This window comes from Lactococcus sp. EKM203L (genome assembly GCF_011800585.1).
GTDB lineage: Bacteria > Bacillota > Bacilli > Lactobacillales > Streptococcaceae > Lactococcus > Lactococcus lactis.
In genome coordinates, this window is the sequence record NZ_JAALEQ010000003.1 from 215,848 (window position 1) to 258,786 (window position 42,939).

Annotated in this window: 45 protein-coding genes and 2 pseudogenes; 4 read left to right on the forward strand and 43 right to left on the reverse strand. The window is 32.3% G+C overall.

All coding sequences use genetic code 11. The features are described from left to right. From HFD15_RS06855 to HFD15_RS06885, 8 genes and pseudogenes are all read right to left on the reverse strand, one after another. A pseudogene (locus HFD15_RS06855) lies at window positions 1-831 on the reverse strand (CHAP domain-containing protein); the annotation flags it as partial. Window positions 832-849: 18 nt separating this feature from the next. Next, complete coding sequence (locus tag HFD15_RS14295; protein ID WP_235586212.1) at window positions 850-1,197, reverse strand: hypothetical protein; 348 nt, start codon at window positions 1,195-1,197, stop codon at window positions 850-852. 383 nt (window positions 1,198-1,580) lie between these two features. Then, window positions 1,581-1,832: a hypothetical protein gene (locus tag HFD15_RS14300; protein ID WP_235586213.1), complete on the reverse strand. Its 252-nt coding sequence runs from the start codon at window positions 1,830-1,832 to the stop codon at window positions 1,581-1,583. Window positions 1,833-2,587: 755 nt separating this feature from the next. Continuing rightward, entirely contained in the window at window positions 2,588-3,358 is a 771-nt protein-coding gene (locus HFD15_RS06865) for a hypothetical protein (protein ID WP_058208027.1), read from the reverse strand. 266 nt (window positions 3,359-3,624) lie between these two features. Further along, window positions 3,625-4,017 carry a hypothetical protein gene (locus HFD15_RS14305; RefSeq protein ID WP_238785317.1) on the reverse strand — a complete coding sequence of 131 codons (393 nt, stop codon included), beginning with the start codon at window positions 4,015-4,017 and terminating at the stop codon, window positions 3,625-3,627. Window positions 4,018-4,019: 2 nt separating this feature from the next. Beyond that, complete coding sequence (locus HFD15_RS14310) at window positions 4,020-4,529, reverse strand: hypothetical protein (RefSeq protein WP_058208029.1); 510 nt, start codon at window positions 4,527-4,529, stop codon at window positions 4,020-4,022. A gap of 462 nt (window positions 4,530-4,991) precedes the next feature. Then, window positions 4,992-5,606 carry a hypothetical protein gene (locus HFD15_RS06880; RefSeq protein ID WP_058208030.1) on the reverse strand — a complete coding sequence of 205 codons (615 nt, stop codon included), beginning with the start codon at window positions 5,604-5,606 and terminating at the stop codon, window positions 4,992-4,994. Between the two features lie 34 nt (window positions 5,607-5,640). Further along, window positions 5,641-6,000 (reverse strand): hypothetical protein, encoded by a 360-nt coding sequence (locus HFD15_RS06885; RefSeq protein ID WP_058208031.1) that lies wholly within the window; start codon window positions 5,998-6,000, stop codon window positions 5,641-5,643. 155 nt (window positions 6,001-6,155) lie between these two features. On the opposite strand from HFD15_RS06885, the gene HFD15_RS06890 reads away from it, so the two are divergent. Then, on the forward strand, window positions 6,156-6,449 hold the full coding sequence (locus HFD15_RS06890) for a helix-turn-helix domain-containing protein (protein WP_046781164.1): 294 nt from the start codon (window positions 6,156-6,158) through the stop codon (window positions 6,447-6,449). A 383-nt stretch (window positions 6,450-6,832) separates the two neighbouring features. Here HFD15_RS06890 and HFD15_RS06895 read toward each other — a convergent pair whose 3' ends face one another. The 4 genes from HFD15_RS06895 to HFD15_RS14515 form a co-directional block, all read right to left on the reverse strand. Beyond that, on the reverse strand, window positions 6,833-7,030 hold the full coding sequence (locus HFD15_RS06895; RefSeq protein WP_058208032.1) for an NUMOD4 domain-containing protein: 198 nt from the start codon (window positions 7,028-7,030) through the stop codon (window positions 6,833-6,835). A gap of 28 nt (window positions 7,031-7,058) precedes the next feature. Then, the gene (locus tag HFD15_RS06900) at window positions 7,059-8,408 is read right to left on the reverse strand and encodes a hypothetical protein (RefSeq protein WP_058208037.1); all 1,350 of its coding nucleotides are present in this window, start codon (window positions 8,406-8,408) and stop codon (window positions 7,059-7,061) included. A 31-nt stretch (window positions 8,409-8,439) separates the two neighbouring features. Further along, window positions 8,440-8,643 carry a hypothetical protein gene (locus HFD15_RS06905; RefSeq protein WP_058208033.1) on the reverse strand — a complete coding sequence of 68 codons (204 nt, stop codon included), beginning with the start codon at window positions 8,641-8,643 and terminating at the stop codon, window positions 8,440-8,442. 257 nt (window positions 8,644-8,900) lie between these two features. Beyond that, on the reverse strand, window positions 8,901-9,023 hold the full coding sequence (locus HFD15_RS14515; RefSeq protein ID WP_255457162.1) for a hypothetical protein: 123 nt from the start codon (window positions 9,021-9,023) through the stop codon (window positions 8,901-8,903). A gap of 432 nt (window positions 9,024-9,455) precedes the next feature. On the opposite strand from HFD15_RS14515, the gene HFD15_RS14315 reads away from it, so the two are divergent. After that, entirely contained in the window at window positions 9,456-10,658 is a 1,203-nt protein-coding gene (locus HFD15_RS14315; RefSeq protein ID WP_081042627.1) for an AbiH family protein, read from the forward strand. Between the two features lie 188 nt (window positions 10,659-10,846). Here the strand turns inward: HFD15_RS14315 and HFD15_RS06915 are convergent, their stop codons facing one another. The 3 genes from HFD15_RS06915 to HFD15_RS06925 all read right to left on the reverse strand — a co-directional run bounded on the left by HFD15_RS06915 (window position 10,847) and on the right by HFD15_RS06925 (window position 14,873). Continuing rightward, window positions 10,847-11,821: a tyrosine-type recombinase/integrase gene (locus tag HFD15_RS06915; protein ID WP_058208034.1), complete on the reverse strand. Its 975-nt coding sequence runs from the start codon at window positions 11,819-11,821 to the stop codon at window positions 10,847-10,849. Window positions 11,822-11,955: 134 nt separating this feature from the next. After that, on the reverse strand, window positions 11,956-12,288 hold the full coding sequence (locus HFD15_RS06920) for a metal-sulfur cluster assembly factor (RefSeq protein ID WP_003131392.1): 333 nt from the start codon (window positions 12,286-12,288) through the stop codon (window positions 11,956-11,958). 185 nt (window positions 12,289-12,473) lie between these two features. Next, window positions 12,474-14,873, reverse strand: a complete 2,400-nt coding sequence (locus HFD15_RS06925) for a YhgE/Pip domain-containing protein (protein ID WP_058208035.1) — start codon at window positions 14,871-14,873, stop codon at window positions 12,474-12,476. A gap of 163 nt (window positions 14,874-15,036) precedes the next feature. Between HFD15_RS06925 and HFD15_RS06930 the strand changes: the two genes are divergently transcribed. Next, window positions 15,037-15,570 carry a TetR/AcrR family transcriptional regulator gene (locus HFD15_RS06930; RefSeq protein ID WP_003131387.1) on the forward strand — a complete coding sequence of 178 codons (534 nt, stop codon included), beginning with the start codon at window positions 15,037-15,039 and terminating at the stop codon, window positions 15,568-15,570. Window positions 15,571-15,637: 67 nt separating this feature from the next. On the opposite strand, the gene HFD15_RS06935 is transcribed toward HFD15_RS06930, so the two are convergent. Together HFD15_RS06935 and HFD15_RS06940 are read right to left on the reverse strand one after the other, a co-directional pair. After that, entirely contained in the window at window positions 15,638-15,985 is a 348-nt protein-coding gene (locus tag HFD15_RS06935) for an HU family DNA-binding protein (protein WP_058203636.1), read from the reverse strand. Window positions 15,986-16,106: 121 nt separating this feature from the next. After that, window positions 16,107-16,532: a universal stress protein gene (locus tag HFD15_RS06940; protein ID WP_058203635.1), complete on the reverse strand. Its 426-nt coding sequence runs from the start codon at window positions 16,530-16,532 to the stop codon at window positions 16,107-16,109. A 257-nt stretch (window positions 16,533-16,789) separates the two neighbouring features. On the opposite strand from HFD15_RS06940, the gene HFD15_RS06945 reads away from it, so the two are divergent. Beyond that, the gene (locus HFD15_RS06945) at window positions 16,790-16,945 is read left to right on the forward strand and encodes a hypothetical protein (RefSeq protein ID WP_003131383.1); all 156 of its coding nucleotides are present in this window, start codon (window positions 16,790-16,792) and stop codon (window positions 16,943-16,945) included. 115 nt (window positions 16,946-17,060) lie between these two features. On the opposite strand, the gene pnuC is transcribed toward HFD15_RS06945, so the two are convergent. The 26 genes and pseudogenes from pnuC to HFD15_RS07075 form a co-directional block, all read right to left on the reverse strand. Beyond that, window positions 17,061-17,792, reverse strand: coding sequence for a nicotinamide riboside transporter PnuC (gene pnuC / locus HFD15_RS06950; protein ID WP_021722038.1), 732 nt, complete (start codon window positions 17,790-17,792; stop codon window positions 17,061-17,063). A 198-nt stretch (window positions 17,793-17,990) separates the two neighbouring features. Continuing rightward, window positions 17,991-18,527, reverse strand: a complete 537-nt coding sequence (locus tag HFD15_RS06955; protein ID WP_010905603.1) for an HdeD family acid-resistance protein — start codon at window positions 18,525-18,527, stop codon at window positions 17,991-17,993. A 226-nt stretch (window positions 18,528-18,753) separates the two neighbouring features. Further along, window positions 18,754-20,082 carry a glycosyltransferase gene (locus tag HFD15_RS06960; protein WP_167593339.1) on the reverse strand — a complete coding sequence of 443 codons (1,329 nt, stop codon included), beginning with the start codon at window positions 20,080-20,082 and terminating at the stop codon, window positions 18,754-18,756. Next, window positions 20,075-20,584: a hypothetical protein gene (locus tag HFD15_RS06965; protein ID WP_003131379.1), complete on the reverse strand. Its 510-nt coding sequence runs from the start codon at window positions 20,582-20,584 to the stop codon at window positions 20,075-20,077. The genes HFD15_RS06960 and HFD15_RS06965 overlap by 8 nt, the downstream gene beginning before the upstream one ends. Before the next feature lie 295 nt (window positions 20,585-20,879). Then, window positions 20,880-21,224, reverse strand: a complete 345-nt coding sequence (rplS, locus tag HFD15_RS06970) for a 50S ribosomal protein L19 (RefSeq protein WP_012897519.1) — start codon at window positions 21,222-21,224, stop codon at window positions 20,880-20,882. 140 nt (window positions 21,225-21,364) lie between these two features. Beyond that, complete coding sequence (locus tag HFD15_RS06975; protein ID WP_003131377.1) at window positions 21,365-22,039, reverse strand: GTP pyrophosphokinase family protein; 675 nt, start codon at window positions 22,037-22,039, stop codon at window positions 21,365-21,367. A 239-nt stretch (window positions 22,040-22,278) separates the two neighbouring features. Beyond that, window positions 22,279-23,154, reverse strand: a complete 876-nt coding sequence (locus HFD15_RS06980) for a LysR family transcriptional regulator (protein ID WP_012897518.1) — start codon at window positions 23,152-23,154, stop codon at window positions 22,279-22,281. A 157-nt stretch (window positions 23,155-23,311) separates the two neighbouring features. Next, the gene (locus tag HFD15_RS06985) at window positions 23,312-23,974 is read right to left on the reverse strand and encodes an ABC transporter ATP-binding protein (RefSeq protein ID WP_012897517.1); all 663 of its coding nucleotides are present in this window, start codon (window positions 23,972-23,974) and stop codon (window positions 23,312-23,314) included. A 104-nt stretch (window positions 23,975-24,078) separates the two neighbouring features. Continuing rightward, a complete protein-coding gene (locus HFD15_RS06990; protein WP_058208311.1) occupies window positions 24,079-25,599 on the reverse strand; it encodes an ABC transporter permease in 1,521 nt (506 codons plus the stop codon). A 132-nt stretch (window positions 25,600-25,731) separates the two neighbouring features. Further along, complete coding sequence (locus HFD15_RS06995) at window positions 25,732-26,010, reverse strand: hypothetical protein (RefSeq protein WP_167593340.1); 279 nt, start codon at window positions 26,008-26,010, stop codon at window positions 25,732-25,734. Between the two features lie 198 nt (window positions 26,011-26,208). Continuing rightward, entirely contained in the window at window positions 26,209-27,198 is a 990-nt protein-coding gene (gene mraY, locus HFD15_RS07000) for a phospho-N-acetylmuramoyl-pentapeptide-transferase (RefSeq protein WP_010905599.1), read from the reverse strand. Between the two features lie 64 nt (window positions 27,199-27,262). Then, the gene (locus HFD15_RS07005) at window positions 27,263-29,554 is read right to left on the reverse strand and encodes a penicillin-binding protein (protein WP_058208310.1); all 2,292 of its coding nucleotides are present in this window, start codon (window positions 29,552-29,554) and stop codon (window positions 27,263-27,265) included. Then, window positions 29,551-29,931: a cell division protein FtsL gene (locus HFD15_RS07010; RefSeq protein ID WP_003131357.1), complete on the reverse strand. Its 381-nt coding sequence runs from the start codon at window positions 29,929-29,931 to the stop codon at window positions 29,551-29,553. Before HFD15_RS07010 ends, HFD15_RS07005 begins: the two co-directional genes overlap by 4 nt. A gap of 157 nt (window positions 29,932-30,088) precedes the next feature. Further along, a complete protein-coding gene (gene rsmH / locus HFD15_RS07015) occupies window positions 30,089-31,042 on the reverse strand; it encodes a 16S rRNA (cytosine(1402)-N(4))-methyltransferase RsmH (RefSeq protein ID WP_010905597.1) in 954 nt (317 codons plus the stop codon). 219 nt (window positions 31,043-31,261) lie between these two features. Next, a complete protein-coding gene (locus tag HFD15_RS07020; RefSeq protein ID WP_167593341.1) occupies window positions 31,262-32,200 on the reverse strand; it encodes a DUF805 domain-containing protein in 939 nt (312 codons plus the stop codon). Window positions 32,201-32,223: 23 nt separating this feature from the next. After that, a complete protein-coding gene (locus HFD15_RS07025; protein ID WP_003131354.1) occupies window positions 32,224-32,745 on the reverse strand; it encodes a DUF805 domain-containing protein in 522 nt (173 codons plus the stop codon). A 97-nt stretch (window positions 32,746-32,842) separates the two neighbouring features. After that, entirely contained in the window at window positions 32,843-33,409 is a 567-nt protein-coding gene (locus HFD15_RS07030; RefSeq protein WP_058208308.1) for a TMEM175 family protein, read from the reverse strand. Window positions 33,410-34,132: 723 nt separating this feature from the next. Further along, entirely contained in the window at window positions 34,133-35,800 is a 1,668-nt protein-coding gene (gene recN, locus HFD15_RS07035) for a DNA repair protein RecN (RefSeq protein ID WP_039115035.1), read from the reverse strand. 146 nt (window positions 35,801-35,946) lie between these two features. Continuing rightward, window positions 35,947-36,393, reverse strand: a complete 447-nt coding sequence (locus HFD15_RS07040) for an arginine repressor (RefSeq protein WP_003131351.1) — start codon at window positions 36,391-36,393, stop codon at window positions 35,947-35,949. Then, window positions 36,390-37,196: a TlyA family RNA methyltransferase gene (locus HFD15_RS07045; protein WP_015426159.1), complete on the reverse strand. Its 807-nt coding sequence runs from the start codon at window positions 37,194-37,196 to the stop codon at window positions 36,390-36,392. The genes HFD15_RS07040 and HFD15_RS07045 overlap by 4 nt, the downstream gene beginning before the upstream one ends. A gap of 79 nt (window positions 37,197-37,275) precedes the next feature. Then, window positions 37,276-38,133 carry a polyprenyl synthetase family protein gene (locus HFD15_RS07050; protein ID WP_003131348.1) on the reverse strand — a complete coding sequence of 286 codons (858 nt, stop codon included), beginning with the start codon at window positions 38,131-38,133 and terminating at the stop codon, window positions 37,276-37,278. 81 nt (window positions 38,134-38,214) lie between these two features. Then, the gene (locus tag HFD15_RS07055; RefSeq protein ID WP_023189851.1) at window positions 38,215-39,372 is read right to left on the reverse strand and encodes a glycerate kinase; all 1,158 of its coding nucleotides are present in this window, start codon (window positions 39,370-39,372) and stop codon (window positions 38,215-38,217) included. Window positions 39,373-39,520: 148 nt separating this feature from the next. Continuing rightward, complete coding sequence (locus tag HFD15_RS07060; protein WP_003131346.1) at window positions 39,521-39,760, reverse strand: exodeoxyribonuclease VII small subunit; 240 nt, start codon at window positions 39,758-39,760, stop codon at window positions 39,521-39,523. Then, window positions 39,760-41,013, reverse strand: coding sequence for an exodeoxyribonuclease VII large subunit (gene xseA, locus HFD15_RS07065; protein ID WP_167593342.1), 1,254 nt, complete (start codon window positions 41,011-41,013; stop codon window positions 39,760-39,762). Before xseA ends, HFD15_RS07060 begins: the two co-directional genes overlap by 1 nt. Window positions 41,014-41,178: 165 nt before the next feature. Beyond that, window positions 41,179-42,033 (reverse strand): bifunctional methylenetetrahydrofolate dehydrogenase/methenyltetrahydrofolate cyclohydrolase, encoded by an 855-nt coding sequence (locus HFD15_RS07070; protein ID WP_023189853.1) that lies wholly within the window; start codon window positions 42,031-42,033, stop codon window positions 41,179-41,181. A gap of 159 nt (window positions 42,034-42,192) precedes the next feature. After that, window positions 42,193-42,939: pseudogene (locus HFD15_RS07075) on the reverse strand (hypothetical protein); the annotation flags it as partial.

Consider the following 42,939-nt stretch of genomic DNA (forward strand, 5'->3'; position numbering starts at 1 on the left):
TTTACTTAATGTTGAACGGAGCTTGTTTATAGACTCAAACATCTTTGGATCTATTCCTGATTTACCTAATGCTGAAGGAAGCTTGTTTATAGATTCAAACATTTTTGGATCTATTGCTGGTTTACTTAATGTTGAACGGAGCTTGTTTATAGATTCAAACATTTTTGGATCTATTGCTGGTTTACTTAATGCTGAAGGAAGCTTGTTTATGGACTCAAACATCTTTGTATCTATTACAGATTTACTTAAATTAAATAGATGGTCACTGCTTTTGAAATACTCAGACATGTAGTCATTGAAAATATCCTTAGACTCTTTTATTAGATTTCTATCAACATTTCCATCCAAGATTTTATTAAATGCAAGATCTAATTTCTTTATATATTTTTTCAAGCCTTTACTTAAATTTTCATAATCCTCACTTGAAATTTCTTTATTGTGTCCAACAATATTTCTTCCATCCCTTATTAAGCGCATATCATTTTGAATTTCACTTAAATCTATATCAATATACTGATTGAAGATTTCTTCCCATAAAGAGTAAGGTTTGGAAATACTAAATTCCCCATTAACTAAGGTTGTTATTAAATTTTCTGTTCCAAATTCCTTATACCTTATTACATCTTCTTCCTCGCCTATTACTTTTATATAATTTTCTCCAAATAAATACTCTTCAAAATCGTAAAGATCCATCATTTGCAATAAATTATTAGAGTCAAAATTTCCCTTTATTTTTTTTCTGATTTGTGAAATTGCTTCTACTGAAATTGTAGATTTAACCCAGTCTTTTGAAAAATATGTAGGAGCTAATAAGTAAATTAATTTTCTCAAAGACCATTCATATTTATGTTATAAGGGCAATAGCCTTTTATAAAAAAATAAAGAATTACTATCAAATAATGTAGAGGATGAAATTCTCGATTTACTTGCTTTTATATTAATTTCTCTTAAAAGATTTTGAAAAGTACGCACCTCTGCTAAAGTCATTTTTTTAGTATCATATGTAAAGGTGACATGTAATGAAGTATCATATTTTATAATATTATAGTTGAAATATAACAAATTCCCATTAATATCACTATACTTTAATTGTGAGCCATACTCAAATTCTTTTAAATTTTCCAAAAAAATAGTTTTGACATCAGAGTCATTGGATTTTTTAAAATAATATAGATATTCAACAATATGTTTTGCCATTTTTCCCCCTAGGCTTTAACTCATATAAAAAATTATACTTAATAACCATCTTACGCTAAATACTATTATACCAAAATATAAAAAGATACTACTTTTTTCAGCATCTAGAGACTGTTGTAACACTTAAAAATACCCTTCCAAATTTTTTAACCATATTTAGATATAATCAAAAAGATTACTTTAGTTATTCAAGAATCTTTTGAAATCAAGAATAACAGATAAACTTCTTAAGGCCTAGATAGAATTATATTGTAATTTAGTATAAGTTCACAAGAAAAATAGTGAGTAGGATAAATCCAAATTCATTATTTTAATTTTTATATTCTTTAACTTTTTCAAAATATCTTTTCTTGAAAAATTTAAGTTTCAACTTAAATTCAACTTTATACTTTTACATCACTTACCAATAGTTCTAACTGGCTAAATAATTTATAGACTTCTTGTTGTTTTTCTTTACTAATCCCGTCTTTAATAAAGGCAACTAAGATTTCTTGATAGGGATTATTTATATCGCTCAGTTTAAAACTTATTGAAATTTCTTTTAAATTACTAGAAGATTTAAACTTTGCAGTTGCAACACCAACAATCGTTCCAATTCCCCCAGCTAGCATTCCACCAACTACTATACGTACCACAAAACTCGCGGTAGAAACTTTTGTAACATAGCATTATCTTCTCTAAATTAAATATCAATAACTTTTTTTAAATCTATTACATTAGCCAGTTTACGACTGGGTTCTTTAAAACTATTAGCCAAAATATAACCATCAAATCTACTTGAAAAGAAACTTTTTCTTCTGTATATCAATACACACTTGTTCTCAAAAACTAGTATCTACTGAAAATATATAACTATTTTTATTTACAGTGGTATATTTGAATCATGACGGATTATATTGTTGGTTAGTTCAGTCATTATAATAATTGATCAACTATGGTTACAAAAGTACAGGTACTACCAAAGACCAGTACCTTTTTATAATGTTTATTTTTTCAACAAATTATTATCAAAAAAACCTATGTGATACATACTTTTTTATCAGTTTTTTAATTAAAAAAATATCATATGGATAAACAAATATATAAAAAAATACCATTTACAACATAGTATTTTTTTAGACTACTTTTTATTATATTTCCTTGAATATTTGAGAGATAGATGGTTATTTACAAATAATTTACTATAAATGGGCAGAAGCGCGTGCTATATTCTAAATTAATTGATGTTTGAAGACAATGTTTAGAGTATATTTATAAAAAATCTTTTTGCCATTTTTAATTAATTTAAAGTGATCAAATTACTTTTTATGTTTTTCTTTTTTGTTTTCTTCTGGCGCTAAGTCTTTTTATAGCTCCCGTTAGTTCTAAAAATTTTTAATATCCTTTTACATTATTTCACAATACCTTGCTTACGAAGCCAATCCATTTGAACCTCACCTGAAGATGGTTCTCTACCATATTGTTCCTTAAAGTTTTTTCTAAATTCGTCTGCTTCTGCAACAGGATCTGTTGTTTGGTTTAGGTTGTTACTTGTGCTTGCATTTGGAGAAGGAGTAAACTGGTCTGACACTGATTGTTTCAAAAGTAGTTCTTGTTCTTTTTTAGCCTTTTCCTCCTCAGCCAATAGTCTTGCTTTTTCAGTTTCTTCCGCTTGTAATTTTACGATTTGATCTTTTTCTTTTTGGGTTATTACACTAACTTTATTAATTAAGAACTCTATTTTATTTTTATTAAAAATATTTTCCATCTCTTGGTAACTCTTCGCATTGTTCTGAAGTGTAGCAATATTTGACTGAAGTTCGTTTATATTATTAAACCGTACGTCATTATTAGGAATATCTTTCTTATTTATGTTACTTTCGATATATTCATAAACTGCTTTAACATCTTTTTCAATGTATTTAGATTTCAAAGATTGTGCTTCTTTAGTTTTCAGATTCAAATTTTTAATTTTAACAACAGTATTAATAACGCTCTCATTATCGATTGAAATTGAGTTTTGTAATTCATTGATTCTTTTCTTTTCAGTAGTAACTTTGTTCTCATAGACTTTTTGAGCACGAAGTTCTTTTTGATGGTCGATATTTTTTTTTATAAAAAATATACCAAAACTTATAATAACTAAAATCACTACAGCAATAACTTTATTTCTGCTTTTCATAATATAACGATATAGTATCCTACTATATCTATCTCCTCATTTAATTTAAGCTGTTTAGACTATCACTTAACCAGTTATAAAAATATTTATAGGTTGTCTTAAGTCTTAATTTTTATCAAAATCCTTGCAATAAATAATTATTAAATTCATATTTATCCTGCTTATAACTGCTATTATATAAATATTTTATCACAGAATGCGTAGATTTTTTAACTTTACAATAAAATTATTCTTTTATTGTTTTCTTATCTGAGTATCTAATGTTCTTAATCTAAATATTGTATTGCTAAATTGATGAGTGATAGACATCGATTAAAAAGATAATCGCAGTATCTGATATCAGCAATATCAACCTTATTAGTTTCATGGTGACGAATACGGAATTTATTTCCAATATCTGTCAGCGCTCTAAATTCAAGATTAAACAATTCCACAAAATTATCATCCCCTTTTGCCATGTAATTCACAATTTTTTCTGATGATCGTTTCTTGTCTAGCATTGTGTAATAAGTTTTTAATCGCTCAAATGCATCCCATATTTTTTCGACTGAATCTTGTCGAGCTGCAGGGTTTGAAGTTTTATATAATGCTACTGCATCATTCAACAAGTCTTTTATGCCTTGCTCATGTACTAATTTAAAAGAATTTTCCATTTCCATTGTCAATGAACTATTATTAGCAATTCTTTCAATGATCTTTTTGTCAGTAAGTTCATATAATAACCCAGACTCAAAAAAATTTCATTTATTGCCTCTTGGAAATCTGTAAACACATCTGAAGGATTATAGCAATCTATTGTTTGATAGTTTCGGTACCTCTCATTATCCCATCGTTCTGAAATATCCTTAACATTTTGTGCAAAGAACTCAATGAGGTCTAAAAGTGAATATTGATCGTATTCATCTCCATACTGTGGTATGCTAATTCTTCCATATTCATCTCGAAAGAGGAGTGGTATTTTCACCTTGATTCTTGTTATAAATCCACTTTCATCAAATGTAATATAGTCACTATCAGTAAAATCGTGATGAGAATTTTTAATAAAAATACGTGTTAAATTCTTTTGATATCTTTTGCAGCAATACAAGAGCAAAGCATAAACATCTATATTAATTGAATATGTCTTTTCGTGTGACGCTCTAATACCGTTTCTTTCTGAGTATAATCTCATAAACCCTCTCCTCATATCTTTTAAAATCATTTTTTAAAACAATATGTAAATTTTCTAAAGCCTAAATAAACATTTTTTGTAAGTAGCCTTTTTTCTGTTCTTTCAACAAATCTAACTTACACTGATGAAGGGTGATAAGAGAATCTAAATTCTTAAAAAACGTTCATGGCTTTGAGGAACATAATTGAATTTTTTCAAAGTTTTATAAATGTAGCTATCAGTAAAATAAAAATTATCCCCTTTGGGCTTTCTAAATGTTTATATCACCATCATTATACCAAAATTCATACATATCTCCATGTTCAAAAAAATTCTACTTTTCTATAGTTTTAAACTAACTCTGTAACAAAAAAGTGGATTATTTAATAAATAATCCACTTTTTTCTCTTATGACTTTATATCAATTTAACTACACATTAAAAACAAATTAAACATAAACTATACATTTACAACCCCTTGACACTATTTCTTCATATCATTTAACAATAACTCTAACTGGCTAAATAATTTATAAACTTCTTGTTGTTTTTCTTTACTAATCCCGTCTTTACTAAAGGCAACTAATATTTCTTGATAGGGATTATTCATATCGCTCAGTTTAAATCTTATTGAAATTTCTTTTAAATTACTGGATGATTTAGACTTTGCAGTTGCACCACCAACAAGCGTTCCAATTCCACCAGCTACTACTCCTCCAACTACTCCACGCGCCACAACACTCGCCGTCGAAACTTTGGTAACTATGTCATTATCTTCTCTCAATTCAATATCAATAACTTTGTTTAAATCTATTATATTAACTAGTCTATAACTAGGTTCCTTAAAACCATTAACCAAAATATATCCATTAAACGTACTTGAAAAAAATCTTTTCTTCTGAATATCAAATCCCACTTGTTCTCTAAAACTAGTATCTACTGAAAATATATTACTATTTGTATTTACATATATACTATCTAAATCTTTATGAGTCATATTGTTGTACTCAGGTCTTAATGAGTTCATATTATTAGATAAATCAATCAGAGGTATAAAAAATATTGCTCCTAAAGCAACTACAATCACAAATATTATCATTTCTTTTTACTTTCTATCCTTTGAGATCAGTATTTTATTCCAATCCTAGAGCATCACTCAATGTTTCCTCAAGTTCATCTTTGATCTCTTCCTGAGTCATTTCATCAACTGGCTTGTACTCCCCTTTAGAATTGTAATCTTCTCTCCAATCATGATCTTTGATTGAATCTTCATTCGAACTTTCAGTTGTAGAGGAGTAATATTTTTCCTCGTTTGATAATTCATTATTTTCTGAACTATCATTTATACTATAATCACTATTACTATCGGTAGTGCTATCAGTAGTGCTAGTAGATGTTAGGTCAGTATCAGAGTTTTTTTGTTTTTCTGATGAGCATGCACCTAACATTATAAGTGAGAGTATAACTGTAGACAATAAAGTAAATTTTTTCATTTTTTCTCCAAAAATCACTAATTTTAAAGATGATTTTCACCACCAATTAAATTACTATTTATAATAATAAGTATATCAAAAAAAAAAACTATCGATTTAAAGATGGGTTGTGGTTTTTTTTATCACTTGTTTTTTCTATAATCTTATACATGGGAATGGAATACTTTGCAACTAAATTAAAAGCTGTTAGAAAATCACATAATCTAACGCAGGCTGAGCTCGCTAAAAAATTAAATGTATCTGTAGGTATTATCGCGGCATATGAACAGGGTAAAACTTATCCTCGGGTAGATGTGCTAATTAGAATATGCAACTTATTAGACACTTCATCAGACTATCTTTTAGGACTATCAGATGATCTCCCCTTAAAAACGAGTGGATTAACTGATGAAGAAATGCAACCTTTTTTACAATTACTAGCCTTAGTTACCCAAAATAGAGAAAAATAAGACAGGGATTATATGTTTCCTGGCTTATTTTTATAGTTGAACCATTATAGTAGTAATAGTATTTGGAAGTATTAGATTTACTTAACTTGGTAAAACCCATCCCCCAATTGATGGGTTAATTCCAAATCAGAAAGAACGATACTATTTTAAAAAAGAATTTTTTTATATCTATTTACTTTCTATTTGTCCAAGTCTTGGCTCAAGTATACACAAAAATTCTGCTTGTTTTCAGCTTTTTCTTTTAATTATTTAATTTTTTAGTTTATTCATAGTATTTCTCCTATTTAAAATTAAACCCATTTTTTAATAAGTGTTACTCTGCCATAACCTTGCGTATCTCAGGTAGTGCTCTCTCATCTTCGCTGTGAGCGTCCTCTAAACTATTATTTGCTTAGACCGTCTGTAATCGTCATTAGATAGCCTTTTGAGCATTTCTCTAACGTTACATCAAATCTATCAATTCTTTCTGTTTTACCTTTAAGACTTTTAACAAGTCCAGTATTGCTGACCATATATTGTTCAAAGCCTTTAATTGATTTCCACTCGATTGCTGTAGTAGTTGTTGTATTTGTATTTGCCATTCTGTATTCTCCTAATTTCTATCTTCTATTAATATTTTTCTGTTACTTTGATATATTCCAAATCTGGAAGCATATTGCTTGGTAAATAAGTATCTTCATCATCTATATTATTAACCGCTCTGTGACTTACATAGTCATAAAGTTTGTCTGCACTAATAACACGTTCTACACCATCTACATAATATTCTGTAATTGTCTTGTAAAAGTATTTAGCTGTAAATTTTGTTTTGTATGCTAATTCATCATCTTTACGAATAGCTTCGTCTAATTCAGCACCAAATTTATCTTTCCATTTCTTGTTTTTAAGTTTATTGGCACCACAGTCACGAATATAAGCAGAATCAGTTGTTGTAATAACTTTAAACATTGAAATACTCATTGGAACATCAAAATCTTGAATTTGCTTACTTTCATCAAGAGTTGTAACTCTTTTATCTTCACGTTGCATTTTTCTGAAAGTGTTTGCTTCAATAGTATTTCCTTTTATTTGATTTAAAAGGTCTTTAGAATCAATTTTAGCTTGTTTAGTGTGGATGTCTACAACTTTATTATCTTTTTGTTTAATTGCCTTAGACGGCTTAATATGAGCCTCTAATACAGGTTTTTTAGCTTCTGCTTTAAGTGAAAGTTCTTCCTCTTCAAAATCATAAAAATCATCTTCAACAAGTTCAGGTTCTTGTTCAGGTTGTTCTTCAACAACTGACTTAGATGGTTGAGCTTTGTATGTAGGTTTTAAAGACACTTCTTTAACATCTTCAACAGAATCAAAAGTTAAATAAGAGTTTGTTTCTCTACGTTTTGTATCTAAATCAAATCCATTTGAAACTTTAATGATAACTTCTGAATTATTTACATTCTTAAAAGCACCATCTTTTGTCATTCTAAGTACCAATGCCCATTCCTCATAACAGATTCTATATTGATGATTTTTCATTGTTCTGTATTCAGCATAAGCATAAAGAGTAAAATCTTTACCTTCTAACAGATTATCAATAACACTGTATTTAATTTGTGTATGTCCACTAAATTTAACACCGCTTTGCTTCCAGTCAACTGATACAATATGTTCTTCTTTGTCATTCCATTTGTTGATTTGAACCGTGAACACATCTTGAGTTGATTCAAAGTTAATATAATCTTTTTCTTTGAGACCAGTCAAAGCTTTTACAACTTTCTTATTTGAATATTGACTTTTAGACCAACCAAGCAATGCTACCAACATGGTAATTGTTGTCATTGTTGTTCTGTTGTCTTTGTCAAGATATCCAATCATTTGAGATTGTAATAACTTAACATATACAAGTTTCTCATCATTATTGGTATTCATAAACATCTTATTTGGAATTTGTACAAAGTTTTCATTAGTTTTATTTTTCATATTCATATATCACTTTCATTTAATCTATTATTTAATTATTTTTAAAAAATTCTGCTTTCTTTTCTGTAAATTCTGTTAGGGCTTGCCCTAATTCTTCTGATTGATAAAACACATAAAATAATTTATTTGTTTTTGCATGTCTTGCTGAAAATAAACTAGCAATTCCTTTTTGATTCAAAAAATCTTTTTGTTTGTTACTGTAGCAAAAATATATTTTGTCTTTTAAATTTTCCATTTGTTACTCCTTTATTTAACCTTTTATTATTGTTATTGCTGGGTGAATTGAGCGATAGCGAAAGAGGGCTTTGCCCTAAGAATCTTTTCCAAGCGTAAGCGATAGTAGATGCCGTAGGCAAGGAATCTTTTTTCTATTTATATTTTCTTCTATTTCTTTTTCTTCTATTTCTACGTTAGACTTTTTGTTATGAAATAGATAACGTCAGTCTAATAGCCAGTTAGACTTTTGTAATGATATGGATAACGTCAGTCTAATTATTGGTTAGACTTTTGTAATGAATTAGATAATGTTAGTCTAATTGGGTGTGCCGATATATTCAAGATACTCATCAACTGAAAACCACCTGCACGTTGAGCTTCAACTGAGTTCTTGACCACATATTAGCCACCTCTTTCTTTTTTATAGAGACAAAAAAACATAAAATAACCAAAAAAATCATTTTTTTATGAACCTAGCTAATAATAGGCTGATCTCTAAAAATGTTTTACGTTTATTTTATGTTTAGTAGTTCTATGTTTAGTAGTTCTATGTTTATTTTTTTAGTTAATTGACAAATTTGAGTCAAAATTAACTTCATATATATATTATACCATAATTCAAGTCATTTGTCAATTTTTATCATACAGGAAATAATTTGCGATGATATGTACATTTTTTTGATAAGTCTAAAAAATAATGATATCTTCTTCTTACATAATATTTTATTTACCGAAGATTTTTAAATAAATTTTGGATACTTACATTATATGGATAAATTATTGTTTAATTAAAATATGATAAAATAAAACTAAAGTTAAAGGAGATAATTTATGAGTATTAGCAATGAAAATCAATCATTAAAACAATTGATTGTTTTAGGTAATGGGTTTGATTTAGCTTGTGGCTTAAAATCCACATATTATGATTTTTTTGATTATATATATGGACAAAAAATAGTAAATAATACTAGTCCCAATAATTTTTGGTATGAAATATTCAACAATTATAAACAAGACACTATTGAGAATTGGGCAGATATCGAAGAACAGATACTTGTTCAACTAAAGAATATTGAATATCTTTATAAAGAAGGTTTTTTAAAAGAAGAGAAGGGAGATAGTGAAACTCGCTCTTTGATTGATAGTAGACACAAATCAGGTGATATAACAGATAATCATTATGTAACCGCAGAATCACTTTTGCTTAACTGTTATAAAGTTACGAGTGAAAAAGAATCTCAAAATATTTTAAAAAATCAATTGTCAATATTAGAAAAAGACTTTAAAGAATATCTGATTAGTATAACTACTGATTCATTTTATAGTGAAATTTACTACAAATATTATATGAAATCAAAAGTACTTAATCTTTATATTCAATTATGTAATTCATCAGAGTCTCACAATTCAGGCTTTATATTAAAACTAAAGGAATTAACTAAAAATAGCCGAAATTTTTCAAAAGAAATATTCGATGAGAGAATTTCAGAAATCTATCAAGAGAAAAATAGTGATGAAAATCTAGTACTCACATTCAATTATACTAAGGTTTGGGATGTTGAAAACGTGAGAAACATTCATGGTGACCTAGATAATGGAAATATAATTTTTGGAATTGATTATGATAAATTAAACAATAATTTTAAAAAAGCACCAATCGAGTTTTCTAAATCTTACCGTGTTCTGGAAAATGGTTTGACATCAACTTTCGATATATCATCAGATATTGATATAATCAAAATTTATGGTCATGGTTTAGGTAAAGCAGATTATTCTTATTATCAATCAATTTTTGATTCCGTTGACTTATATCATGGAAAAACTAAAGTTATGTTTTTCTGGTCAGACTATAAAGGTAAAGAAAAGGAACAAATACACAAAGATTTTGTTAAAGGTGTTACAAATCTTATTGAAGAATACGGAACAACATTTACAAATAAAGACCACGGAAGAAATCTATTTACCAAATTGTTGTTAGAAAATAGACTAACTATTGAAGAAATTCCTGTGAACGAATTGTTTTTGAATGTATAATTAAAAATCCTAGATAATACTAGGATTTTTTAATTTTCTATCACTCTAATTAAACATTTTTCCAAAAAAATACGGTACTTGAAACATAAAGGATATAAAACCAATTCACATTCATTTTATAGATATAATAAGTCAAAAATTATTGTTTTCTAGTAGGTTATCCCATCCACACTATCTAAAAATTTATTTTAATCTAAATTCTGCAAAGGACTGTATTTGATGACTTTGTTAATTTCATTCTCGATATTTAAACTCCTAAGATAAATCTCAGTAGTCTTGATGCTAGCGTGTCCCAGTAACTTTTGAATCATATAAATATCAACGTTCTCACGTACTAATTTTTGAGCAAAATAATGTCTAAATGTGTGAGGTGAGATACGGATAGTGTCACGAATGTTCACCGCTTTTCCTATTTTATATATTTCTTTTTCTGCTAGCCTATAATCATATTTTTTCCCAAACTTAGTTACAAATATATTTTCAATGGGTACTATCCCATTACTTAAAAAATAATTTTCTTTTGCCCTATTGTATTTCAGATACTGTTTATAAACAAGTGGTGAACAATGAACAATTCTATCTTTTTTTCCTTTACCATTTTTTATGATAATTTGGGAATCATTAATATTTTCTAATTTTAGGCTCAATGCTTCATTTATTCTCATACCAGTATCTGTAAGTATAAGTATTAGCAAGTAATTTCTCTCATTCACAAATTTTGTACAAAATCCAGTTCTTCCTTTTCCAGTTTTCTTGATTGTATGAAAGGTTCTTTTTCTTGTATAATGGAGCATTCTTTTTATCTCTGAATCTGTAAATGTATTTACAATCATCTTCTTCTCTTTAATCCATTTAACACGGTGTATAGGCGCTTCCTCATACCTAATGTATTCTTCATTAATACAATATGAAAATAGCGCCCTAATAACCCTTAAATGCCCATTAACAGTTGTCTCAGAGTAACCACATTCTAGTCTGTCAACTAAATATTGTTTTATATGAATTGGTTTGATTTCGTTAATGTTTAAAATATCATTTTGGCACAAAAAAACAGAGAAAATCTTTAGTGTTTTTTCTCTGAATATAATTGTATTTTTCGACAATCCTCTTGCTTTATTGTCAAAAAGCATTTCTTGAATTGCTGATTGGATTGAAATTTCCATGTTGTTTTCCTCTGTTTTTACTAGATTTAACAACAATAAATGTTTTTTCAAAAACGGCTTAGATACCGCACTAAATGTACTTTTTAAGGGTTAATATTTCTATCAAAACTCTCTTAAAGCCAGTAATACCAAGATTATCTAATTCCTAAAGCAATACGGGCATAACGACTCATTTTATCAACTGTCCATGCTGGATACCAAACCAAGTTCACCTTGATTTCCCCAACTTCTGGCACTTCTTTCAAAGCATCATGAATTTGTTCAGTCAAAAGGTCCGCCAAAGGGCAACCCATTGTTGTCAATGTCATTTTAATTTCTGTAAATCCGTTATCTTCAAAGCTAATTTCATAAACTAATCCGAGGTTGATAATATCAATCCCAAGCTCTGGGTCAATGACGTTTTCAAGGGCAGAGAGAATTTTGTCCTTGATTTCATTCACTTGCTCTTCTGTGTATTTATCTGCCATTTTATCTCCTTAGGCTGTCATAAAAAGCAAAACTTTAAAAGTTGAACGAATGTGCTTTCTAGGACAAATCCAAATTGTCAAATTCTTTTTACAGCTTTATTTTACCAAATTTATTTTAAAATTTCTAGATAAAAAATTACTGACAGAAAATTTTATGAATAAATTTTTTCTGTCAGTAATTTATTTTATGCAAAACGTGAGAATTTCTTGAAGAAACTCAACATGAAAGTAAAGAGAGCGATAATAACCACAAATAGGATTGCTTCTGGTAAAATTGCTCCATTCAAACCAATGGTTTCACGTAACATTTTTAAACCATAAGTCATTGGTAACCAAGGACTGATGACTTGATATATTTTAGGTGCAAGTTGTAAGGGGTAAGTTCCTGCACTCGTCGCCAGTTGTAGAACTAAGACTACAATCATAAGGAATTCACCAATCTTACCTAGAGCCGTTAAGAAGAAAGTATTGATTGCCATGTAAGCGAAGCTGATTAAAAGTACTGACAACAACATTTCCCACAAATGATTTGGTCTCAATCCAAGAAGAGCAACAGCTCCCCAGACGATGATTCCTTGTAAAAGTGCTACCAAACCATTTGTACCAATTTTCGCCAACATAAATTCGCGACCAGATTTCCATTTTTCACCTGAGAAACCAATTCCAATCACAACATTTGTCGCAAGGGCACCAATAAAGAGAGCAACATTAATCATGTATGGTGTCATTCCTGCACCATTTTCTGGTACATTGTCATGGTCAGTATGTTTAAGTTTCAACGGTGCAGCTACTTTTTTAGCATTTTCATTAGAATTATTAGTTGATGAGAGAGTATCATCTGCTTTGGTTAACGCTGTTGACAAGTTATTAGCCCCTGTATTTAGCGTTCCCAAACCACTTGTTAAACTTGAACCTCCATTTGCCAATTGTTGTGAACCAGAGGAAATTTGTTGAGCGCCCCCTGCCAATTGATTTGAACCTGAAGTTAAAGTTGAACCATTCGCTTGTAATTGTGACAATCCAGAAACTAATTGCATTGTCCCGCTTTGTAAATCTTTTGATTTACTTGCTAATTGTTGAGCGCCAGCGTTTGCTTGATTAACTCCGTCAGCGTATTGGGCAAAACCAGAAGTTAATTTTTGACTTCCAGAAGTTAACTGGTCATTAAAATTCGTCAAACCAGCATTTAACTGATTGATACCAGGAATAAATTTTGTGTTTACATTAGTGTTTACTTCGTTCAGACCACCTGAAAGGTCAGCAATTATTTGACTTGCGCCTGGAACTAATGTTTTAAGATCAGCAATTTTTCCAAACATTGGTAGTAGACTTGTAAGACTGTCTTGGACTCCTTTAATATTCTTATTTAATGATAGTAAATCGGTTTGAACTGCTCCAGCACCAACAGAATTATCTAATGCATTTCTTATATCTGTTTTCTGACTTTCGCTTAAAGTTTTAAAAGTCTCAGTACTTTCAACTGCTGCCTTAGAGGCTACCACTTGATCATTAGCTAGATTTGTGACCGTAGCTCCAAGACCTTTCAAGTTATTTTGGATATTGGCAGCCAAATTTGGGTCAATCGTATTTTTTTGTAACTCCTGATTTAATTCAGTAAGACCATTTTGTACAGCACTGATATTTTGCTGTTGAGTTTCGGATAAAGTTGTTTTTTGAGCCATTTGACTTAAGCCTTCGGATAGTTGTTGCACACCCGATTGCAATTGACTCACCGCTTCTGACCCTTGAGAAATTTGTGAAATTCCGGCTGACAGCTCTTTTGATTTATCAGCCAGCGTTTGTGTACCTGCTGCTAATTGTTGCGTTCCACTGACAAATTGGTCAGCACCAGAAGAAAGTTGTTGTCCACCATTGGCAGCTTGATTCACTCCTGATACATATTTATTTAAGCCTGAATTCAAATTATTTGCGCCGTCAGTAAAAGTTAAACTTGATGAAGATAAAGTATTCAAATTACTACTTAATTCTTTTGAACCATTCAATGCTGACGAAGTTCCATCAGCCAATTTATTTGAACCGTCAGAAGCTTCTTTCATTCCTGACTTCATATCACCAAGTTTAGCGAAAATTTCTTTGGTGTAAGTTTCTGTGATATTTTTAGAAACCTCTGATTTCAGCTGATTCATCGCACTTTCGCTCATTTTTGATGAAATATAGTTATGACCACGTGTCGTTTGATAATCTAACTGAACCGTTTTTGGTTTCTTATTCATTAAGGTTGTTGCATTTTCTGAAAAGTTTTCTGGAAAAGTGATAACCATGTAATAATCACCTTTTTTTATCCCTTTAGAAGCTTTATCCTCCGAAACAAAATGATAATCTAAATCCTTTGATTTTTTCATTTCAGCAATGACATCATCACCAAGTTTGAATTTTTTTCCGTTCAATTCAGACGTCTTGTCCAAATTTACAACCGCTACTGGTAAGTCATTCAATTTACCGTAAGGATCCCACATAGAACCTAAGAAAATATAATTATAAATTGCTGGTACAAGTGCCAAAGCGATAATAACAATAATAAAAAATTTGTGCTTTAAAATGGCTTGCCATTCTTTTTTTAACATCTTTTCCCCTTTCTTTATGGACAATACGTCCAAAAACTGTTACAATACGTATTATAAACTTTTTAGAAAATTTGACAATTATTATCCATTCAGTTTTGGACAGATTTTTAAATCTGTCTAAATAAAGCACTTACATTCTAAAAAGGACGGAGGTTCCCCTATAATGTCCAATGACAGCAGAAAAGATCGTACAAAACTTCAACTACGAGATGCCATGATTCAACTTTTAGGCGAGAAATCTTTTGACCAAATTTCAACGACTGAACTTGTGAAATTAGCTAAAGTTAGTCGTAGTAGTTTTTATACTCATTATCAAGATAAATATGACATGATTGAAGCCTATCAACGTCGACTTTTTGAGACTATTCAATATGTCTTTGAAAAAAATAACGGAAATATTCATGCAACGATGCTTGAAACTTTTGAATTTCTAAAAGGAAATCAAATCTATGCCGCTCTTCTTTCGGAAAATGGTAGCAAAGAAATCCACCAGTTTATGTTGCAAAAACTCAAAGAACTTATTCAAAGTTCCTTTTTCCCTCAATCTAAACATCTTAAATTAGGAAAATTAGGGGAAATTTATGCGACAACCTACTATGCTAATGCTATTTTTGGAACTACTCAATCGTGGATTCGTAGAAAGCAAAAGGAAACGCCCACTCAAATTGCTAATCTATTAGTTGAGCTCATAAATTAAAAAACGGTTCTTTTAGAAGAATCGTTTTTTATCATTCTATTTGGAAAATAATAGCCATTAACAGGTGTTAATCATGATGCTGAACTTCCAAAATCATATTGCTCAATGTTTCAATCACCATATCTTCATCAGATAGTTCTTGTTTCGTAGCCAATTTTAAAGCTTTTCCAGCTCTAAATACCGGAATATTTTGTTCGCCTACTAAAATTTTTTCTCTTGAATGAACATCATGACTGACTCTGGCTGCACGTTTACGAACCTCAAAAGTCCCAAAATTTGAAATATGTACGGGAATCCCTTCAGAAATATAGTAAGTGATTGCCTCGACAAAGGCATTGATTGCCTTTGCTGCATTTACTTTTGAAAGTTCTGTACGGTCTGCTACATAATCAATTAACTCCTGTTTCGACGCCATTAACTCATTCCTCCTATTTTCTACATTCCCCTATCATCCTTTTCTTCACTAACTCTAGTGAATTCTTTTGTCATCATATAAATCTTCATAAAAAATCCTAGCTTACGCCAAGATTTTTTGGTTATTTTACAACCATAACATTGCAAGGCGCATGATTAACAACATAACTTGTCGTCGAACCTACTAGCATCCTGTCTAATAATCCCTTACCATTTGAACCGACTACAATCAAATCCAATTCAAATTGCTTTGCAAAATTAATGATTTCTTTCTTTGGATTTCCTGTAAAGGCATGGACTTCAAACTCAACTTCATCATTAATCAGAGCCTCAACTTCAGCAATAATTTCTTTAGATTCTTTTTCTAAATCATCCAAATTAATTGCCAAAGCATAAGGAGTTCCCCGAAGTCTTGTTTCATCTTTAACATGTAAAACAAATAATGAAGTTTTATTTCTTTTGGCAATGGCGACTGCTTCATGAATTGCTTCTTTCGATTGGTCAGAGCCATCAACTGCAACTAAAATTTTCTTGTATTCATCTCTCATTGTAAACGCCTCCTTTACTATATTCTATGATAAAATATTTAAGAAGTCCAACTAAACACTCACTATATTTTTAGAAGAAACTTTTATTTTTAAGACTTTTTTTCCAATTTTACTTAGAAGTAAAAATATAATTTTATGAAAATATTAAATCACTTTTTTTGATATTCTGATTTCTTTATGCTACAATTTAGTTGGAATTTCGTTATGAACCAATTTGGTTCCCTTTCGTATAATAACTAAAGAAAGGAGAATGTACTATGACATTCACTAACAAAAATAAATTTTTCCAATATACAGTAACTCTAGATACTTCTCATAATATCTTCAGAGCATCACTTGTAAATGATTCAAATATTTATGGTGCTGGAGATACTATTGAAGAAGCTGTACAAAACTTAGAACAATTAGTTTAAGGAGAAAAAAAATGGGCGAGTATCCCAATCGATAAAGGCATCTACTTTAATTTTGAGAGTAGGTGCTTTTGTTATACTTTAAATAAAAAAAGTTGCTCAATGAGCAACTCCCTTTTTAGTTTCTCTCAGTTACTACTTCTCCACTTGCCTTCTTGTCATTCTTCCAAATAGAAAAGAATTTTCCATATAAAGAAGTAACCAAATAGAAAGTAATAGTTAGAAGCATTGCTAAAGAACTTGCAGAATAGCCATCCATAAGTGCTGTTGCCCATAAAATAATCATGACCACATCAGATAAGAGCCAAAGTGAGTAACTATCCCCATAACCTCTAACAACCAAGATTGAAGCCGCAGCTCCAATAATTAAAGTAATAGCATCCCATAAAGGATTGGTGTCTCCAAGTTTTGTATAAATGACTGTAATTGGCCACCAAAGAACCAACATACTGATGATTGTCAAAATCCATCCTTTTGTCTTCATGAATTTGACCCCATTTTCAATTCGATGTCCCCAAGTTTTCCAAGTGAAAATCAATGGCAAGTCAATCAGCAAAACAAAAACAATTTGATCTAAAACAGAGGCATAGTGACCAGCAGTCCAGTTAATATAGATATAACCAAAAGCACTAATCAGCCCCAAAAGACCATTAATTGGTTTTCCAATCATCATGTAAACTGTACATGCCGACCCCATTAAGGTAGCAATCAAAGTGATAATTGATAAGACCGTAATTGTTGACGTTAAAAAGAAAGCCAACTGTACTCCTATGATAAACGAAAGCATGATGCTTCCGGCTGTATTAATTGATTTTAGCTCATCTTTGAGCCATTTGAGATAATTTTTCATTCTCATCCCCAATCTAAGAACGTCAAAAAACGTCCACTAAAAATTATATCACGAAAAAAAAATTGTCAGACGCTTCCAAATATATTCTTTAGATTTTTTTTGAGACCAATCATTATCAATTTTGTTCCATAAAAATTTTATTTATCTCTAATAAAGTTGCATAAATAAAAAAGCCGATATTCATCGGCCTTTTCATTTCTATTTATCCCATCTGTAATAGTGAATCATTTTGATGAACCCAACAATTAAAAATTCGATTCCAAGAAGTAACCACAAAGTTACCCCTCCCCAAAGCGGAGAAAATACTAAAGTAAAACCAGCAATGATACTAATTACACTTAAGAAAATCCCCCAAAATTTACTATTGAAATTAGTCAAAACTGTAAGAGTTACAATTCCATCTACAATCCAACTAATCCCTACAAAAATACCAATAAGGACAAAAAGCGATTCTGCGGCTGCATTCAAATCTGAAAAAACAAAAATTCCTGCAAATAAGTAGATAAATCCCAACAAGAGATGAGAAATTCTCCAGAAATTTCCTTTTTCTTCACTTCTTTTGACTAGATTTGCTCCAATATAAATGACACCCATAATTACGAGTGCTACCCCTACAAGAGCTGCGACAATAGCTGCTGTTTTTGTAGGTAAGAATAATATCAATAAACCAATAATAATTGAAATTATCCCACTAAATCCGACTCCGCGTCGAAGTTTTTCAAAATCTGTTAACATAACTTTACCTCCAAAAAATATTCTTCAATTCTCATTTAATTATAACATAATGAATACAATATTTTATTTATGATGATTAAAAATTACGCTTCTTTATCTTTAAGCAAGTCATTGTTTTTATTATTAGTCTTCTTAAAAAAAGTTAATTCAAAAAAAAGGAGTACTTTAACTCCTCAAAAATTTTCAAATGATAAGATATAAAATCAAACTTTTATCGTTAGTAATTTCAATTATCTTTTTTATTTGTCACTTTTATCCCTTTACGCTCCGGACTTTTCCAGGTTCCAGACCCTAAACCTAGAATAGTTTTTACTGCTGGAATAAAAGTCGTTACAATGGTTAATGCATTCATTACCCAGTAAAAAAGCATATAAAGTGGAGCAAATAATAGATATTTTACTTTTCTTCCACGGTCATCAACTATTAATGAAGCGACTAATTGAAAAGTCCCCGAAATCATTTCAAAGCAAACAAAGAGAAAGGCCATCGTTAACATGTGATAAATCCATTCTAAGTTTCCGGTAATGGCAAATTGAAATAAAGACCAAATAAAAATTGCTGACGAAATCCAGAAAAAGAATGACCAGATAATGCTGAAACTTTGGTCAATAAACATAATTGTTCGACCAACGTTGTCAAAAGGGTGTAAAAATACTTTTTTAAAATTAGTCAGCCATACCTCTGTTCCACCTTTGGCCCACCGTTTCCTTTGACGATAGAGCATTTTCAGAGATTCTGGAACCTCCATAAAAAACATAATACGAGGCGCAAACAATGATAACCAACCGTCCATTTGATGGTCCCAAGCAATACTAATATCTTCTGTGGCTCTATCTTGTCGAAACAAACCTACATCAATTAAGGCATCTTTTCGATACATCGTATTTGCACCACTATAGGCATAAATACTCCCTAGCACACCAAGTTGAGTCCGTTTAATAATTCCTACAATACTAGAAAATTCAACTGTTTGAGATTTCGCAATCAATTTTGCACGATTCTGAACATCCATATTAGCTGTTACTGCTGAGATGTTAGTAGAATCTTGTCGAATAAAATAATTGATATAGCGATTTAAAGAGTCAGGTTCTGGAACAGTATCTGCATCGTTGCTTAAAACTAGTTCTCCTTTTGCAAATCCTAAACCAATATTAAAGGCATGCGCTTTTCCTTTATTTTTTTCAATTCTAATCACGCGCAATTTATCATATTTTTCTTGTAATTCTTTTAAAATTTCGGGAGTTCGGTCAGTTGAACCATCATCAGTAACTAGAACCTCATAATTTTCATAATTAATTTTTGTCATTAAATAATTAAGTGTATCTTCAATGACTATTTCTTCATTATGAGCTGGAACCATTATAGTAACAAAAGGTTCAACTTCTACTGGAATATCATCCCAATTATTTTGCTTATATTTGAACAAAAAGCTATAACATAAGACTCCAATAAACCAGGCGAATCCGCCTAAAATTGGGTAAGTAATTAACACCAGAAATATCAGTGTCAGAATAAAGTCAACAATGCCATTTCCCGTTTGAACAAAACTAATCATTGTTTTCTCCCTTCTGATAAAGTTTTTTCACAAAATCTGTTTCCAAATTTTGCTCTTCTTTGACCGAATAAAAACAAACATTATGGCGAAAATCTTTTGTGCCAAATCGTTCATCGTAAGCTTGATTTATTAACTTTCGTCTTACATCGACACGTTCAGCATCGTACTGCTTTTCTTTTTGTAGAAAATGTTTAAAACGATAATTATTCAAAAAAGTTAGGATAATATACAAAATAGATAGGAAAATAAAAGATATAGAAAGAAAAATGAAAAGAAATAAAAGTGTAGATTTTTCTTCTCTATAAATTATGATATGATCAAAACGTGCTCGATTTGGAAAAACAAAAGGAAAGATAATCCATAAAAATGGTATGATAACACCACACCATCCTAAAAGAGCAATTATAGTTTGAAAAATTTTACTCCCATAATGGCCTTTTTCAAAATAAGGGTCATAGACTAAAGATTTCTTTGCTTCTTCTCGACTGATATTTTTTTTCATTTCAGTCCTTTCTGATCTTTTTTAATTGCACTGTACTCTATAAACTACATTTAAACAATTATCGCATTTTTTTCCTTAAAATCCATCATTAATGTCGTTATTTAACTACAAAAAAAGTCGTCTTGATAAATTACCAAACGGCTCTTATTATTCAACTTCTTCTATTTTAAATTATGAACTACTTCATTAACCTAGCACAGTAGATTCAATAAAACAATATCCTTAAATCTTTGAGCATAACCATAAATCTTTCCAAATAAAAAACCGCTCAATAGAGCGGTTAAACTGGTGTATCTTAACGACGACGTTCAGCGATACGAGCTTTTTTACCTGTGAGTGCACGGAGGTAGTAAAGTTTCGCACGACGTACTTTACCGTGACGGATAACTTCGATTTGTTCAACACGTGGAGTGTGAACTGGGAAGATACGTTCTACACCAACACCGTTTGAAATTTTACGAACAGTGTAAGTTTCGTTAATTCCTGAGTTTTTACGAGCGATAACAACGCCTTCGAACATTTGGATACGTTCGCGAGTTCCTTCGACAACTTTTGCGTGAACACGTACAGTGTCACCAGGACGGAAGTCAGGAATATCAGTGCGGAGTTGCGCAGCGTTGATAGATTCGATAAGGTTCATTTTTTTCTCCTCTTGCCCATCATTAAGCAGCATCTAGCAAATTAAGCTCAGCGGATGAACAGTTTTATTAGTATGCAAAAACATACTCAATAAGTATAACAGATTATCCATCCTTTGACAAGTTCTTATTTTTAGTTTTATCAGTAACCAATTTGTTCAATATCAACTTCAGACTGATTAATCATGTCCACAACTTTATGAATAAGATACATTCTCTCATCAAGCGCATGAATTTGCTCTGCACAATTTTGTAGTTCACCACTGAGTTGCTCAGGAATTTGTCCATCATATTTATAACGAACTTTATGTTCCAACGTTGCCCAAAAATCCATTGCCGAGGTTCGTAACTGAATTTCAACTCGACAAGTTTGTTCACTAAATAGATGTCCTAAATTAACTTCGACAATCATATGATAACTACGATAACCTGTTTTTTTAACGTTTCTTAAATAGTCTTTTTCGCTAACAACTGTAAAAGCTTCTTGGCTTTTGATAATTTCAACAATCTCATAGATATTTTTAGCATAAGAACAAATAATACGAATTCCTGCAATATCTGATAAATGTTCATCAGCAGCATCGGCGGTCACAGGCAAATCTTTCTTTTTCAGCTTTCCTGCAATACTTTCCGGTGATTTTAAACGATGTTTGATATGCTCAATTGGGTTGATTGCCTCAAAATTATTATAATAGGTATTTAGATTAGAAAGTTGAGTTCTGACAACATCTAAAGCACACTCATATCTGACAAGTTTCTTTTTTAATTTTTCAAATTCTTCTGGTTCAAATCTTGTTTTTAAATAATCTTTTTCCATTTTACTTTAATTCCTATCTAGTCTTATCTTCTTATTAATTTCTTCTCAAATATTTAGTGATTAATAAATTATAATATAATTTCCTTATATTTTTCTTTGACTGGATAATGCTATTTGCTCTAAAAACGATTCACATCATACTTCTAATTATAACATTTCCTGAAAGTTTTTTGTGCGCTTTCTACTGTAAATAATTACTATCAAAAAAGCACCAAATCATTGATGCTCTTATGCAATATTTATTTTAATGTTTTCAATATTTCTAAAAAGTTTTTTTCACTTTCAGAGAGAATAGAATTTTTTTGATAGGCATAATTAATATGAAAGAATTGTTTATCTTCTTCAATAAATGGTACTTTAACTAGATTTTTAAAGTCTTCTGATAAGCGGATATCTGCCATAAGACTGATCCCTAAATTTTTCCTGACAAGTTCTTTTATGGTATGAGCATCATCTAATTTCAAAACTACATTAGCTGATTGATTATATTTTTCATTTAAACGATTAAAGGCATTAAAGTGGATATTATGCTCTCCTAATAAGATAAAGTCTTCATTAAGTAAGTCTTTAAATCCTAATTCTTTTTCATTGGCTAGTGGATGACTATCCGACATAATGATAAAAAATTCTTTTTGAAAGAGTTCTTCTATTTCTAATTGGGGATGCTTAATCTTTTCTAGACTTCCTAAAAGGCTCGAATCTATTTCTTCATTTAAAAGTAGGCTCAAGAGTTCATTAGAACCACCATAAATCATATGTAAAGCATTCAAAAAGTTCAAATTATCTTGCTTTGATAGAAGATATGAACTTATAATTGGCGGAAAACCAACTTTAAAATCTTTCATACTCGAACGATGGATAGCTTTTTTCGTGTGATTTAGTTCAGAGAGAATTTCATTGGTTCTCATTGCCAAAAGTTCGCCCTCAGGAGTTAAATCAACTACCTGATGCGAGGAATCTTTATAAAATAAATCACAGTCATAGTAGGTTTCTAAACGTTTGATTGCGTAAGAAATAGTGGGTTGACTAACCCTGAAATGTTTGGCAACATTGGTGAACGAACGCAATTTTGACAATTGATAAAAATATTCAAGATCTCTTAAATTTAAACTCATGGCTATACTCCTAGAAGCTATTTTAACATAATTTTGTAATTATTCTTAGTGCCATAAGTATTATTGAGCAACTCTAGTTTAATTGTCCATAAACCTTGAGTTTATCTGTTTTGGCTGGATAAAAAACCATTACAATTATTGTAATGGTTTTTATATTCTATGCTGTCTTTTCAAATTTACGATGTTTAAGGGTAAATACAACATCTGATGCTTTGGCAACTTCATTTTCGTGAGTAACCAGAATCACAATTTTATTATCTTTATGAGCAATTTCTTTAAAGAGTTCAACAATTTGGGCTGTTGTTTCTTCATCGAGATTCCCTGTGGGTTCGTCAGCAATAATTATCTCATGATTTAAAACTAATGCTCTAGCGATGGCCACTCTTTGTTGCTGACCACCTGAAAGTTTACTGACAGGTTTATAAATTAGGTCTGTGCTCAATCCTACTTTATTCAACGCTTCTTCTATTGCTGCTTTTTCATTTTCAAATTTTACTGACGAGATTTTTACGGCTGTTTTGACGTTGTCATAAGCACTCATGTAGGTCAGTAAGTTATAAGCTTGAAAAACGGTACTTACTGTTTTTTTGCGATAATTTGTTAAATTACTTGATTTAATTGCTTTATCATCAAAAGACATACTTCCAGATTTTGGTGTATCAAGTCCGGCAAGCAGGGAAAGAAAAGTAGTTTTTCCTGAGCCGGATTGTCCTAGAATGGCATACATCGTGCCTTTTTCAAAACTTTCTGTGACATCTTTAAATAGATAGTCATCGGGGTTGCTATAATAATAAGTTAAATTTTCAACTTTTAGAGTCATCTTTGCTCCTCTCATTTTAAAAATTTACTGACAAAATCTGGTGATTAATTTTTGATAAAAATTGAAGGCTGTCAGTAAATTATTAGACTGGTTCTTCTTAGAAATCAATTTGTTAAAACTTGTTTAGGATTCAATCTGAGAATTCCAATACTTGCTAGACCGACAGCGATTAGTGTAATCAAAATCGCAATAGCAACAAGAAGTAAAATTTCACTGACAGAAGTTTTAATATTCAATTTTTCAAGTGCTTTTGCTTCAGAAGCTGATTGTCCAAAGCCAATTGCTCCACCTGCACGCCCCATAAATCCGCCAGCATTTCCTGATGGTCTTTGACCTTCGGTTTTGCCTCCATTTGCTCCTGGAGCTCCTTGCATGTTGCTTGTGCTTGCCGTTGTCTGCGTTGTTTCTTGTTTTAAAAGTTGTTGTCCAACGACATTTCCTACTACATTTCCAGCAGCTGATGCAATACCAACCGAAACAATCATAACCATGAAGAGTTCAAAGAAAAATTGACCAATAATTTTGAGTTTTGATTCTCCAAGACTCATCAGAACACCAATTTCAAAACGACGTTCGCGAACCATGAGCATCACGATAAGCGCTAAGATAATTGCTCCAGCAATTGCTACAATGAGTACAATATTTCTAGCAAAACTTGCAACATTATTCAATGATGATTTTACATTTTGATAAGCTTGGTCATTTTTAGAAACTTGGAAATTACTGTCATTAACTAATTTATTAGCAGCTTTTACAAAAGTATCTGCTTGTGCAGGATTTTCCATGCTGTAAGTTGCATTTGATACTTTGCCAGTCGTACCTTTGATAGAATTTGCTACAGAAAGTGCAGTATACATTGTATTCATGTATTGAATTGAGCTTTCTGTCGAGCTACTTGTTGTTGTATAGATACCAACAACAGTCATTTTATATGTTTTGTCATTACTATCTTTGATTGTGAAAGTTGAACCCACTTTTAATGAGTTTTGGCTAGCAAGGGTTGATTCAATGACAACATTGTTCGTCCCCTCATCTGAAGCCTTAATTGCGCGTCCAGAACTAATCTTATAAGAATCTGTGAAGCTTGTACTTGCCGCTAAATCATTTGTCCCACTGATTGTGAAATCCTCTTGGGAAGCTCCGCCCATTCCTCCTTCACGTCCACCAAATCCACCAGCTGCTTGCGTATCTGTTGATGAAATTGAAGAACTAGTACTTGTTGAAACTTTTTCAATACCAGAACTTGCTGATGCTTGAGCCTGATAAGTGAAACTTGCTGATTTTACACCATCAAGTTTGGCAATTTTTTCAGCAGTTGTTTCTGAAATCGTTGGTAAATCAATATTAAATCGTTTACCTGCTTCAGCAGTATCACTTGAACTGCTACTACTTGAACTTGATGTTGCACTATTTTGTGCTTCTTTGATAACATTTTGCATGTTAACAGAGAGTGATACGGTTGCTCCAGCTGATTTTTTAGCATTATCAATAGAAACATTAGCTGCACTATTAATAATTAATCCTGAAAGTACAAAAATTAAAATTGCTGAAAAGGCAACAATTAAAAGTATTGTCCGTCCAATTTTGGCTTTAGTGAAAAGCCATGCACGTCTTATAAAATCCATATTTTCCTCATTTCTGAGTCTTCTTCTGATAGACTCTTTTTTGTAAGTCGATTTTAAGCACGTCAGTCAATTTATTAAAAATAAAGACGGAAAGAATGATTGGCTCAACGTCCTTAAAAACCACTTGGTCCTTTATGCTGATGCAGTTCCACTTTCGTCACTACTTTCTTGTGTCGTTCCTGAATTACCTGACTGACTGTTAGAACCACCCGTAGTCGCACCGCTATTAGTGTCTGGACTACGTCCATTTTGTCCAAAGCGATTTTGCATTTGTTCTTGAAAATTATTTTTCTGCGATTGATTACTTTGACCCTTACCAATGAAAAAGCCACCTACTCCACCAACAATTAATGTTAGTAATGAAACAAAAATAATTTCTTTCCCCTTTAAAAGTTTAAGAACATTTTTCATTTTGGAATCCTTTCTTTTCTTGATAAATTGATTATAATTGTTAAAACTTAATTTCAACCCAAGTAAAACTTAAGCTTTTCTAAAAGCTAAATAATATTTTCTTGAGTATTCTGTCAGTAAAATATTAACTTTAAAAAATAAAAAAAGTCGCTCACAAGAGCGACTTTTCACTGACCATTCTGTCAGTAAATTTATTAATTAAAAAGCAAAGTAAATACAAAGCGCAATTACTGACAGCACTGCTGTAAATAACCAGAAGACAATGTCAATTTTCCATTCTGACCAACCAGCTGCTTTTCCAGAAAATCCACCCAGTTCAAAATGATGATGAATAGGAGTCATTCTAAAAATACGTTTACCACCTGTTTTCTTGAAATAAGCAACTTGTAGCATCACTGAAAGTGTTTCAATGACATAAACCGCACCAATTAAAAGCAAAGTCCATTCGGCATGAAGTAAGATTGAAACAATTGCAAGAAAACCACCCAAAGCCAAGGAACCAACATCACCCATGAAAATTTTTGCTGGTTTGTGATTGAAGACAAAGAATCCAAGCAAACCACCAATGACTGACAAGATAATCAACAAAACATCGTACTGTTGATGTGCTACTGCGATAACTGCATAAGCTGTCAGTGAAATCGCAACAGTGATTGAAGCAAGACCGTCGATTCCGTCAGTAAGATTGACCGCATTTGACCAACCCACAAGCCAAATAATAATGAAAATTGAAAAGAAAATCCCAATATTAAATTCCCAACTTAAAAGATGAATAATATGAGATTTTTCCCCATGACTGTAAATGAAATAGGAAACAATCCCAATTAAAATTTGAGCCAACATTTTTTGTTTGGCAGTCAAACCTTCATTAATTTGTTTGAATACTTTCAAAAAATCATCTAAGAAGCCAATGACAGCATACATGGCAAAGACCCACCACGCAGTAATGAAAGCTGGACTAAATTTGCCAAAAACCAAAGCGGCAATTAATGAAACTACTAAACTCACAACAACGAAGACAAAACCGCCCATTGTAGGAGTCCCAGCTTTACTAGCATGCTGTTTTACATCTTCAAGGGTTGGTTGCCCACCCAATTTTTTCTTGTGGAAGAACATAATGAAGCGAGGAATACCAATGATTGTTATAATCATTGTAATTACCGCCGCCACTATCCCATTCAATAACATTTTCTTCTCCTAATTTTTGAAGCTCCACATAGACTAGTGTCTGTGGAGCCTCAATTAATAATTTTTAATTTCCCATTTTAACAGTTAGAGTTTGACCTTTTTTAACATTGGTAGAAGTTTCGATACTTTGAGTCAAGACTTTATTTCCTGACCCTTCATAAGTTACTTTAATTCCAAACCAATTAGCCAATTGCTCAACTTCTTTTTTCGACCAATCATACATATCAGGCATCACCTGATCTTTATCATTCGTCAAAAGTAAAATTCGTGAATTTGCTGAAACTTTTTCACCTTCAGCAATCGATTGAGCAGTTACTTTTGCCCCTGTCCCGATAATAACCGGACTAAGGACAGTACGGCGTAAGCTATCAGCAGTATCTCCTGAATCTTTGCCTTTATAATTCTCAATGGTCACTTTGCCAGCTTTAGTATCAGTATCAGCACTAACTGATAAATCATTTTTCATTGCTTCAGCACTTGTTAACAATGGATTTGCCACTCGAGCAATATATTTAAGCGTCCAACTTTCTGTAGGAATTTTTACATTCATATAGAAAATAAAATCAGGATTCTTAGCAGGATACATCACAACAGCAGAGTAAAGGTAATCTTGAGAACCTGTCATATAACCACCCGTTGTTGAGGCAATTTGGGCCGTCCCCGTTTTAACCGCAGCCGGTTCACCATTGACCATAAATAAAGGACCAGCAGCAAGATTTTGCTCAGAATCGCCACTTGTTGAATAAGATGTTCCATAAACAGGGTCAGTATTTACTGTTAACATCAAATCACGCACACCACTTGCTGCATCATTAGAGACCGGATGTCCAACAACTTCTGCTTTAGAAGTCAAACTTGTTTTTGTATTCGGATCTACTACTTTGCTGACAATATGTGGCTCAAGCATTGTTCCATTTCCAGCAATAGCCGTCCAACCTCTAATCAATTGAAGTGGAGTAACCGCAACCCCTTGACCAAATGAAGATTGAATTTGCGAAACGGCATTTGATGAAGGAAGGGCTCCCGGATTTTCACCATCTAAACCGGCTCTTACTTTAAGACCAAATTTAAATTTATTAAGATAACTTCCCCATAAAGCATCTCCCATGTTCATTTCAATTTTACTCATCCCAATATTTGAAGATAAAGCAAAACCTTGAGCATAGGTTACTGTTTCTGGCAAAGTATAACTTTTATTTTCTGTTACATCCCAGTCATTAATCGTTGTATCATAAACTTGAAGTTTCCGTTGGTAAGTTTCATTAAGATTTACTTTTCCACTATCAAGCGCTCCAGCCATCAAGAAAGTTTTAAATGTTGAACCCGGTTCAAAGGCTGATTGTGAGAGTAAACTGTTCCAAGTGAAATACTTTTGTTTCTCAGCAGCATTGATCGTTGTTGCCGTATAGGTTGGACGTTGACTTGTTGCTAAAATCTCACCGGTATGAGCATCAACTAAAGTTCCTGAAAGTTGTTGTGCTCCAGTATCCGTAGCCGCTTTGTCCATATATCCTTCAAGATTTCTTTGAAGTTGTGCATCAAGTGTAGTATAAACGTCTTGACCATTTTTAACAGGTTCAATGACTTTAGTTGTTCCTGGAATTGGGCGACCATAGATATCTTTTTGATAAGTTTCTTTACCATTTTCACCACTCAAAACATTATTGAAGGCTTTTTCCAAGCCCATATCACCCTTGAGAGCTTGAGTACCATTTTCATCTTTAGGACGAGCAATACCAATAAATTGAGAAGCAAAATTTCCAAAAGGATAAGAACGAGAAATATTTGCCGTGAAACCAAGTCCAACAATTTTTTCATTCTCAGCCGCTTTTTGAATCTCTTTCATTTTTTCAAGAGAGATATCACTACCTTTAGGGCCAAATTGAACTTGTTTCAATTTAGAATTGAGCTGCTTTTTAATTAAATCGCGGTCAATTCCAAGTTTACTATTTAAGAAATCTTCAACTTTGGTAAAATCTTTCTTATCAATATAAAGAGGATTTCCATTTGAATCAACCTGTGTTTTATCAATTACAGCATAAATTGTATAGGTACTTGAGTCTACCGCAATGGCCGCACCTGTACGGTCATATATTGTTCCACGCTTCGCCTGAACCGTTACTGTGCTTTGATAGTTGCTCTTGGCCATCGTTGTAAGATTGGTTCCACCGACATGATTGACGGTAATTAGCCAGACAAAACGAAATATAAAAACCGTAAACAGCGCAATAGCTAGGAAAAACAGGCTCTTACCTACTCGTTTACGATTTCTTTCTGTACTCCAATTCGTTTTTCGGGCATTTCGTGATACTTTTCTAAAAGGAAAGAAAATTAGTTTTTTTAAAAATTTTATCATTTCGTTGCTTTCAATACATTAGAAGGATTTTGTTTTAAATCAGCTTTATTCGCCGTATCAAGCACTTTAGTACCTGATGTTAAATCTAAAATTTGTTGATCATACTCAGTTTTTCGGGTTGTTTCTTGAGAAATTTTTGAACGTAAGTCCATTGTATTCCCTTGAACTTCAAGTGTCTTAGTTTTAACATAAAGTAGACCAACAGCCAACACTAAAGCAGCAACTACCATTGTCAGATAGAATACCTTTTCAACACCAGAAAACTTTTTAAACTTACTTGCCAGAACTTCTGGCGCTAAAGTTTCCGTATCAATGAGATAACTATCTTTTTTCGCCGCAGTTTCTATATCGAAGTATTCTTTAGGCTGTGCTGCCATCTTTGCCTCCACTCGTTTATCTTACTAAAGAAATTCAACTTACTCTCTTCACTATTGAAAAGAGAAAAGCTGAATATTGTTATTTCATTTATATAAGACATCCAAAAACAATCCTCAAGTGGGAAAACCCTCTTTATTAGACCAACTTGTTATTTGATTAATCTCTTTGTTTTTGCGCTACTCTTAATTTTGCACTGTGAGCTCGATTATTAAATTCGAGTTCTTCTTCGCTTGCAAGAACTGGTTTGCGATTAATCAATTTTAGTTTAGCTTCCATATCTTTAGGAAGCATCGGTAATCCCTTGGGAACATTAACTGTACTATATTCTTTGAAAATTGTTTTTGTTAAACGATCTTCTAAAGAATGGAAAGTAATTACCGAGATTCGACCATCAACTTTTAATAAATCAATGGCTTGTTCGATTGATTCTTCCGCTGCTCCAAGTTCATCATTTACTTCAATACGAATCGCTTGGAAAATGCGTTTGGCTGGATGCCCTTTTTTCTTGAGTTCTTTTTGAGGCAATGCAGATTTTATTAAATCTGCAAGCTCAATTGTTGTCTCAATAGGTTTAATTTTTCTTGCTTGTTCAATCTTACGAGCAATTTGTTTAGAGAATTTATCTTCGCCGTAGCGGAAAAAAATGCGAACTAATGCTTCGTAAGGATAATCATTTACAACTTCATAAGCAGAAAGAGTTTGATTTTGGTCCATCCGCATGTCTAATCTTGCCTCTTTTTTATAAGAGAAACCTCGTTGACTATCATCGAATTGTGGGCTGGAAACTCCTAAATCATAAAGAATTCCATCAATTTTCGTGACTCCTAATTCAGCTAAAGCTGATTTAAGATAGCGAAAATTACTTTTAATCAATGTTACTTTATCTTCTGCAAGTTGCTCACTTAAGCGTACTTTTGCGTTTTCATGAGCAGTTTCATCCTGGTCAAATGAATAAAGATGACCATTAGTCAGTTTACTAAGAAGATACTCACTATGTCCTGCGCCACCTAGTGTCGCATCAACATAAATTCCATTTGGCTTTACTTCAAGCATATCTACGGTTTCATGTAGTAAGACTGTATCATGCTTAAATGCTATTGTTTTTGGCAAGAGCGCCGTCCTCCTTGTATACTTACAGTTTATTATATCACTTTTTTTCTATTTTTGTAGTAGTTTACATGATTATGTAACGATTTTTTTAATAAAAAGGCTTACATGAACTGCATTTGCATCTATTACTGGCTTCTTTGATGTCAATTCAATTTACAAGTTGTGTAAACATGACTTTTTATAGTTTAACAATTAATACTAAAAATAGACTGAAATTAATCAGTCTATTTTTTCAAATAAAGAATTTTTTTTATTCGTTTTTAATTCTCCTGTCGCCATTACTTCTACAAGAATTAAACTCAATACTGCAATCATTACTAGTAAAAATAAGAGATATTGAACTAATTGATAGTGACCGGTTGTATATGTTATTTTTAATGTCTTCGTGAACATTTGATAGAAAATTAATATTCCACTTGTTCCACCTAACAAAAGTGATAATCCTAAATTACTCAAACCAGCATCTCTTAAGCGTCTTACATGAATCGTAAGTTGTGGGAAAAATGTTCCTAAGATAAATAGGAAAAAGAATAAACGCAAGACCATACTACCAATAAAATTATAGCCAAACATTATTTGTTCAAATTGATTGAAAAGATAGATTAAAAACAGAAAAAGAATAACGGTCAATCCCCAAAACAGTTGCATCCACCAAAAATTTCTTCTTGTCGTTCTTCCGCGAAATTCAAAGTAATTTTTAAAATAGTCCTTGAATATACCTGATAATGTCTTTGTCTCTGGTAAATTATTAAATTCTTGAGAAGAATTAATCTCGTATTCCTTGAATTTTAAAGCTCTAGGCGAACTTGGAAATAGGTTAAGTATCAAGAGCACAAGAGTTCCTAGACCAAGGATAAAATTAAGAAAAATAAGTCCCCAAGGTAAATCTGCATCATTCAATCTCCGAACAGTTAGAGCAATGAAGGACAATAAACTTCCAAAGAAATATAGATTAAATATTAATTGAAAGAATGAAGCAAAAGTTTGCCATAAAGTCGTTAGTTGATAAAAATCTAGTAGATTAAAGAAATGATAAGCTTTAAACAAGATGACAAATATTATGATATGAGTTAATAAGGCTGACCAAAAATCTTTACGACTAGTTTTTTTATTGAAAGTGAAAGCTCCCAGCCAAAATTTTTTATAAGCTTGAACCATATTTTACCTCTCTATTTTTTTAATTATTCATAAGTTCTTGAATCATCTTCTTCGTCAATGCCATATTTGGTTGGAAAAAGGCAAAGAATATAAATAATGAAATTGATAAATCCAACAAAATAACCCATTTTTGCTAGAAGATCTTGATGAATAAACATTGTAACCAGCCCATAAATTGCAGCTACTCCAAAAACAAGAGCAATCCACCAAGGAAACCTAGCATCACGTAAACGACGAGCTGTCAAACTGATATTAGGAACAAGAATAGCTAGACCAATGAGAGCTGTAACAATAACTATTACTAATGCTCCACCCGTGGGGTTGGCATATAAGTCTGTCACCTGTTGAATAATTTCTTTTTGTGATAAAGTTGCAGATTGGCTCATTATTTTCCCAGCTTTAGGGATTGTCACCATAAAGTTTAAAATGCTGAGAATCGCAAATATGATTGAATTAGTCAAGAAAACCCACCAATAATCCGAACGATTTGAATAAGATTTTAAATCTCCTGCTTTTTTCCAATATTTGATGTATGCTTTAATCATTGTTATTCCTCTTTACTTATAATATTATTTACTGACAGAAGGTCAGTTATTTATTCCAAACTTTTTTATTAAGTAAACTCATATTTTTATTAAAAGATTATTTAAACATTTTTTCAATATTTTTATCTGGAATCACCCACATTGAAAAAATTAAGGCTGAACCAACAAGCATGATTACTGGAGCTATAAAATAACCTAATAAAATGCTGACAATATTGAGCACAACACTTAGGATATTTTTTCTAATCGTTGTCTCAGACGTTTTACGATGTCCATTGATTTTCAATAATTCTCTTGTCAAAAGTAGATAAATAAAATTCCCGAAGAAAAAGATAATCACATAGCCTACTTCTGGGATAAATGAATTAGGATAGATTGATACCCAGTTAGAAAAAATAGGAATAAGTGATAAGACAAAAAGAAAACTAATATTTATCCATAGAACTTTTCCATTAATTCTTTTGATGCTTTGAAAAAGATGATGGTGATTGACCCAGTAAATAGCCAGTATAAAAAAACTTACAAAATAGACACCCAGATGCGGAAGTAAAGCAATAAAACTTTGCAAGCTATCTGAATCTGGACGGACTAATTCTAAAACTAAGACAGTCATGATAATTGCGATGACAGCATCCGTAAATGCTTCTAAACGTGTTTTACTCATTTTTAACTCCTAAATTATAAAATACGACTTCAGTTTTTAAATTACAAACCTCTCCTTTCAGTACTATGGTTGATATCTCATTATAACATATTGAGTTTAATTCATAAAAGAACTTTAACAGAAGTTCTTAATGGTAAAAAATCTAATTTTACTTCATAATATCTCCTTTGGAGATAAAAAGCCCCAATAAATTGAGGCTTCAAATTTATAATAAAAACGCCCTTATCTTATATAGGAGAAGGCGTTTTTATCTATGGCTCTCTGACTTGGAAGTTGGCACATAGTATATAAAGATATTTTAGCCTTTTTCAAAAGGCTTGTCAGTAACATTTGCTAACAAATCAAAGAAATTTATCTATAATTAGTTTTTTTAATTTATTTTTTTATCTTTTGATTTCTAAGAATTTGGATCAGCATTTCGCATAACATACAGATTATTCCCGCACAGGCACCAACAATACCTACGAACAAGAAAAAATAATTTTGATTATAATGCCCATAAATTGAAAAAACAAACAGACCAAAATGATTAAAATCCAAATTTTATTTACTTTCACATATACTCCAATATTTTTAATAGTGTAACTACAATTTAATTTTAACATTTATTATTTTCGGTTTATACACATTTGTGGTTGCAATTTTACACTAATTACGATTTTGTCATCTAAAAGATAAAAAATCCTGATTAAAAATCAAGATTTTTTCTTAATAATATTCGATTTATTTGCTCAATAAACGTTTAGCCTGAGCTAAGGCTTCTTTAGTTAAATCTTCACCAGCAAGCATTTTCGCAATTTCATTTACTCTTTCTTCAGCGTTTAATTTTCTAACTGTGGAAGTAGTAATGTCATCGGTTGAAGCTTTTTCAATATAAAATTGTCTGTCGGCAATGGCCACAACTTGCGGAAGGTGAGAAATTGCAAGAACTTGCCCATGTCTAGCAATTTTATATATTTTATTAGCAATCGCTTGAGCAACACGGCCAGAAACGCCAGTATCGACCTCATCAAAAACAATGGCTGTTTTATTTTCACGTCTTGAAAAGCTTGATTTTATAGCGAGCATTAAACGTGAAAGTTCACCACCCGAAGCTGTTTTTGCCAGCGGTTTAAATCCTTCTCCCGGATTGGTTTGAATAAAGAATTCAACATGCTCATTCCCGTTTGCTGAAAATTTTGCCCCTTCAAAACTAACTTTGAAATCAGCTTTTTCCATATAAAGCTCAGAAAGTTCGTGTTTAATATCTTTTTCAACTTCTTTGGCAATTTTATGGCGCGCTTCATTAAGTTTTTTACTTGCTTCAATGAGTTGAACTTGTGCAACTTTAACTGTATTTTCTAGATTTTCTGAGTCATTTTCTGAACCCGTCAGTTCTGAGAGTTCAAGTTGGACTTTCTCTAAATAGTTCATCACATCGGACAGTTCTGGGCCATATTTTTTCTTCAAAGTGGTCAAGGTCATAATCCGGTCTTCAATTTGTAAAAGTTCAGCTGGATTAAATTCTAAATCACTCATGATTCTTTGAATTTGATTAGCAACTTCTTCTAATACATAATAACTTTCAGCTGTCTTGTCAGCAAGCTCTTGGTAGTCATTATCAAAGTTACTAATTTTATCCAATTCTGTCATTGTTGTTCGGATATTATTAAGACTTGAATAATCATTATCTTCATCATCAAGCGCTAGATAAGCACTACTAAGCGAATCAGCAATATTTTTAATATTATTTAACTTTTCTCGGCGATTAACTAATTGTTCATCTTCTTCAAGATTAATTTCCGCCGCTTCAATTTCTTCAGCCTGAAATTGAAGGATTTCAATTCTTTGAGCAAATTCTTGCTCATTTTTTTGTCGTAAATTGAGCTGTTGACGCAAATTTTTGAAGTTTTCAAATTTGAGTTTGTAATTATTTTTTATCTGATCAAAGGCTTCGTCACCAAATTCATCAAGTAAACGAAGATGGCTTTTCGGATTCATCAATTCTTGGCTATCGTGTTGACCATGAATATCAACTAATAATTCACCCACTTGTCTTAGCGTAGCTAAATTAACCATTTGACCATTGATTCGACAAACGGAACGACCATTAGCAAAAATCTCACGTCTTAAAATAATTTCAGAATCTACTTCTTCAAAGCCAAGTTCTAATAATACCGTCTTCAATTCTGGAGTTTTATCAAAGAAAAAGAGACCTTCTATTTCGGCTTTGTTTGCCCCATGTCGCACAAAATCACTCGAAGCACGGCCACCTAATAATAAAGACATTGCATCAATAATTATTGATTTTCCCGCACCAGTTTCCCCAGTTAAAATCGTCATTCCGCTCTCAAAGGATAGATGAATTTCTTCAATAATTGCAAAATTTTTGATTGAAATCTCTTGTAACATCAAAATTTCCTTTCTCAAAAATAAATGACAAGGCTATCAGTAACCTAATAACCTTATCTTTCCTACTTATATTCTTTTTTTACTGACAGCTATTAATTCGCTCAAAATATTCAGCAGAATTTTGTCACAATATCTTGTCAGTAAATTTAAAATTCTGTCAGTAAATTATAAAGATTTTTAGCATCTTCTTCCATTTCAAAAATAACTAAAGCACTATCATCATCAATAATGATTGAAAAAATATCATCGCTATATTCTTCCAAAAGATAATTTTTCACAAGACTTGTTGTCCCTGGATTAGCAAGAATCCAGAGCATATTATCTTTGATTTTTGTTCCCGTAATTGCATCAAAAGCTAAGGCTTTATGAAGGCTTGACTGTAAAACTTCCTTGTTTTTTGGTAAATCATAACGATAACCACCAGATTCAGCTGGCACCTTGATTAGGGCAAGTGATTTAATATCGCGGGAAACGGTCGCTTGAGTAACGTCAATTCCATGAGTTAAGAGGGTATTCACAAGTTCTTCTTGCGTTTTAATTTCGTTTTCACGGATAAATTGAGCAATAAAGTTTAATCGGTCTTCTCTTTTCATAGTTCTTCACTTTCTTTTTGTAAAACTGATTCAATATTAACCTGCTGAGCAATTTCTGCTTTTCCATCTTTAAGTAAATGGACAAGAAATTCAACGTTTCCAGCCCCACCCTTGATTGGCGAAAAGGTCAAACCTTTTACTGAAAAACCAAGTTGAGTGGCTGTTTTTAAAACTTTTTCAATAGTCATTTGGTGAACTTTAGGGTCACGAATAATCCCATTTTTTCCGACTTGTTCACGTCCCGCTTCAAACTGCGGTTTAATAAGAGCTGCTACTTCGCCATTTTCTTCCAAAATTTCATAAAGTGGCGGTAGAATTAAATCTAAAGAAATAAAACTAACATCTATACTAGTAAATGACGGTCTTCCTTGTTCAAAGTCAGCTAAAACAGCATTTCGGAAATTAAATTGTTCCATAACGACAACGCGTTCATCTGAACGAATTTTCCAAGCCAATTGATTGGTTCCAACATCTAAAGCATAGACTAATTTGGCACCATTTTGAAGCATTACATCAGTAAAACCACCAGTTGAAGAACCAATATCAAGACAAGTTTTTCCATTAATTTCTAAATGGAATTCTTTAAGAGCCTTTTCTAATTTTAACCCTCCTCGACTAACATATCTTAACTTTTCACCTTTAAGACGAAGTTCTGTTCCATCATCAATTTTCTGACCAGGTTTATCGTAACGCTCTCCTGATTTACTATCAACAACTAGACCAGCCATTACTCCTCTTTTGGCTTGCTCTCGTGTTTCAAACAAACCTTGATTCGTGGCAAGTACGTCAATTCTTTCTTTCATGTAGATCTTTCTTTATAGTAATTATACGTATTTTTCTTAGAAATGTAACTAATAATTTCTTTTTATATTTCTATTTTTTTTATTTCACTTCCAATTGCTCAATAATTTTAAAAATTTCAGAGCTGTCAGTAACTGATAAGTCTGTCAGTAATTTTTTAACTTCTGACAAATTTCCTGTCAGTGATTTTTTTGCTCCCTCAAGTCCTAAATGAGCAACATATGTTGATTTTTCCTCTAAAATATCCTTACCTGGTGTTTTTCCAAGCTCAGCAAAAGTTGCTGTGACATCTAAAATATCATCTCGAATTTGAAAAGCCAATCCTAAAATTTGTCCCACTTGACGAAGTTTTTCAACTTCATCCGTTGATTTTTGAGCAACAATTCCAGCAGCTACAAAAGGAAAAGTTAAAAGTCGCCCAGTTTTCAAGCGATGAATCTGCTCAATTTCAGCCAATGTCAACTCTTTTCCTTCACCAGCCATATCCAAGATTTGACCCGCAACCATTCCATAAGAACCTGAAGCAAAGGCCAATTCACGCGTCAACGCTACTATTATTTCTGCGGATAAATCAGCAGTTGAAAGGATAAAGAAAGGGTCAAAAAATAAAGTATCACCAGCTAAAATTGCAGTTGCCTCGTCAAATTTCTTGTGATTAGTTAACTGCCCTCGACGATAATCATCATTATCCATTGCTGGTAAGTCATCATGGATTAAAGAACCCGTATGAATCATCTCAAGTGCGGCTGCCACATGATAATGAGCCTTACTCAATTCTAAATCAAAAGCCTCTAATAGGTTTAAAAAAAGGAGGGGGCGAATTCGTTTACCGCCTGCCAATAAAGAATATTTTGCTGATTCGGCTAAGCCAGTTGGAAATTCAGCGCTTTCATAAAATTCAGTTAAAAAGTCTTCTAACTTTAGTATCTTCGTATCCATTACCCTAATTATACCAAAATTCACGGCTAAAAACCGTGATGATTTGAGGAAATTTTTTTATTTTTTAAATCCACTCCATTTTTATAAGTGAGCCTTTTGCTCATTCATTGCTAATACTCTTGTAATATTTTCACTCGTTCGCTCAACGTTCTTTGCGCCGTCAGCCAAGGCATCTGACAAAGATTGTGCTTGACTCAAAACACCAAAAATAGCGGTCATTCCTTCGTCATAAAGAACCTCTGCTCCATCCCCAATATATCCTGCCAAAGCAAAGCAAGGTTTCTTGTATTTTTTAGCAATTTTACAGACGCCATAAGGTGCTTTACCAAATTTTGTCTGATAATTCATTCCACCTTCACCTGTAAATACATAATCAGTTTCTTTAATTTTATCTTCTAAGTATATTGTTTGTGCAACAAGCTCAATTCCTAATTGCATTTTTGCATTGGTAAAAGCAAGCAAACCTGCTCCCAAACCACCTGCTGCGCCGGATCCCGGTTTATTTTTAACATTTATTCCCAGATCATTATGAACAATTTCTGCATAATGCTTCAAGTTTTCATCCAATATTTTGACCATTTCCTCAGTTGCTCCCTTTTGTGGTCCAAAAACATAAGAAGCGCCATTATTTCCGGTTAAAGGATTGGTGACATCAGTAGCAATTAATATTTCAATTTCATCTACTCTTGGGTCAAAATCACTCATATCAATTGTTCTGACTTCTTTAAGGAAAGCTCCACCAAGTGGAATTTCTTCTTGGTCCTTATTTAAAAACCTAGCTCCCAAAGCACGAGCCATTCCAGAGCCACCATCATTAGTCGCACTTCCACCAATGCCAATGATGATTTTATCTACTCCTTCATCCATTGCAGCCTTAATTAATTGCCCTGTTCCATAGGTTGATGTAATCAATGGATTTCTATCTTCCAAAGCAACCAATTCCAGACCATTTGCCTTTGCCATCTCAATGACCGCCGTATTTGAGTTTCCCAAAATACCAAAATAGGCCTCTACATTTGTATTTGCAAATGAACCTTGTACTTTTTTATATACCCGTCGTCCACCCGTTGCATCAATCAAAGCATCTGTTGTCCCCTCACCACCGTCAGCCATTGGCATAGAAATTATTTCAGCTTTAGGAAAAACTTTTTTAATTCCTTTTTCCATTGCTTGACAAACTTCCAGCGCACTCAAACTTTCTTTGAAAGAATCTGGCGCTAATACAAATTTTTTCTTCATTTAATCTACTCTTTCTATAAAAGACTTGACCATAACTCTATCTACTATTAGTATATAATAAATAAGATTGATATTAGAATAATAGGCTTTTTTGTCAGTAAAATTTTGTTTAAAATAAAAAACCTTGAAAAATCAAAGGTTTTTTATTTTAATAGTCTTTCTGTTCCGGAGAGAAATCACTCTCCTGATCATTTTTTCCAACTATTTTTACTAATGTTTCTTCCGCTTCATTGAGTGTTTTTTTCAAAGTTTCCGAAATTTTCATTCCTTTTTGAAATTCAGCAATAGCATCTTCCAACGCTACATCACCAGATTCCAACTTACGAACAATATTTTCTAACTCTGCCAAATTATCTTCAAATTTTACATCTTCTTTTTTGGTTGCCATTATTTTACCTCCACTATTACTTTTCCGTCAGTCAATTCAACATCTAAAGTCTGACCTTTTTTCACATCACTTACGGATTTAATAATCTTTCCCTTTTCGTCAGTAACGAGGGAAAAACCACGCGCTTTTATTTTCGAGATATCTAATAAAAGTAAAGACTGATAAAGTTGCTCCGTCTTATTCTTTTTAGCTTCAACTATCTTTCCGTAAGTCGGAATTAATTTCCCAGCTGACAGCTCATAACGGTGTTTCATATTTGCAACTTTATTTTCCGTCAGCACTGACAAACGTTCACACAGACGGTCAAGTTTTTGTAAGTGTCCATCGTACAAGCGTTCTGGCTGTCTAAAAACGATTGACTGGCTTAATTTATCTACTCGTTCACGCCTTATTTTAATTAAATGTGTTAAGCGGTTAAAAAGTCGTTTTTCCTGCTCATTCGCCCAATTTATTAAATCAACCTTCGTATTTGGTGTTGCTAATTCGGCTGCCGCTGTTGGAGTCGCTGCACGACTATCAGCAACAAAATCAGCTAAAGTCACATCTGTTTCATGTCCAACCGATGAAATAATTGGAATACGTGATTCAAAAATTGCTCGAACCACAATTTCTTCATTAAATCCCCATAAATCTTCGATAGACCCACCACCACGACCAATAATCATGACATCAAAATCACCACATTGATTAGCTCGACGGATATTTCCAGCAATTTCTTCAGCCGAACCTTGTCCTTGAACTTTTGTCGGATAAAGAATGATTTGACTCATCGGAAAACGACGTTGAACCGTCGTAATAATATCCCGAATGACCGCTCCTGACGGGCTAGTTACCACAGCTATTTTCTTAGAAAATTGTGGCAAAGTTTGTTTCCAACGTTGTTCAAATAGCCCTTCAGCAGTCAGCTTTTTCTTCAACTGTTCAAACTTAACCGCAAGAGCTCCAACGCCATCTGGAACTAAACTTTCAATATTTATAGAATAAGAGCCAGAAGGTGGATAAATACTGATTCGACCGACAGCCAAAACTTTCATCCCCTCTTCTAATTCAAAGTCTAATTTGCGAAATTGTCCCGCCCACATCGTAGCTTGAATCACAGCGCCCTCATCTTTAAGTGCAAAATATTGATGATTTGGTCTTCTTCTAAAATTTGAAATTTCTCCTGTCAAATAAACCCGTTCAAGATATGGATCACGGTCAAATTTCGCTTTTAAATATTTTGTTAAGGTTGATACTGATAAATATTCTGTCATTCCCTCACTCTTTAGTTCTCAATTAATCTTTTACTAATCATTCTGTTAGTAAAATTTCTACTGCTAAAATCGAAAAAAAGTAAAAAGTTTATCTTCAAAAAACTTCTAACTTAAAAATAAGTCTTTAGAAATTACTATAAACTTAGTTACTCTTTTATTAATTAACTATTTATTTTCATTCATTTTTCTACTTGCTGCACGAACTGTCTGTTCCATAAGCATTGTAATCGTCATCGGACCAACTCCACCAGGAACGGGAGTAATCAAACTTGCAACATCTTTTACTTCATCAAAATCAACATCGCCATGAAGTTTTCCATCTTCATCACGGTTCATCCCAACATCAATTACAACTGCCCCTTTTTTGACATCCTCAGCTTTAATCATCCGGTCACGGCCAATAGCAACCACCAAAATATCCGCTTCCTTAGTCAATTCGCGCAAGTTTTCTGTTTTTGAATGAGCAATTGTCACAGTAGCATCAGCCATCATTAATAATTGCGCCATTGGTTTTCCGACGATATTTGAACGACCAATCACAACTGCACGTTTACCAGAAAGTTCCACATCATATTCTCGGAACATTTCCATTATACCGGCTGGAGTTGAAGGAATCATCAAAGGATTTCCAGACCACAAACGTCCCATATTCATTGGGTGAAAACCATCCACATCTTTTTCTGGATCAATAGCTAGTAAAACCTTTTCTTCAGAAATATGTTCTGGCAATGGCAATTGTACCAAAATACCATGCCATTGTTCTGACTGATTATACTGTTCAATTAAATCTAACAGTTCTTGTTCCGACACAGTTTCTGGTAGACGAACCACACTAGAATTTAAACCAATTGCTGTGGCTTGTCGTGCTTTATTTCGGACATAAATTTGACTCGCAGGATCTTCGCCCACAAGAATAACGGCAAGACCTGGAACATTGTCCGCTTCTTTTAATTTATCGACTTTAACTTTCAACTCAGCTTGCATTTTAGCAGCAAGTGCTTTTCCATCTATCAAGTTCATAGAACTATTATACCATAAGCTAACATTCATCCTCTAATCATCATCATTCCTTTTTCTTTCTTTATTTTAAATTGTTCGTAATTTTTAATAAAGGAATAATTCCAAATTAAAAAGAAACTTCTTTCCAAAGAAAAGAAGTCCTTAATTAAAATATACTACTCAAAACCTTTTTTTATATTTAACTTTTCCAATAGTTAACGTTGCCACTAATCCCAATCCCAATTCTGCTAATACTAAACTTAAATCATCATCAGCACCTGTTTTGGGAAGCTCTTCTTTCGTTACAGTTGGTACAAGTTGCAAGCTCATTGCGCTTAATGAACTTGAAAGACTTGGACTACTTGATACCTTAGAAATTAAAGTCGAAACTTTTGCTTCATTTGAAGATAAATTTGAGTGACTCAAGTTATTTAGTTTCACTTCTGAAGTATACGAACTATTTGAAGTTAGACTTGAGCCATTTTTATCATTAGATTGTAAATTTGGATTAGTCAACATACTTGAAGATGTTGTTGAACCACTTGACTCAGATGAAGTCAAACTTGCACTACTTGATTCATTTGAACTCAGACTCGAATGACTTGAATTTTCAGAAGATGAACTTGTAGTACTAGTTTGACCAGTGTTTGAATTTGAATCACTTGTCCCACCAGAACTTGTCATACTACTTTCGCTTGAACTTAAGCTTGAAGCACTTGAACCTTCTGAGCTTGAACTTGAGCTATTTACTCCAGCTGAACTCGATTGACTTGAGTCTACCGAAGATGAACTGCCAATACTACTTTCACTGGAATTTGAACTTGAAGCACTTGAACCTTCTGAGCTTGAACTTGAGCTATTTACCCCAGCTGAACTTGACTGACTCGAGTCTACCGAAGATGAACTGGCAACACTACTTTCAATGGA

Excerpts from the sequence above, each read along its gene's own strand:
- HFD15_RS14315 (WP_081042627.1), top strand. The coding sequence starts at position 9,456 with ATGAGTATTAGCAATGAAAATCAATCATTAAAACAATTGATTGTTTTA.
- HFD15_RS06865 (WP_058208027.1), bottom strand. The coding sequence starts at position 3,358 with ATGAAAAGCAGAAATAAAGTTATTGCTGTAGTGATTTTAGTTATTATA.
- HFD15_RS06955 (WP_010905603.1), bottom strand. The coding sequence starts at position 18,527 with ATGTTAACAGATTTTGAAAAACTTCGACGCGGAGTCGGATTTAGTGGG.
- HFD15_RS06935 (WP_058203636.1), bottom strand. The coding sequence starts at position 15,985 with ATGGCGTCGAAACAGGAGTTAATTGATTATGTAGCAGACCGTACAGAA.
- HFD15_RS07055 (WP_023189851.1), bottom strand. The coding sequence starts at position 39,372 with ATGAAGAAAAAATTTGTATTAGCGCCAGATTCTTTCAAAGAAAGTTTG.
- HFD15_RS07045 (WP_015426159.1), bottom strand. The coding sequence starts at position 37,196 with ATGAAAGAAAGAATTGACGTACTTGCCACGAATCAAGGTTTGTTTGAA.
- HFD15_RS06940 (WP_058203635.1), bottom strand. The coding sequence starts at position 16,532 with ATGAGAGATGAATACAAGAAAATTTTAGTTGCAGTTGATGGCTCTGAC.
- HFD15_RS07070 (WP_023189853.1), bottom strand. The coding sequence starts at position 42,033 with ATGAACTTGATAGATGGAAAAGCACTTGCTGCTAAAATGCAAGCTGAG.
- HFD15_RS06900 (WP_058208037.1), bottom strand. The coding sequence starts at position 8,408 with ATGAAAAATAAAACTAATGAAAACTTTGTACAAATTCCAAATAAGATG.
- HFD15_RS06885 (WP_058208031.1), bottom strand. The coding sequence starts at position 6,000 with ATGAAAAAATTTACTTTATTGTCTACAGTTATACTCTCACTTATAATG.
- pnuC (WP_021722038.1), bottom strand. The coding sequence starts at position 17,792 with ATGAAAAATTATCTCAAATGGCTCAAAGATGAGCTAAAATCAATTAAT.
- HFD15_RS06880 (WP_058208030.1), bottom strand. The coding sequence starts at position 5,606 with ATGATAATATTTGTGATTGTAGTTGCTTTAGGAGCAATATTTTTTATA.
- HFD15_RS06985 (WP_012897517.1), bottom strand. The coding sequence starts at position 23,974 with ATGACTCTAAAAGTTGAAAATTTAACTTATTATTATAGCAACCCCGAT.
- HFD15_RS06895 (WP_058208032.1), bottom strand. The coding sequence starts at position 7,030 with ATGGCAAATACAAATACAACAACTACTACAGCAATCGAGTGGAAATCA.
- HFD15_RS06905 (WP_058208033.1), bottom strand. The coding sequence starts at position 8,643 with ATGGAAAATTTAAAAGACAAAATATATTTTTGCTACAGTAACAAACAA.
- HFD15_RS06975 (WP_003131377.1), bottom strand. The coding sequence starts at position 22,039 with ATGGAAAAAGATTATTTAAAAACAAGATTTGAACCAGAAGAATTTGAA.
- HFD15_RS14305 (WP_238785317.1), bottom strand. The coding sequence starts at position 4,017 with ATGGAAATGGAAAATTCTTTTAAATTAGTACATGAGCAAGGCATAAAA.
- HFD15_RS06945 (WP_003131383.1), top strand. The coding sequence starts at position 16,790 with ATGACATTCACTAACAAAAATAAATTTTTCCAATATACAGTAACTCTA.
- HFD15_RS07030 (WP_058208308.1), bottom strand. The coding sequence starts at position 33,409 with ATGAGTAAAACACGTTTAGAAGCATTTACGGATGCTGTCATCGCAATT.
- HFD15_RS07005 (WP_058208310.1), bottom strand. The coding sequence starts at position 29,554 with ATGATAAAATTTTTAAAAAAACTAATTTTCTTTCCTTTTAGAAAAGTA.
- HFD15_RS07025 (WP_003131354.1), bottom strand. The coding sequence starts at position 32,745 with ATGATTAAAGCATACATCAAATATTGGAAAAAAGCAGGAGATTTAAAA.
- HFD15_RS06995 (WP_167593340.1), bottom strand. The coding sequence starts at position 26,010 with ATGAAAAATGTTCTTAAACTTTTAAAGGGGAAAGAAATTATTTTTGTT.
- HFD15_RS06965 (WP_003131379.1), bottom strand. The coding sequence starts at position 20,584 with ATGAAAAAAAATATCAGTCGAGAAGAAGCAAAGAAATCTTTAGTCTAT.
- HFD15_RS07040 (WP_003131351.1), bottom strand. The coding sequence starts at position 36,393 with ATGAAAAGAGAAGACCGATTAAACTTTATTGCTCAATTTATCCGTGAA.
- HFD15_RS06980 (WP_012897518.1), bottom strand. The coding sequence starts at position 23,154 with ATGAGTTTAAATTTAAGAGATCTTGAATATTTTTATCAATTGTCAAAA.
- HFD15_RS06990 (WP_058208311.1), bottom strand. The coding sequence starts at position 25,599 with ATGGATTTTATAAGACGTGCATGGCTTTTCACTAAAGCCAAAATTGGA.
- HFD15_RS07050 (WP_003131348.1), bottom strand. The coding sequence starts at position 38,133 with ATGGATACGAAGATACTAAAGTTAGAAGACTTTTTAACTGAATTTTAT.
- HFD15_RS14295 (WP_235586212.1), bottom strand. The coding sequence starts at position 1,197 with ATGGCAAAACATATTGTTGAATATCTATATTATTTTAAAAAATCCAAT.
- mraY (WP_010905599.1), bottom strand. The coding sequence starts at position 27,198 with ATGTTATTGAATGGGATAGTGGCGGCGGTAATTACAATGATTATAACA.
- recN (WP_039115035.1), bottom strand. The coding sequence starts at position 35,800 with ATGTTACAAGAGATTTCAATCAAAAATTTTGCAATTATTGAAGAAATT.
- HFD15_RS06930 (WP_003131387.1), top strand. The coding sequence starts at position 15,037 with ATGTCCAATGACAGCAGAAAAGATCGTACAAAACTTCAACTACGAGAT.
- xseA (WP_167593342.1), bottom strand. The coding sequence starts at position 41,013 with ATGACAGAATATTTATCAGTATCAACCTTAACAAAATATTTAAAAGCG.
- HFD15_RS07060 (WP_003131346.1), bottom strand. The coding sequence starts at position 39,760 with ATGGCAACCAAAAAAGAAGATGTAAAATTTGAAGATAATTTGGCAGAG.
- HFD15_RS06920 (WP_003131392.1), bottom strand. The coding sequence starts at position 12,288 with ATGGCAGATAAATACACAGAAGAGCAAGTGAATGAAATCAAGGACAAA.
- HFD15_RS07010 (WP_003131357.1), bottom strand. The coding sequence starts at position 29,931 with ATGGCAGCACAGCCTAAAGAATACTTCGATATAGAAACTGCGGCGAAA.
- HFD15_RS14310 (WP_058208029.1), bottom strand. The coding sequence starts at position 4,529 with ATGAGATTATACTCAGAAAGAAACGGTATTAGAGCGTCACACGAAAAG.
- HFD15_RS06925 (WP_058208035.1), bottom strand. The coding sequence starts at position 14,873 with ATGTTAAAAAAAGAATGGCAAGCCATTTTAAAGCACAAATTTTTTATT.
- rplS (WP_012897519.1), bottom strand. The coding sequence starts at position 21,224 with ATGAACCTTATCGAATCTATCAACGCTGCGCAACTCCGCACTGATATT.
- HFD15_RS07020 (WP_167593341.1), bottom strand. The coding sequence starts at position 32,200 with ATGGTTCAAGCTTATAAAAAATTTTGGCTGGGAGCTTTCACTTTCAAT.
- HFD15_RS06915 (WP_058208034.1), bottom strand. The coding sequence starts at position 11,821 with ATGGAAATTTCAATCCAATCAGCAATTCAAGAAATGCTTTTTGACAAT.
- HFD15_RS06960 (WP_167593339.1), bottom strand. The coding sequence starts at position 20,082 with ATGATTAGTTTTGTTCAAACGGGAAATGGCATTGTTGACTTTATTCTG.
- HFD15_RS06890 (WP_046781164.1), top strand. The coding sequence starts at position 6,156 with ATGGAATACTTTGCAACTAAATTAAAAGCTGTTAGAAAATCACATAAT.